The following is a 56,612-nucleotide window of genomic DNA, read 5'->3' on the forward strand; positions in this document are numbered from 1 at the left end:
CCCGCAGTGGCAGACCAGCTCGCTCCTGACGCAGGCCGGCCGGACGGTGACCGCGGAGACCGAGCACCGCTGGGAGCCTGCCGTCACCGGCTTCGCCGGCGACCAGTCGGTGATGCTGCGGCACGTCACGGACCAGGCCCGCGACCAGACCAGCGGGAAGGCGGTCGGGCCGGCGGGGTCGGTCGACGTCACGCTGGTGGTCCGGCTCGGCGACCTGGTGACCGTGATCGTGCCCGGCCCGGGCACGATCGAGGACCGGGTCGACGGCAGCGGGCCGGGCCTGAGCTACGCCCAGCTCGAAGCACTCGGCAGGGTGGCCGCCCGGCGGCTGTGCGGGGCGGCCAACCCCGGCTGCTGACGCGCCGAGGCTCCCGTCGGACGTGCGGCGGGGGCCTCGGCGGACAGCGCTACAGCGGGATGTTGCCGTGCTTCTTCGGGGGCAGGGTCTCGCGCTTGGTGCGCAGCACCCGCAGCGCCCGCACGATCTGGGTGCGCGTCTCGTGCGGCGGGATGACCCCGTCGACGTACCCGCGCTCGGCGGCGATGTACGGGTTGGCCAGGGTGTCCTCGTACTCGGCGATCTTCTCGGCCCGGACGGCGGCCGGGTCCTCGGCGTTGGCCAGTTCGGAGCGGTAGAGGATGTTGACGGCGCCCTGCGCCCCCATCACCGCGATCTGGGCGGTCGGCCAGGCGAAGTTCTGGTCCGCGCCCAGGTGCTTGGAGCCCATCACGTCGTACGCTCCGCCGTACGCCTTGCGGGTGATGACGGTGACCTTCGGGACGGTGGCCTCGGCGTACGCGTAGATGAGCTTCGCGCCGCGCCGGATGATGCCGTCCCACTCCTGCCCGGTGCCGGGGAGGAAGCCGGGGACGTCCACGAAGGTCAGCACCGGGATGTTGAACGCGTCGCAGGTGCGCACGAACCGGGCCGCCTTCTCCGAGGCGGCGATGTCCAGGGTGCCGGCGAAGTGCATCGGCTGGTTGGCGACCACGCCGACCGGGCGCCCCTCGACCCGGCCGAAGCCGACCACGAGGTTCTGCGCGTAGAGGGGCTGGACCTCCAGGAACTCACCGTCGTCGAGGACGTGCTCGATGACCTGGTGCATGTCGTACGGCTGGTTGGCCGAGTCCGGGATCAGCGTGTCCAGCTCGCGGTCCTCGTCGGTGATCTCCAGCTCGGCCGGGGCGTCGAAGACCACCGGCTCGTCCAGGTTGTTCGACGGCAGGTACGACAGCAGCGCCTTGACGTACTCGATCGCGTCCTCCTCGTCGGTGCCGAGGTAGTGCGCGTTGCCGCTGCGGGCGTTGTGGGTGCGGGCGCCGCCCAGCTCCTCCATGCCCACGTCCTCGCCGGTGACCGTCTTGATGACGTCGGGGCCGGTGATGAACATGTGCGAGGTCTGGTCGACCATCACGGTGAAGTCGGTGACCGCCGGGGAGTAGACCGCGCCACCCGCGCACGGGCCCATGATCAGCGAGATCTGCGGGATGACCCCGCTGGCCCGCACGTTGCGGAAGAAGATCTCGCCGTAGAGGCCGAGGGAGGCGACACCCTCCTGGATCCGCGCGCCGCCCGAGTCGTTGATGCCGACGACCGGGCAGCCGATCTTCATGGCGAGGTCCATCAGCTTGACGATCTTCTCGCCGAAGACCTCGCCGAGGGAGCCGCCGAAGACGGTGAAGTCCTGCGCGAAGACGCAGACCTGCCGGCCGTCCACCGTGCCGTAGCCGGTCACCACGCCGTCCCCGTACGGGCGGGTCTTCTCCAGCCCGAAGTTGGTCGAGCGGTGCCGGGCGAATTCGTCCATCTCGACGAAGGAGCCCTCGTCGAGGAGCATCTCGATCCGCTCGCGAGCGGTCTTCTTGCCCCGCGCGTGCTGCTTCTCGACCGCGCGCGCCGACCCGGCGTGCACCGCCTCGTCGAGCCGTCGCTCCAGGTCCGCCAGCTTGCCGGCGGTCGTGTGGATGTTGATCCCGGTCTCGGTAGTCACCCAGGGAATATAACGATGGTTCAGGTGGGTGACGCTGTGCAGTGCGCCTCACCGCTTCCGGACGACCGGCCGGCGTGCGGGCCGTAGGCTGGCGGGATGCCCGGCTCGCCGTACACCGATCTGGACCGCCCGCCACTGTCCGCGGCCCGGCTGCGGCGCGCGCTGATCGCCCCGAACGGGCCGTGGCGCCGGCTGGAGCTGCGCGCCGAGACCGGCTCGACGAACGCCGACGTGGCCGAGGCCGCGCGGGCCGGCGAACCGGAGGGCCTCGTGGTGGTCGCCGAGCGGCAGACCGCCGGCCGCGGCCGGCGCGGCCGGGTGTGGCAGTCGCCGCCGCGGGCCGGCATCGCGACCAGCGTCCTGCTCCGGCCCGGTGAGGCCGACGCGGAGCGCGGCTGGTCGCCCGTGCCACCGCAGGGGTACGGGTGGCTGCCGCTGCTGGCCGGCGTCGCGCTGGTCGAGGCGGTGGCCCTGCTGGCCGAGCTGGACGCCCGGCTCAAGTGGCCGAACGACCTGCTGGTGGACAGCGCGAAGTGCGCGGGCGTGCTGGCCGAGGCGGTGCCCGGTGCGGGGCCGGACCAGCCGCCCGCGATCGTGGTCGGCATCGGCCTGAACGTCACCCTGCGGGCCGAGGAGCTGCCGGAGAACCCCACCGGGCTGCCGGCCACCTCGCTCCAGCTCGCCGGGGCCGCCGCCACCGACCGGGACCCGCTGCTACGCGCTCTGCTCCGCTCGCTCGCCGACTGGTACGAGCGCTGGCGGAACGCCGGGGGCGACGCGGTCGCCAGCGGCCTGCGGGACGCCTACCTGGCGGGGTGCGCCACGGTCGGCCGGGAGGTGCGGGTGCTGCTGCCGGACGGCCGGGAGGTGCGCGGCACCGCCACCGGGGTGGATCCGGACGGGCAACTGCTGGTCGCCGGCCCGGAGGGCGAGCTGCGTCTCGCCGCGGGCGACGTGCTGCATCTGCGCTGAGCACCCTCCGCGCGGCCGATCCCGGAGGATGCGCCGACCGGTTACGGTCAGCGCGTCCTGTTCTGCGAGGAGGTTCCCGTGGCGTTCCCCGAAGACGTGCTCACCGAGGACGAGCACGTCGTGCTACATCTCCACCCGCACTGGAAGGCCCTGATCCGGCCGATCCTGGTGCTGGTGCTCGCCGTCGCGGCGGTGGTCGCGGGTTGGCTCCTGCTGCCCGAGGGCGACGGCGGCACCATCGCGCTCTACGTGATCGCCGCGCTCGGCCTGGTGCTGGTGTTCTGGCTGGGGCTGTGGCCGTTCCTGGTCTGGCGCACCACCCACTACCTCTTCACCAACGAGCGGGTGCTGCTCCAGGAGGGGGTGTTCTCCCGCAACCGGCGGGACCTGCCGCTGACCCGGATCAACGACCACGCCATGCACCAGAAGTTCCTGGAGCGGATGCTCGGCTGCGGCACGCTGACCATCGAGTCCGCCGGTGAGCGCGGCCAGTCGGTGCTCAACGACGTGCCGCACGTCGACAAGGTCCAGACGAAGCTCTACGAGCTGGTCGAGGCCCACCACGACCGGCACAGCCTGGGCGACGGCGAGATGCGCGAGATTCTGGCCGACATGAGCGAGGGCAAGCCGCTGCGCGACCCCTCCGCCTGACCTTCCCGGCCTTGTTGATCAAGAGGTTTGCGTCGGGATCGGGCACCCGACAGACGCAAACCTCTTGATCGACGCCGGGGAACGGGCCGGGAGGGCCGCGTCAGCGACGCGGGGCGCGGCGTGGGGTGGGCTGGAGTTCGGCGGCCAGCTCGGCGTCCAGGTCGGCGCCGAGGGCGCGGCCCAGGCCGGCGTCGGCCGGTGCGGGGCGGACCTGGTGCGGTGGGTGGTCGCCCGCGCGGCGCTCGCCGAGCGGGCGCTCGGTCTCCTCCAGCTCGCTGACCGACTCGGCCAGCTCGGCCACCGGGTCCATCTCGGCCATGGTGTCCCACTCGTCTCGCGGGATGGCGTGCCAGGTCTCCTCGGCGTGTTTCGGCACCGGCTGGAAGACGAACGTCCGGTAGGACCAGAAGCGGAACAGGGTGGCCAGCAGCACGCCGCCGGTCTTCGCCACGTTCAACGCGAGCAGGCTGTGCACGCCGAGGCCGTACTTGGCCAGCGCCAGGATGCCGAGTTCGATGACCAGGCCGGCGCCGTTGAAGAGGAAGAACAGGACGTATTCGCGGCGAAGCGCCGAACTCGGCCGATCCCGGTACGTCCAGTGCCGGTTCATCAGATATGACGTGATCGTCGCGACGATGGTCGCGATGACGGTCGCCTTGAGCTGGCCGTTGCGGAAAACCGTGAGTGCCAGCGCATTGAACACCGCGTAATTGATGACGGTGTTGATGCCGCCGACGATGCCGAATTTGAGCGCCTCGTGGATGAACTTCTGCCAGCGCACGGGCAGCAGACGGACAAGAGGCATGCGGAACACCTTAGGGCAGTGGGCAGGGCCGGCTGGGCCCGGCAGGACGGGATGGGCGGTGGGTCACGCCCCGGACTCTCGGTCGCGGCTCGTCGCCGGAACGGACGGAGTTCCCGCCTCGACGAAAACGAACCGTCGGTACGACCAGAACCGGAACAGCGTCCCCAGGCCGGTGCCGACGATGAAGCTGGCGATGTTGTCGGCCAGCGGGGTCTGGAACACCTCGGGCCACACCGCGCCGAGGCCGTAGCGACTGATGGCGAGGCAGCCCACCGCGATGCCGAGGCCCACCCCGTTGAAGAAGAAGAACAGCGCGTACTCCCGGGCGGGGTGGGAGCGCTGGCGGTGCCGCCAGGTCCAGAACCGGTTGCCGAGGAACGCCAGGCTGGCCGCGATCACGGTGGAGACGGTCTTGGCCGCCACCGGCGGCATGTGCCGCACGCTCGCCAGGTAGTTGAAGAGGGCGAGGTCGACGAGGAAGGCGAAGCCACCCACGGTGGCGAACTTGCTCATCTCGCGGACCAGATGACCGAAACGGTCGATCAGGGCCCCGATCAGACCTCGACGGGTCTGCGGAGCCCCCGGTTGGTCCCCGGTCATCGTCGCGGCCACCCGCCGAGAGTACCGGGTGCGCGCAGCGGCGACGGGCCGCAACGGCGAGTCGGCGGTCCGCCGGTCCGGCGCTCCGCTCCCGGGCGGCCCGGCGCGTCCCGCGCCCCTTCGGCTGACCGCCGTCCGTTTCCGGTATCCGTGAGCGCAGCGTAACCACGAGTGGCGCAATTGTGGAGCGGATCACGGAATCGTCGTTCGTGTCATGGCGGTCGCCTTCCGCCCGTCCGGCGTCCGCGCGGGGTTGGTCACGTACCGGGCCGTCGAAGGTTCTCCGCAAGATTTGCGTGAAACTGCGCGCGAAAGCGGGTAAGAGATCGCGATGCCGCAGCGTGGCCGTACCTTGTGCAGTTCTTCACAACCAGTCCCACTGACTGGGGAGGCAGCCCGGTTTACGCTGAGCCCAATCCCAGGTTTCCACGAAGGCGACGCACCGGCTCGCCAGAACTCGTGCATCCCATACATCGGTCAGCGTCGACCACAAGGAGATGTGACATGGTTGCTCCGGCTACTGTTCGGGGTATCGATCAGGCCCCGACGTCCCACCCCAAACTGCTCGCCTGGGTACGTGAGGTCGCGGAACTGACCACCCCCGACCGGGTGGTCTGGGTGGACGGGTCCGATGAGGAGTGGCGCCGCCTCACCGACGAGCTCGTCGACAAGGGCACCCTGATCCGGCTGAACCCCGAGAAGAAGCCCAACTCGTTCTACGCGCGGACGGACCCGACGGACGTCGCCCGGGTCGAGGAGCGCACCTTCATCTGCTCCGTCGACGAGGCGGACGCCGGCCCCACCAACAACTGGATGGCGCCGGCCGAGATGAAGCGGACGATGACGGAGCTGTACCGCGGGTGCATGCGCGGGCGCACCATGTACGTCATCCCGTTCTGCATGGGGCCGGTCGAGGCGGAGAGCCCGATGTTCGGCGTCGAGATCACCGACAGCCCGTACGTGGTCGCCTCGATGCGCATCATGACCCGGATGGGGCAGAAGGTCCTCGAGGCGATGGGCGACGACGCCGACTTCGTGCACGCGCTGCACTCGATCGGCGCTCCGCTCGAGCCCGGCCAGCAGGACGTGGCCTGGCCGTGCAACGACACCAAGTACATCTCGCACTTCCCGGAGACCCGCGAGATCTGGTCCTTCGGTTCGGGCTACGGCGGCAACTCGCTGCTCGGCAAGAAGTGCTACTCGCTGCGGATCGCCAGCGTCATGGGCCGCGACGAGGGCTGGCTCGCCGAGCACATGCTGATCCTCAAGATCACCTCGCCCGAGGGCAGGGTCTACCACATCGCGGGCGCCTTCCCGTCCGCCTGCGGCAAGACCAACCTCGCCATGCTGGAGCCGACCATCCCGGGCTGGAAGGTCGAGACCATCGGCGACGACATCGCCTGGATGCGGTTCGGCCCGGACGGCCGCCTCTACGCGGTCAACCCGGAGTACGGCCTCTTCGGCGTCGCGCCGGGCACCGACTGGAAGACCAACGCCAACGCCATGCGGACGCTGGACCGCGGCAACTCCGTCTTCACCAACGTGGCCCTCACCGACGACGGCGACATCTGGTGGGAGGGCATGGGTGAGCCGCCGGCGCACCTGATCGACTGGAAGGGCAACGACTGGACGCCGGAGAGCGACAGCCTCTCCTCGCACGCGAACAGCCGGTTCTGCACCCCGATCACGCAGTGCCCCATCCTCGCCGACGACTACTACGACCCCAACGGCGTGCCGATCGACGCGATCCTGTTCGGCGGCCGGCGCCGGGACACCATCCCGCTGGTCACCGAGGCCCGCGACTGGGTGCACGGCGTCTACATGGGCGCGACGCTCTCCTCGGAGACCACCGCCGCCGCCTCCGGCGCGGTCGGCGTGGTCCGCCGCGACCCGATGGCCATGCTGCCGTTCATCGGCTACAACGCCGGCGACTACTTCCGGCACTGGATCGAGATGGGCAAGGGCACCGACGGCGACGAGGCCAAGCTGCCGAAGATCTACTACGTCAACTGGTTCCGCAAGGACGCCGAGGGCAACTTCCTCTGGCCGGGCTTCGGCGAGAACTCCCGGGTGCTCAAGTGGGTCATCGAGCGCCTGGAGGGTCGGGCCGAGGCGGTCGAGACCCCGATCGGCATGGTCCCGGCCCAGGACGCGCTCGACGTCGAGGGCCTGGACATGACCCCGGAGGACGTCCGGATCGCCCTCAAGGTCGACCCGGAGGAGTGGCGCAACGAGCTGCCGCTGGTCACCGAGTGGTTCGAGAAGTTCGGCGACAAGCTCCCCGGTGTCCTCTGGGCCGAGCTGGACGCGCTGCGTGCCCGGCTCGACGCGGAGCCGCAGAAGTAGAGGTGTGACGGAAGCCCGCACCGGGCAACACCGGATGCCATGAGGACGGCCGCCGAACCTGTCGAGGTCCGGCGGCCGTCCGCCGTCCGGGCGCTGACCACCCTGCTGGCCGTCACGGCGGCGGCCACCATCGTGGTCGAGCTGCTCAACTACTGGTACGCCCCGGAGCAGGAGTTCGGACTCGCCGTCCGCACCGGCTGGGCCATGCTGCGGTCGCTGGGCTTCCTGGTGCTGATCGGGCACGTCAAGCGGGGCCGGGCGGTGGCGAAGCCGTTCGGCCTGATCCTGTCGGTGACCACCGTGTTCGCGGTGGGGCGGCTGGTCGTACCCCGGGCGGGGGTGCCGCCGCTGCCCGGCCTGCTCGGCTTCGGGGTGCTCACGGCGCTCTGCGTCGCGGTCGTGGTGCTGCTCTACCGCTCCGAGGCGGTCGGCGGGCACCTGGTCCGGCACCGCAAGGGCCTGGTCGTCGAGGGCGGGGTGATCTCCTGGCGGGAGCTGGTTCCGAAGCGCCCGCCGGTCACCGGCTGGCTGCTCACCGCCCGGGTCGCCGCGTTCACCTACAGCCCGCTGATGCTGGTCCCCGCCCTGGTCGCGACCGGCTCCATCCTGGACGGGCGGATCAGCGCCGTGCCGGCCGTGCTGTTCTGGATCGCCGCCGGCATCGCGGTCAGCTACGCGGTGCTGTTCTGCACCGCCTTCCTGCTGCGTGACCGCCCCTGGGCCCGCAAGCTCCTGGTCGCCATCACCCTGGCAGCTCTCGCGGTGGACCTCCCCCTCTGCTGGTGGCTCCTGGACGTGGACGGCCTGATCCGCGACGGCGCCCCCCTCCTGACCGCAGCCCTGCTGACCCTCTATTCCCTCCACCGCGCCACCCGCACCCGCACCCCCGCGTCCCCGCCGCGGTGATCATGAGGTTGACGGCGATGTCGATCTCCTTTACTGCCGCCAACCCCATGATCAACACGGTGGGAGGGGGCGCGGCGGCCCCGGGCGGGGGTTGGGGCGGGGGAGGATGGCGGGGTGGGGGACGAGTACGACGTGATCGTCGTCGGGGCCGGGCCCGCCGGGGCGGCCGCCGCGCTCGGGGCGCGGCGGGCGGGCGCCCAGCGGGTGCTGCTGCTCGACCGGTACGACTTTCCGCGGGACAAGGCGTGCGGGGACGGCATCGCCGCGCACGCGCTGGACGTCCTCGCCGAGCTGGGCGTGACCGGGGCGGTCGACGGGTACGCGCCGCTGCCCGCGCTGCGCCTGGTCGGCCCCGGCGGCGCGACGGTGGCCCGGGCGCTGCCCCGGCCCGCGTACACGGTGCCCCGGCAGGTGTTCGACGCCCGGCTGGTGGCGGCGGCGACCGCGGCCGGGGCGGAGCTGCGCCGGCACACCGTACGCGCTGTGGAGGTGCGCGAGGACCGGGTGGTGCTCGACGGCGAACTGGCCGCCCGGGCGGTGGTCGGCGCGGACGGGGCCGGCTCGGTGCTGCGCCGCACGCTCGGCCACCCGGTGAACCCGGACCGGCACCTCGCGCTCGCCATCCGGGGTTACGCCCCGGCCCGCCCCGGCCCGCCCGAGCAGCTCATCGTCACCTCGTCGCCGCGCTGGCCGGCGTACGCCTGGTCCTTCCCGATCGGTGACGGCCGGGCGAACGTCGGGTACGGGGAGGTGCTGCGGGGCGAGTCACTGACCCGCGCCCACCTGTTGGACCGGCTGGCCGCCCTGCTCCCCGGCACCGACCCGGCGGCCGTGACCGACCTGCGCGCGCACCACCTGCCGCTCTCCACCCACCGGCCGGCGCCCGGGCGGGGCCGGGTGGTGCTGGCCGGCGACGCGCTCTCGCTGATCAACCCGTTCACGGGCGAGGGCATCTTCTACGCGCTGCGCTCCGGGGCCCTGGCCGGCGCCGCCGCGGCCGACGCCCCGGCCTTCGCGGCCCGCCGGTACGCCGACGCGCTGCGCCGAGGGCTCGGCACCCACCTGCGGCACAGCTCGGTGGCGGCCTGGCTGGCCCGGCGGCGGTGGGTGGTGGACGCGGCGGTGCGCGCGGCCCGCCGCGACGAGCGGGTCTACCGGACCGTGGTCGAGCTGGGGCTGGGTGACGGACGTCTCGACGCCCGCACCCTGGCCAAGATCGGCGCCGCCCAGCTCGGCCGGTCCGACGCCGCGCCGCGACCCGGAGCCGTCGACGATGCGCCACCGCGACACTGATCGTCCGCGCGGGTCGCTACCCTGCAAGGTGATGACTCTGCGGAAACTCCTCTACTCCGTGTACGAGCGCCGGCTCACCGCGAAGCTCGCGGGCAAGCCGGTGCCCCGGCACGTCGGCGTGATGTGTGACGGCAACCGCAGATGGGCCCGGGAAATGGGCTTCGTCGACCCGAACGACGGCCACCGGATGGGCGCCGAACGGATCAAGGAGCTGCTGCGCTGGTGTGACGCCGCCGGTGTCGGGCACGTCACGCTCTGGCTGCTCTCCACGGACAATCTCTCCCGGCCGGCCGCCGAGCTGGACCCGCTGCTCCAGATCATCGAGGACCTGACCACCGAGCTGGCCGAGGAGGGCAACCCCTGGCGGCTGCGCATGGTCGGCGCCCTCGACGTGCTGCCCGCGCAGCACGCCGCCGCGCTGAAGGCGGCCGAGGAGCGCACCCGGCATCGCAGCGGCGGCGCGCAGGTCAACATCGCGGTCGGCTACGGCGGGCGCCGGGAGATCGCCGACGCGGTGCGCTCACTGCTGCTGGAGCACGCCGCGACCGGCGGCACGGTGGAGGAGCTGGCCAGCTCGATCGATGTCGACCACATCTCCGAGCACCTCTACACCAAGGGCCTGCCCGACCCGGATCTGATCATCCGGACCAGCGGTGAGCAGCGGCTCTCCGGCTTCATGCTCTGGCAGAGCGCCCACTCGGAGTTCTACTTCTGCGAGCTCAACTGGCCCGACTTCCGCCGGGTCGACTTCCTCCGCGCCCTCCGCTCCTACGCGACCCGGCAGCGCCGCTACGGCGCCTGAGGGCCCCGCCGGCAGGCGCGGCCCTCGGCGGGCGCGGGATCAGCGCAGGTGGGGAAGCGCCTCGGTGAGGAAGTCGCCGAGGGCGGCGGGGGAGTCCAGGGTGAGGTCGGCGGCGTCGGCGACCTCGTGACCGGTCTCCGGGTTCGCCACCGCGACGCAGACGCCGAGGAACTGCGGGTCGGCGGCGGCCCGGGCGCGCAGCGCCGAGAAGGCCTTGATGTCCGAGACGTCGTCGCCGAAGTACCAGGCGCCGCCGGCGTCGCGGACCGCCTCGCCGATGACCATGCCCTTGTCCCGGTCGACCGGGGGCTTCAGCTCCAGCACCATGCGCCCGGCCTGGCAGCGCAGGCCCAGCCGCTCGGCCTGGGTCCGGCCCCACTCCTGCACGAGACCGCCGAGCTGCGGCGCGGTGCGCCAGTGCAGCGCGACGGAGAGCCGCTTGAACTCCACCAGCGCGCCGGGCGGCAGCTCGGCGCGGGCCTGCTCGGCCAGGTCGGCCATGGTGGGCACCCAGGGCAGAGCGGCCGGCTCGGTGACGGTCTCGCCGCCCGAGTGGCTGTGCTCCAGGCCGTAGAGGCCGTAGAGGTCGATGCCGGCGAGGCCGCCGAGGCGGTCGCGGAGGAATTCCACCGGGCGCGCGGAGACGATGGCGATCCGGCGGACCCGCGAGGCGAGCGCTTCCAGCGCGGCGAGCACCTTCGGCGCGGGCTGGACCGCGGTCGGGTCGTCGTCGACCGGGGCGAGGGTGCCGTCGAAGTCGAAGAAGAGCACCACATCGCCCGCGCGGGCGGCGGTGGCGCGCCACGCGTGCGCGGCGTCCAACGGGGTTTTCGGCTGCTGGTTGCCCAGATTCAACGGCGGCACGCGCGACAGCGTACCCCGGTCACGGCGGCGTATTCGTGGCCGAGATGTGACGTCCGGACGACGCGGATGATCAGCGTTCGGCGGCTCCCCGTCCCCGGCGCCCGAACGGCACCACGGCCGCTTCCTGCCCGTGGCTCAGCAGGTAGCCCTCCACGAAGCCGGTGTTCCGGTCGCCGGTGTGCGCCTCTATCTCGTTGAGCCGCGCCACCAGGAACTCGGTGAGCGCGCTGACCCGGTCGTTCAGCCGGTCGTGCAGTTCGGCGACGACGGCGAGGACCACCGCGGTGCCGGCCGTGATGAGCGCGAAGAGGTTGACGACCAGGGGAAGCTGCCCGCCGTCCAGTACGCCGACCACCACATTGCCGGTCACGCACGATGTCACCGACACCACCGCGACCACGACTGCCAACCATTTCAGGGTCATGGACAGACCCCTCCTTCTGTCCCGCAGGGCTGGGTTCGGCTGTGTCCCGTCCCCCCGCCGATGACGAGCCCTTAGCAGTACAAACGTGGACGCTAGCGTGTCCGATCCGGCCCCGAGGCGAAACGATCGGGTCTGGCCTTCCGTTCTTTCGCCATCTGAGGAACTACCCGGCTTGTTTACCTCTATTTCGGACATCGACCGGAAGGGTTGGGCGATAAGCGAGATAACGAATGGTTTCTCGGATGTGGAACTTCTCCGCGTCGGAGACGTTCGGGTCGACCAGCCGGCGCAGCAGCGCCTCGACGTCGGGGTCCATGGGCGGCGGGGTCGGCGCGGCGCGGGGGGCCGCCGCCCGGTCCCAGCCGAGGGCGGCGAACGCCGCCGCCGGGTTGAGCCCCAGCCCTTCGCAGAAGGCGACGACACGTTCGGCCTCGGGGTCACTGGCCCAGTCGCCGCGCACCCAGCGGTTGATGGTCTGGCGGGAGACGCCGGTGCGCCGGGAGACCTCCGTGCCGCTCCAGGCCCGCATGGCGCGTGCGTCCTCCAACGCGCGGCGGACGAAGGTGGCGAAGGCGATCTTCCGTGCGTTCGCGGTCTCGGTCACCTCGTGACGGTACGACCAGTCGGTCTCCGGGGCACCGCCCGGCACGCTGCTGTCACGCCGACGTGACGATGATCCACGGTTCCCGGTAAACGATCCAGAGCTGTTCCTGAGGGGTGTCACCCGGGCAGAATAGATGGACGCCAGTACGGCGGCAAACAAACGAAAAGCTGATACTGTCACGCTCATGAGACAACTTACGGTGTGTCACGTGCATGAGACGACGAGTGCTCACATGCGTCACTCCGCGGGTGTCGAGGGGGTCTCGTGACCGAGCTCGCGACCCGTGCGCAGGCCTTCGGCCTGATCGCGGAGGGGGTGACCGCCGGCCTGAGCGCCCCCTGGCGCCTCTACCTGGCCCGGGGCTGCCGCTACCTCTCCCTCAGCGTGGGCGACCGTGACGAGTGGGACGCCTGGCGGACGCACCTCGGCTGTCCCGAGCTGAGCGTCCGGGTCTACGAGGCCGGCGGCGAGATCCGCCGGGCCTCGGTGGCCGAGGTGATCGTCGACGGCTGCCGGATCAGCGTCGAGCTGGTCGAGGAGGTCAGCACCGCGGATCTGGAGCGGCTGCTGGTCGTCGACCCCCTGCCCGGGGCGGACGAGCGATGAGCCCCTTTCTCGCCGTCGTGCTGGTCCTCGTGCTCGGCTCCACCAGCTATGCGGCGGGCCGGCTGCACGGCCAGCTCAGCTACCGGATCGGCTACCGGTTCGGCTACCGCCAGGGCTACTTCGACGGCGACCGGGGCGCTTGGAACCGGCGCCGCCGGGACGCGCAGGCCGCGATCGCCTCGGCGCTGGCCGGACCGGCCCCGGCCGCGGTGACCGCCCCGGCCGGGCGGACCGCCCCGTTCGCCGGCACCGCCGTCCCCGCCGCGGTCACCGCCAGCACCACCACCGGCCCGGCCCTGCGGGCCACCGCCACCGCCCAGATCGGCGGGTTGGCCACCCGGCAGGGCACCACGTACACCGGCTCCTCGTTCGGCTCGGCCGGCGGTGGGCCGCGGACCGGGACCCTGGTCCGCCGGCAGGGCTGAGGCCCGCCCAGGGGCACGGTGTGGCGTCCGCGGCGGACGCGCACCGTCGGAGCCGCAGTCAGACCGGTGACGGCGGCTCCGCCGGCCGGGATGCGCGCAGGGGGCATGCATCCCGGCCGGTTCCGCCGCGCCGTTCATCCCCCGTACGGGTGATCCACTCGCACCACTAGCCGACCGGGCCCGCGGCCATTAGCGTCTAGGCATGGCACGGGGTTTTCCCGGGCCAGCCGGACAGCCCGGACCTGCGACCTCGCGCACGGGGCCCGCATCCGACCCCGTGTCCACCGGGCACCGGAAGAGGCGGAACTCGGGTGGCCGGGTGCCCATCCGCGGAGCAGGCCTGTGACCACTCGCCGTACCCCCGCCGGTGCCGACCAGACCCCGGCCGCGACCGCCACGACCCGCCGGACCACCCGCAGCCGCCGCACGGCCGCCGCGCCCGCCGGCGCCGAGGAGCCCCGACCAGCCGGCCCGGCCTTCGTCCTCGACACCTCGGTCCTCCTCTCCGACCCCGCGGCGTTCCACCGCTTCGCCGAGCACGAGGTGGTGCTGCCGCTGGTGGTGATCTCGGAGCTGGAGGGCAAGCGCCACCACCCCGAGCTGGGCTGGTTCGCCCGGCAGTCGCTGCGCATGCTGGACGAGTTGCGGGTGCGGCACGGCCGGCTGGACCGGCCGGTGCCCGCCAACGACCAGGGCGGCACCCTCCGGGTGGAGCTGAACCACACCGACGACGGAGTGCTGCCGCCCGGGTTCCGGAACGAGTCGAACGACGCCCGGATCCTCTCCGTGGCGCTCAACCTGGCCGCCGAGGGCCGCGAGGTCACGCTGGTCAGCAAGGACATGCCGCTGCGGGTGAAGGCGGCCTCGGTCGGCCTGCGGGCCGACGAGTACCGGCACGGCCAGGCCAGCGACCCGACCTGGACCGGCATGGCCGAGCTGGAGCTGGCCGAGGAGGAGATCGGCCGGCTGTACGCGGGCGAGACGCTCGACCTCGACGCCGCCTCCGGTCTGCCCTGCCACACCGGCCTCGTGCTGCACTCGGCGCGGGGCTCGGCGCTCGGCCGGGTGCTGCCGGACAAGACCGTCCGGCTGGTGCGGGGCGACCGTGAGGCGTTCGGCGTGCACGGCCGCTCGGCGGAACAGCGGGTGGCGCTCGACCTGCTGCTGGACGAGTCGATCGGCATCGTCTCGCTCGGCGGGCGGGCCGGCACCGGCAAGTCCGCGCTGGCCCTCTGCGCCGGCCTGGAGGCGGTGATGGAGCGCCGGCGGCACAAGAAGGTCGTCGTGTTCCGCCCGTTGTACGCGGTCGGCGGCCAGGAGCTGGGCTACCTGCCCGGCTCGGAGTCGGAGAAGATGTCGCCGTGGGCGCAGGCCGTCTTCGACACGCTCGGCTCGGTGGTGCACGAGAACGTGCTGGAGGAGGTCACCTCGCGGGGCCTGCTGGAGGTCCTGCCGCTGACCCACATCCGCGGCCGGAGCCTGCACGACGCCTTCGTCATCGTCGACGAGGCGCAGTCGCTGGAGCGCGGTGTCCTGCTCACCGTGCTGTCGCGCATCGGCCAGGGGTCGCGGGTGGTGCTGACCCACGACGTGGCCCAGCGGGACAATCTCCGGGTCGGCCGGCACGACGGGGTGACCGCGGTGATCGAGGCGCTGAAGGGTCATCACCTCTTCGCGCACGTCACTCTCAGCCGTTCGGAGCGTTCTCCCATCGCCGCGATGGTCACCGATCTGCTGGAGGACATTCCGCTCTGAGGCTTACCTTCGTCCGCCTTTGATGGCATTTATCCTGTGGCGCAGATCACAATTGGCGTCCTTGGTTTCCCATCGGCCTCACTGTGCGCAATGGTGTCCTTCGAGCGCCCACGCATCAGGAAGCATCGTTCGCCGCGCCACGGCGAAGGAGCCACGAACACCGGTGCGTCGGCTGCGACCGCGAGGGTCGGGGCGCTCACGGCGCCGGCGCGCCCGCTCCAGGGCCACGCGTCGCGCCGTGTCCTTGCCCCCGACGAAGGGACACTTCGTGAGTCGGCTGTGGAGCCGGTTCGGCGCCCGTACGGCCGCTGTCGCACTGCTCTCCGTGGGCGTTGCCGGCGGCTTTTATCTGGGCGAAGACCGACAGACCCAGCAACAGGGCCTGACCGCGCAGGTCGGCCTGGAGGTCGACCGGACGGAGTACGCGTACCAGCGCGACCGCCAGGCCGACCACCGCCTGTCGTCGGCCAAGCAACGGGCCGCCGAGTACCAGGCGAAGCTGCGGGCCGCGGCGGCGGCCAAGGAGGCCGCCGAGCGCGCCAAGGAGGCCGAGGCGGCGGCCGCGTCCCGCAAGAAGGAGCGGGAGGCCGCGAAGAAGGCGGCGACCAAGCCCTACGACGGGCCGATCCCGGCGTCCTGCGAGGAGTACAGCGGCAACCGCAAGATCGGTTGCGCGATCATGCTCGACGAGGGCTTCGGCATCGACCAGTTCCCGTGTCTGGACAAGCTCTGGACCAAGGAGAGCGGCTGGAACCCCAAGGCCCACAACGACTCCTCCGGCGCGCACGGCATCCCGCAGGCCGTGCCCGGTAGCAAGATGAGCTCGGTGGCCGACGACTGGGAGACCAACCCGGCCACCCAGATCAAGTGGGGCCTCGGCTACATCGAGGGCCGCTACGACGACCCGTGCGGCGCCTGGCAGCACTCGCAGAGCCAGGGCTGGTACTGATCGGACATCGACGGCGGGGCGTGCGGAGATTCGCACGCCCCGCCGTCGTCGTGCCGCTCTCGACTGGCGATGCGCCCCGATTACTGATAGCACTTGACGGGTGACCTGGCATGACGGCCCCACGGGCGGCGACCCCCACCGGTTCGGCACCGAGGCGTTCTACGCCTCGCTCGGCCGGGCGTTCGTCGCCATGTGCGCGGTCGTGCCGGTGCTGTTCCTCATCGAGGCGGTCGACGTCGGCCTGCGTGCCGACCTCGACGTCAGCGCCGGCATCATCCCGCACCGCATCCAGGGGCTCGACGGCGTCTTCTTCTCGCCGTTCCTGCACGCCGGCTGGAACCACCTCTACAGCAACAGCATCCCGCTGATCCTGCTCGGCACCTTCGTGCTGGCCGCCGGCACCCGCCGGTTCCTCTGGTCCACGTTGGTGATCATCCTGGTCAGCGGCCTGGGGGTCTGGTTCACCGGCTCGCCCAACTCCGTGGTGGTCGGCGCGAGCGGCGTCATCTTCGGCTACCTCGGCATCCTGCTCACCCGCGGCATCGTCGAGCGGAGCTGGTGGAACTTCGCCGTGGTGCTCCTCGTCGGCCTGCTCTACGGCTGGCAGCTGCTCGGCATCCTGCCCACCGACGAGCGCATCTCCTGGCAGGGGCACCTGTTCGGGCTGCTCGGCGGTGTCGTCGCGGCGGTGCTGTTCCGCCGCCGGGTGGAGGGCGGGACGCGCGACTCCCTCGGGTCACCCCCGGTCACGTTGCCCTGACGGCACGTCCACCCGCCGGCGGGACGTGCTTGCCCGCGGCCACCGCCCCGCCTACCGTCGGGATCAGCACGCGTTGATCCCTTGGCGAAAGTGACGGTACGCCATGCGCGAGGTCGATGTCGCCGTGATCGGAGCTGGCCCCGCCGGGCTGTTCGCCGCCTACTACGCCGGGTTCCGCGGGCTGTCCGTGGCCGTGATCGACGCGCTGCCCGAGCCGGGTGGCCAGGTCACCGCCATGTACCCGGAGAAGCTCATCCTCGACGTCGCCGGGTTCCCCGCCATCAAGGGGCGGGAGCTGGTCGCCAACCTGGTCGCCCAGGCCGCGCCCTTCCGCCCGGAATACCTGCTCGGGGTGCGCGCCGAGAAGCTGTCGTACCTGGACGGGCGGCCGGTGCTCGGGCTGGCCGGCGGTGACCAGCTGCACTGCGGGGCGGTGCTGATCACCGGCGGGCTGGGCAGCTTCTCGCCCCGGCCGCTGCCGGTGGCGGACAGCTTCGTGGGCGGCGGGATCGTCTACTTCGTACCGCAGCCGACCGAGCTGACCGGCCGGGACGTGCTCATCGTCGGCGGCGGGGACTCGGCGTTCGACTGGGCGGTGACGCTGGCCCCGATCGCCCGCTCGGTGACGCTGGTGCACCGGCGGGACCGGTTCCGCGCGCACGCCTCGACCGTCGACCGGGTGCGCGCGCTGCCGGTGCGGGTCGTGGTCAACGCCGAGGTGAGCCGGCTGTACGGGGAGGACCGGGTCACCGGCGCCGAGCTGACCGTGCGCGGCGGCGCGGTGGAGACCCTGCCGGTGGATACCGTGGTGGCCGCGCTCGGGTTCACCGCCGACCTGGGCCCGCTCGCCGAGTGGGGGTTGAACCTGGACCGGCGGCACATCGTTGTCGACAGCGCGATGGCCACCAACCTGCCCCGGGTCTTCGCGGCCGGGGACATCACCGACTACCCGGGCAAGGTCCGGCTGATCGCGACCGGCTTCGGCGAGGCGGCCACCGCGATCAACAACGCGGCGGTCGTCATCGACCCGAGCGCCCACCTCTTCCCGGGCCACTTCTCCGACGGCACCTGACCGGTGGCCCCGCCGGGCTCAGGCGGCAGGCAGGCCGATGAGATCCGCCATCAGAGCGGTCTGGTGGTCGAAGTACTCGTCGCGGTGGGGCAGCGTCTTGTTGATCCGGCCGAACAGCTCGAAGCTGATCAACCCGAAGAGCTGGGTCCAGCCGGCCATGCCGCGGGCCAGCAGCGCGGGCGGCAGGTCCACGGCGAGCAGGGCGGCCAGCTCGGCCACGTCGGACCGCAGCGGCTCAGGGAGCTCCTCGCCGGAGGCGTCGATCCGGCCGCCGGCCACCCCGTCGCGGAGGATGCCGACCAGGGTCACCGGGGGCCGCTGGGCCGGCGCCACGGTGTCCTCCGGCGCCGCGTAGCCGGGGACGGGGCTGCCGTAGAGCAGGGCGTACTCGGCCGGGTGGGCCAACGCCCAGGCGCGGGCGGCCCGGCACACGGCGTGCCAGCGCCCGCGCAGGTCGGCCTGGTCGACGCCGGCGTCGGCCGCCTCCACCGCGTCGCCGAGCGCCTCGTACGCCTCCAGGATCAGCGCGGTGAGCAGGTCGTCGCGGCTGGGGAAGTAGCGGTAGATCGCCGAGGAGACCATGCCCATGTCCCGGGCGACCGCGCGCAGCGACAGGTTCGCGCCGTCGGTGGCCAGGTGGCGGCGGGCGACCGCCTTGATCTCGTCGATCATCCCGGCGCGGACCCGGGCGCGGAGCGAGTGAGCGACCATGCCTCCACTCTGCCACGGATGAGAGCGCCAATCAAAACCGAGAGCACTGCTCTTGACGAGCGGGGTGGACGTCGGTCATGCTCTGTTGCGAGAGCGGTGCTCTCGCATCGGATTCCTGCTTCGAAGGGTGGCCCTCATGGCCCTGCACGTGATCGTCGGCGCCGGACCCGTCGGCACCGCCACCGCCCGGCTCCTCGCCGAGCGCGGCGACCGGGTGCGGGTGGTGACCCGCCGTGGCAGCGGACCGGTGCACCCCGCGATCGAACGGATCGCCGCCGACGCCGCCGACGCGGACCGGCTGACCGCCCTGACCGAGGGCGCGGTGGCGCTGCACAACTGCGCCAACCCGGCGTACCACCGCTGGCCGCTGGACTGGCCACCGCTGGCCACCGCGCTGCTCACCGCCGCCGAGCGGACCGGCGCGGTGCTCGCCACCGTGGGAAACCTCTACGGGTACGGCCCGGTCGACGCCCCGATGACCGAGGCGACCCCCCTCGCCTCGACCGGCACCAAGGGGCAGGTCCGCAACCGGATGTGGGCCGACGCGCTGGCCGCGCACCGGGCCGGCCGCGCCCGGATCACCGAGGTACGCGGCTCCGACTACCTCGGCGCCGGAGGCACCTCGCTGGCCATGATGGTGCTGCCCCGGGTGCTCGCCGGGCAGCGGGTGTTCCTGCCGGTCGACTGGGACGCCCCGCACACCTGGACGTACATTCCCGACGTCGCCCGCACCCTCGTCGCCGCCGCGACCGACGAGCGGGCCTGGGGCCGGGCCTGGCACGTGCCCAGCGCCCCCGCCGTGTCGATGCGGGACCTGGCCGCCCGCGCCGCCGCCCTGGTCGGCGCGCCCGCGCCGCGACTGACCCGGATGCCGTACCCGGTGCTGTGGCTCGGCGGGCTGGCCAACCCGATGGCACGGGAGCTGCGGGAGACCGCCTACCAGTTCCGCCGGCCGTACGTGCTGGACTCGACCGCCGCCACCGCCACCCTCGGCGTCGACGCGACGCCGCTGGACCGGGCGGTCAAGGAGACGGTGGCGGCGCTGCGCGCCTGACCGGCCGCGGGGGCGGCCCGACCGCGGCGACCAGCACCGCGACCAGGGTCAGCCCCGCCCCCAGCAGGGTGGTCGGCGTGGGGTGCGAGGCGGCGGTGGGCAGCAGCAGGTCCAGCAGCACGGCGCCGACGACCTGCCCGGCGATGGTGGCCAGGCCGAGCAGCAGCACGCCGGTGAACCGGACGATGGCGGCGGCCAGCGCGATGAACACGATGCCGATGGGGCCACCCAGGTAGAGCCACGGCTCGGTCGGGAAACCGCCGGCCGGGCGGCCCCGGACCGCCACCTCCACCGCGAAGGTGGCGAGCAGCGCCACCGTGCCGACGGTGAAATTGACAAGCGTGGCGGTCACGGCGCTGCCGGCGGCCCCCCGGACCCGGCCGTTCACCGCCTGCTGCCAGGCGATGCCCACCCCGGCGGCCAGCGGCAGCAGGGCCAACGCCAGGGCACCCGGATCGCCGAGCCGGTCGCCCACCGCCAGCAGCACGGCCAGCACGGTGAGCACCGCGCCGACCAGCCGGTTCGGGGTGACCGGCTGCCGACCGGTCGGGCCGATGCCGGCCCGGTCGACAAGCAGGCTGCTGCCGGTCTGCCCGGCCACCACGGCGACGGTGAACACCGCCACGCCGAGGGTGCCGATGGTCAGCCCCTGGGTGGCGACCAGGAAGGCGCCGCAGACCCCGCCCAGGCACTGCCACGGCCGCAGCGAGCCGTCCCGGAGCGCGGCCCGCAGGGCGGCCAGGCCCCGCCGGCCACCGGGGGTGGCGGGAACCAGCACGAGCAGCACCAGCAGGCCCAGGCCGAACGAGACCACCGCGGCGGCGATCCCGTCGGCCAGTCGTACACCGAGCTCGCCGTTGATCCGGGACTGGACGGCCACCGCGACCCCCGAGGCGGTGGCCAGCCCGGTGCCGGCGATCCGCCGCGTGGGCGACAGCGTCGGGGGCGCCGCAGTCCCGGTCGCGGTCACTCCTGTTCGGCCAGGGGACGCCCGTCGAAGTCGACCGCCGAGTAGAGGGCGAGCTTCTCCAGGCGGTGGTAGGAGTCGATCACCCGGATCGTGCCGCTCTTGGAGCGCATCACGATCGACTGGGTGTACGCCCCACCCGCCCGGTAGCGCACGCCGCGCAGCAGGTCCCCGGACGTGACGCCGGTGGCCACGAAGAAGCAGTTGTCGCCGGTGACCAGGTCGTCGGTGAAGAGCACCCGGTCCAGGTCGTGCCCGGCGGCCAGCGCCTTCTCCCGCTCCTCCGCGTCCTTGGGCCAGAGCTTGGCCTGCATCATGCCGCCCATGCACTTCAACGCACAGGCGGCGGTGATGCCCTCCGGGGTGCCGCCGATCCCCATCAGCACGTCGACGTCGGACTCGCCCCGGGCCGCCGCGATGGCGCCGGCGATGTCGCCGTCGGAGATGAACCGGATGCCCGCCCCGGTCCGCCGGATCTGCTTCACCAGGTCGTCGTGGCGCGACCGGTCCAGCACGCAGACCGTCACCTCGGCGGGGTCGGTGCCCTTGACCTTGGCGATCCGGCGGATGTTCTCGGCCACCCCGGCGTTGATGTCGACCACGTCGGCGTACATCGGGCCGACCGCGAGCTTCTCCATGTAGAAGACGGCGCTCGGGTCGAACATCGCGCCCCGCTCGGCCACCGCGAGCACGGCCAGCGCGTTCGGCATGCCCTTGCTCATCAGCGTGGTGCCGTCGATCGGGTCGACCGCCACGTCCACCTCGGGACCGGTCCCGTCGCCGACCTCCTCACCGTTGAAGAGCATCGGGGCGTTGTCCTTCTCGCCCTCGCCGATCACCACGACCCCGCGCATCGGGATCGAGTTGATGAGCTTGCGCATGGCGTCGACGGCGGCTCCGTCGCCGCCCTCCTTGTCGCCCCGGCCGACCCAGCGGCCGGCGGCCATGGCCGCCGCCTCGGTCACCCGGACCAGGTCGAGGGCGAGGTTGCGGTCGAGATCCTGGGGCGTCCGCGTCCTGGTGGTTGTCATCACGGCTTCCTCCTCGCGACGTTGCGGGGTGGACCGGCGGGATGCGGCCGTCGCCGCCGCCGGTTTTGTCGCTGATCCTCACACGATCTCAGGTTCGACGCCGGAGCGGGGCGGAGGAGGCCAGGATCACGTCCTCCGGGCGGCTGCGAGAATGGCCGGGTGGAAGCCGCACAGCCTGCCGACCGCGTACCGACCGACGCCACCCCGCCCGACGGCCAGCCGCCGGTGCGCCCGACCGCCGGGGCGACCCCGCCGGCCGGCGAACCCGCCCTGGTCGAGCCGACCGCGCCCGCCGCCGACGCCGGGGAGAAGCCCGCGCCGCCCGCGCGGAAGGAGAAGGCCCGGTCCGAGCGGTCGCCGAAGGACATGGCGCTGTCGCTGCTGGTGCTGCTGGTCCCGATCGCCCTGCTGGTCGCCTTCTACCGGGGCTTCCTCGGCGGGGACGAGCCGGTCACCGTCGACCCCGCGCCCGCCTTCGAGCAGGCCCGCGCCGCCAACGCCTTCCCGGTCGCCGAGCCGCGCGGGCTGGGCTCCGACTGGCGTACGGTCAGCGCCCGCTACCAGACCGAAACCGGCGCCGGGACGCTCCGCATCGGGTACGTGACCCCGGAGGGCCGGGGCGCGCAGCTGGTGGAGAGCAACGTGCCCGCGGAGAAGCTGCTGCCGGCCGAGCTGAGCGGCGGCCAGCCGCAGGGCCCGGCCGACCTGCCCGGCGGCACGAGCTGGCAGCGGTACACCGCCCGGGGCAACGAGCAGGCCCTCGTCCTGCTGGAGCCGAACCGCACCGTGCTCGTGGTCGGCGACGCCGGGGAGGCGGAACTGCGCGAGCTGGCCACCGCGCTGCGCTGACCCGAGCCCGCCGCCGGTGCGAGGTCGTTCTCCCGCACCGGACAGGGATTGCGGAACACCGCTTCAGGGAACAGAAGGGGGCACGAGCCCACCGGAGCCGACCACACCGGCCGGAGCGGGCTCGTGCGCCGGAGCCGGCGTCCGGGCTTCGGCGCCCCGACTCCGGCACCTCCGTGGGCCGGACGACCCACCTGGAGAGGTTGACGTGACGATTCGACGCTTCAGCGCCACCGCGTTCGCCGCGGCGCTGCTCATCCCCGGCCTGGCCGCGTGCAACAACACCGGGACCGCCGGCGCGGGTGCCTCCGCGACCCCGGCCGCCTCCGGCAGCATCGCCCCGAGCGGCACCCCCGCCGGCGACGCCAAGCAGGCCCTGCTCGACTCCACCAACGCGATCCGCGACGGGAACTTCCGGTTCACCATGTCCGGCGCCGGCTCCACGGCCGAGGGGCAGGTGCACGAGCCCACCCAGAGCGCCGAGATGCGGATGACGATCGGCGACCCGTCGTCGGACCTGATGATGAAGCTGGACCTGGTCCACTACAAGCCGGACAGCTGGGTGAAGCTGGAGCTGGGCGGCAAGGCCGCCGCCAGCGTGCCCGGGATCAAGAACCTCAACCTCGGCAAGTACCAGCACCTCGACCAGACCCGGATCAAGGGCAACCGGGCCCTCGGCTTCGACTTCGACAAGGTCGACCCGGCCGGCAGCGCGGTGCTGACCCAGGGCATCACCGAGGTCCGGAAGACCGGCGACGGCGCGTACGCCGGCACCGTCGACGTGTCGAAGGCGGCCGAGGCGGGCTCGCTCGACCCGGCCGTGATCACCGCGCTCGGCGCGCAGGCGCAGTCGGTGCCGTTCACCGCCAAGGTCGACCCGCAGGGCCGGCTCAGCGAGCTGGTGCTCCAGATCCCGGCCGCCGGGCAGAGCGCCGCGCAGGACGTGAAGATCACCTACACGGACTACGGCAACGCCGCCGCCGCGCAGAAGCCCCCGGCCGACCAGGTCGTCGAGGCGCCGGCCGAGTTCTACAACCTGTTCAACTGAGCGTGCCGGCGGGACGGCTCCGGCCGTCCCGCCGCTCAGTCCTCGGCGCGCTGCCGGGCGGCGTCGATGCGGGCCCGGGCGCCGTCCAGCCAGCGCTGGCAGATCCCGGCGAGCTGCTCGCCGCGCTCCCAGAGCGCCAGCGACTCCTCCAGCGAGGTGCCCCCCGCCTCCAGCCGCTCGACCACCGAGGCCAGCTCGGCCCGGGCCTGCTCGTAGCTGAGCCGCTCGTCCTTCGTCGTGTCAGTCATCGGGTCCCATTCCATCAGCCGTCCACGGTCGCGGTCAGCTCGCCCTCGGCGAGGCGTACCCGCAGCGGGTCGCCCTTGGCCACCTCGGACGCGGCGCGCACCACATGCCCGTCGCCGCGCTGGACGATGGCGTAGCCCCGGTCGAGGGTGGCCGCGGGCGAGAGGGCGCGCAGCCGCGCCAGGGTGTGCCGCAGGTCGTCGCCGGCCGCGCCGAGCCGGTGGTCCAGGCAGCGGCCGGCCCGGTCACGCAGCGCGGTCACATCGGTGGCCCGCTGGTCGACCATCACCTGCGGGCGGGCCAGCACCGGCCGGGAGCGCAGCAGGTCGAGCCGGTGCTGCTCCCGGTCGACCAGGTTGCGGACCGCCCGCTCCAGCCGGGACCGGGCCTGGCCGATGAGGCGTACCTCCTCGGCCAGGTCGGGCACGATGCGCTTCGCCGCGTCCGTCGGCGTGGAGGCGCGCACGTCGGCGACGTAGTCGAGCAGCGGCGTGTCGGTCTCGTGGCCGATCGCGCTGACCACCGGCGTGCGGCACGCGAAGACCGCCCGGCAGAGCGCCTCGTCGGAGAAGGGCAGCAGGTCCTCGATGCCGCCGCCGCCCCGAGCGATGATGATCACGTCGACGGTCGGGTCGGCGTCGAGCACCTTGAGCGCGCCCACGATGTCGGGCACCGCGCTCGGCCCCTGCACCGCCACGTTGACCGTCCGGAACTCCACCGCCGGCCAGCGGCGGCGGGCGTTCGTCAGCACGTCCCGCTCGGCGGCCGAGGCGCGGCCGGTGATCAGCCCGATCCGGCCGGGCAGGAACGGCGGCCGGCGCTTGCGGGCCCGGTCGAAGAGCCCCTCGGCGGCCAGCAGCTTCTTGAGCTTCTCCAGCCGGGCCAGCAGCTCGCCCAACCCGACCTGGCGGATCTCGTCGGCGCGCAGGCTCAGCGTGCCCCGGGCGGCGTAGAACTCGGGCTTGGCGTGCAGCACCACCCGGGCGCCCTCGCTCAGCTCCGGTGCGCCCGCGTCGAGCACGTCGCGGTTGGTGGTGACGGTCAGGCTGAGATCCGCCGACGGGTCACGCAACGTCAGGAAGACCGTGCTCGCCCCCGGCCGCCGGCTGATCTGCGCGATCTGCCCGTCGACCCACACCCACCCCAGCCGGGCGATCCAGGCCCCGATCTTCTGGCTGACCACCCGGACCGGCCACGGCTCCTCGGACGTGCTCCGCTCCGCTTCGCTCACCCGCCCACCCTAAGGCCCACCCCCGACGGTGCCCCGCCAGGCGGGAGCGTGCCCCGGACGTGGCACAGCTCGCAGTCCGGCCGGGGGAAACGAGGCACGTACGATGGTCGGGTGACTGACGCTGAGACGACTCCCCGGACCGGCAAGCGCGTGCTCCTGGCCAAGCCCCGCGGCTACTGCGCGGGCGTGGACCGGGCGGTGCAGACCGTCGAGGAGGCGCTGAAGCTCTACGGCGCGCCGATCTACGTGCGCAAGCAGATCGTCCACAACAAGCACGTGGTGCAGACGCTGGAGGCCAAGGGCGCGATCTTCGTGGAGGAGAACGAGGAGGTGCCCGAGGGCGCCACCGTCATCTTCTCCGCGCACGGCGTGGCCCCCGAGGTCTACGAGCAGGCCAGGGCGCGCTCGCTCAAGGCGATCGACGCGACCTGCCCGCTGGTCACCAAGGTGCACCAGGAGGCCCGGCGGTTCGCCGCCGAGGACTACGACATCCTGCTGATCGGCCACGAGGGGCACGAGGAGGTCGTCGGCACGGCCGGCGAGGCGCCCGCGCACATCCAGCTCGTGGACGGCCCGGACGGCGCCGACAAGATCACCGTGCGCGACCCCGAGAAGGTCGTCTGGCTCTCCCAGACCACCCTCTCGGTCGACGAGACCCTGGAGACCGTGGCCCGGCTCAAGCAGCGGCTGCCGCTGCTCCAGTCGCCGCCCAGCGACGACATCTGCTACGCCACCTCCAACCGACAGCACGTGGTGAAGGAGATCGCCCCGGACTGCGACGTGGTGATCGTCGTCGGCTCGCGGAACTCCTCCAACTCGGTACGCCTCGTCGAGGTGGCGCTGGACGCCGGCGCCCGCGCGGGGCACCTGGTCGACTTCGCGCACGAGATCGACGACGCCTGGCTGGAGGGGGCCCGCACCGTGGGGCTGACCTCGGGCGCCAGCGTGCCCGACGAGCTGGTCCAGCAGGTGCTCGCACACCTGGCCGAGCGCGGCTTCGCCGACGTCGAGGAGATCACGACCGCCAACGAGCGGCTGACCTTCTCGCTGCCGCAGGAGCTCAAGCGCGACCTGAAGGCCGCGGCGGCCCGCGGCTGACCGGCCGGAACGAAACCGCCACCGACCACGTCCAACCGGTCATGAAGACTCCTCGGACGGTGCTCGTCGCCCTGCTCGCCGGCGCGGCGTTGACCGCCTGCGCCGGCAACGGCGGCGAGCCCGGCGGCCCCAGCCCGTCGGGGGCCACCCCGGTGACCAGCAGCGCCGGGCCGTGCGCAACGTGGCCCGCCTGCCAGCCCGACCCCGGCACCAGCCCGACAGGAGCCGCCCCGGTGACCAGCCAGCCCGTTCCCGGCCCGAGCCGCCCGGATCCCACCTGGAAGGGCGGCCCGTCGAAGCCGCCCGGCGCCGGCGCCACCACCCTCAGCGGGACGATCCGCGCCGGTGTCGAGCCCAACTGCCTGCTGCTCGACGACAACCTGCTGATCGGCGGCCCGCGCGACCTGCTCAAGCCCGGCGCCCGGGTGGAGGTCACCGGCCACGCGGAGCCCGGCATGATGACCACCTGCCAGCAGGGCACCCCCTTCGTCGTCGAATCCGCGCGCCGCGCCTGACCCGCAGCTCGGGGAACCGGTCCGGAAACGGCGGAGCCCCGCCCCTCGGGTGAGGGGCGGGGCTCCTTTGTTCAGCGGGTCAGTTGACCGCACCGACCTCCACCGAGCCGCGGCCGACGACCGCGCCCTCGACGGTGGTGACGGCCAGGTCACCGTAGAGCTCCCGGCCGGCGGCCGGGGTGGACTTGGCGGTCACCGTGCCGGTCAGGGTGGCGGTGGCGCCGTTGGCCAGGGACAGCGGGGTGCTGGGGGCGGAGAGCGAACCCAGCGCCGGGGCGGCGAACGAGTCGCGGTAGTCGTACGCGGTGGTCGGGTCGCTCATCGCGTAGCCGTCCACGACCACCCGGTAGGTGCCGGCGGCCGGGTTGGACAGGGTGACCGCCTCCTCCGAGTCGCCGTCGGCCGACTGGCCCACCCGGGTCGCGCCGAGGAAGACCGACAGGTCCAGATCGGCGCTCAGGTCGGACGGGTTGCCGATCCGGGCGGTGAACGAGGTGGCACCCGCCGGGACGTCCACCGTGTATTCCTGGCGACCGCCCTGGGCGATGCTCGGCCGCTCGGCGTGCACGCTGGCCAGCGGGCCGCCGACGCCGGTCACCTGGACCGGGCCGAAGGTGTTGGTCAGGCCCCAGCTCACCTCGGTCGGTGCGCCGGCGGTCACCGAGGGCAGCTCGACCACGGCCGGCTCGACCGTGATGCCCTGCACCCGCGCCTGCAGCTGGAACGGGTTGTCCAGCGCCGGCGAGGTACGCCGGGCCTCGACCTCGATCTCCCAGACGCCCGGGATCGGGTTCTGGTAGTCCCGCTCCTGCGGCTTGCAGGCGGCGGCGTCGGAGAAGTTGGTGTAGCAGGCGGTGCTCGCGGTGCTCTCGACCGGCACGCCGTACGGGTTGAAGGCGAGGAACCGGGTCTGCGAACCGGTGGCGATGCCGGACAGGTTGACCTGCAGCGCGCCCGCGCCCTCCGGAACCGTCACGAAGTACGAGGTGAAGCCGTTCCGCTCGACCGAGCCACCCGTGGAGAACGAGTAGGACGGTGCGGAGACCGCGGTCGCGGCGACCACGACGGTGGCGACCTCGAAGTCGACCACCGAGGTGGCCGGGTCGTCGACGGTCATGATGGCGCCGTGCGCGCCGGCGGTCGTCGGCTTGGCCTTCACCTTGACGGTGACGGTCTTGTTCAGCGGCAGCCACACGACCGCCGGGGCCGAGAAGGTGCCGTCGTTGCCGCGGAACGCGACGGTGTGCTTGAGACCCTTGTTCGGGCCGCTCGTGCGGGTCAGCTTGACTTCGTAGTAGCGGCTCTCCTTGACCTTCTGCCCGCCCTTGCCGGCCGCGCAGCGGTTGTAGATGCCGGTGCCCACGTTCGGGCTCGGCTCGAACAGGCCGGAGTCCTTGTTGTACTTCGTCAGGTTCCCCGACAGCTCGGTGCAGACCGGGGCCGCGGAGGTGTAGGTCCGGGTCTGCACGCCGGCGGCCAGCAGGTTCCACGCGCCCGCCACGTTGAACATGCCGTAACCCTGCGCGTAGGTCGGGACGCCCGCGATCGGCTTGGCGGAGGTGTAGATGGCCCGGCGCAGCGCGGCCGGGGTGACGCCCTTGTCGGTCGCCTTGGCGGCCGAGAGCAGCAGCGCGGCGGCGCCGGTGGCCTGCGGCGAGGCCATCGAGGTGCCGTTCAGCATCTGGTAGCCCGGGGGCAGCGGGTAGCCGGCCTCGGGGACCGGGTTGCCGGGCTGCCAGGTCGGCGCGGTGGAGATGGCCGAGCCGGGGGCGGTCACGTTGGGCTTGAAGCCGCCGTCCTCGCGCGGGCCGCGGGAGGAGAAGTTGAACAGGGCGTTGTCCTTGCGGACCACCGAGCCGTAGTTGGCCAGCCAGGTGTCCTTGCTGACGTTCGCGGCCACGCTGACCACGTTGCTGGCGACCGAGGGGTCGCCGACGGTGTTCAGGCCCGGGCCGGAGTTGCCGGCCGAGATGAACATCTGCACGCCGTAGGTGCTGATGAGCTCGTCGTACAGGTTGGCGCGCGCGTTGGAGCCGTCGTTGAGCGCCGGCAGGCCGCCGATCGACATGTTGACCACGTCGACCTTGCGGTTGACCACGAGGTCCACCATGCCGGTGGTGAGCGCCGCGGCGGTGCAGCCGCCGCCCCACGAGCAGGCGCGGGCGGAGACGAGCTTGGCGCCCGGGGCGGCGCCGTCGAAGGCGCTGTTGCCCAGCATGTCGTTGGCGGCGGTGATGCCGGCGACGTGGGTGCCGTGGGTGGCCTCGATGATGCCGATGTTGACGTAGTCGTAGTACGGGCCGGGCTGGCCGTCGGCCGGCGCGATGTCCACGTTCCGGCGGTACTCGACCACGAACGGGATCTGCTCGCGCACCGCGGTGGCCGGGTTGTCCGTGCCGAAGTGGCCGACCTGGAACTTCTCCTTGTACGGCCGCATGAGCTCGTCGTCGGTGAAGTCGTTGTTCTGGTTGGCGTCGACCCGGATGTCGCCGTTCACCGGGTTGTAGAGGATGCCCCAGAAGTCGGTGGTGTCACCGTCGCGGTTGACATCGCCCCGCGCGTCGTCCAGCGCGGTGATGTTCTCCCGGAAGACGTTGAACTTGTAGGTGCCGGCCGGCGCGGTCCAGGTGCCCAGCGTGTTGGTGAACGAGGGGCCTGCCACGTCGGTGGCCATCGCGCGCCAGGAGGCGTCCTCCAGCGGGTCCGTCGCGGTCACCCAGTCGACGATCTTGCGCTCGCCCGTGGTGGTCTTCTGCAGCGCCGGCTGGTCCAGGTCGACCCCGGAGTCCATGATGCCGATGGTGACGCCGCGGCCGTCCCACTCCGGGTGCGCGGCCTTGAAGGCCTCCGCACCGGTCTCGTTGGTCGGCATGTACGGGTTGACGGCGCCGGTGTCGGTGCCCGGGCCCGCCAGCGTCTCGCCCTGCTCGGCGGTCTTCGCGCCCGCCGGGGCGGCCTCGGGGGCCGGGTCGGGGAGCTTGATGGTCTCGTCGAGGTCGACGGCGGAGACGCCCGGGAGCGTCGCGGCCTTGAGGACCTTGGCGGTCGGGACCTTGGCCAGCACGTAGCCGACCTGGTCGTAGCGCTGGCTCACCGAGGCGCCCAGGCCGGCCAGCCCGTCGGCGACCTTCTTGGCCGAGCCCTTCTTGGCGGCGATGATCAGCGTGACGGTCGGGGCGTGCTTCGCCTCCGCCTCGTCGAGGAGCTTGGCGTCGTGGGCGCCCAGCGTCTCGGCGGCGGTCGGCTGCGAGGCGTCGGGGGCGGCGGCGGGGGCTGCGCTCGCGGTCGCGGCGCCACCTCCGACGGTCATGGCGCCGGCCGCCAGGACCGAGGCGAAGAGCGCGGCGGAGGTACGCCGGCTCCGGTTGCGGGGTTGACTCACGTTCTCTTCCTCCAGAGAACAGGGCCCTTCAGGAGACAGGGCGCACGTGACAGCGATCCTTCGGCCTGGCCCTGTCGGTGTCACTACTCCGAAGTAGGTTGTGACCACTCCGTGACGAGGATCGGCCGTCATCGTCACGTGCGGCGTGTCAACCGTCGATGCCTGCCACCCGATCGACCGATGTGGACGCGCCCTCCACCAGCTCCGGGGCCTGCGGCTGGCGGGGTGCCAGCTCCACCTGCGCGGGGGCGGCCAGCTCCTGGTCGGAGACGCCCAGCTCGGCCAGCTTGCGGGCGCTGACCAGCACCCGCGCCTCCAGCGAGCCGACCGCCCGGTTGTAGGCGGTCACCGCACCGCTCAGCGCGCCGCCGAGCTTGCCGACGTGGTCGCCCAGGGTGGACAGCCGCCCGTAGAGTTCACGGGCCAGCGAGTGCACGGTGGCCGCGTTGCGGGCCAGCGCCTCCTGCCGCCACGAGTAGGCCACCGTGCGCAGCAGCGCCACCAGGGTGGCCGGCGTGGCCAGCACCACGTTGCGGGCGAAGGCGTGCTCCAGCAGCGACGGGTCACGCTGCAACGCCACGTCGAGGAACGGGTCGGCCGGCACGAACAGCACCACGAAATCCGGGGTCTGGTCGAACGCCGCCCAGTAGGTCTTGGCGGCCAGCCCGTCGACGTGCGCCCGCAGGTGCCGCGCGTGCGCGTCGAGGTGGGTGTCCCGACCCCGCTCGTCGCGCGCCTCCATGGCGGTCAGGTAGGCGTCGAAGGGCGCCTTGGCGTCGACCACCACCGTGCGCCCGCCGTGCAGCCGGACCACCAGGTCGGGACGGACCCCCTGGTGATCGGTCGCCGCGGTGACCTGCTCGTTGAAGTCGCAGTGCTCCAGCATGCCGGCCGCCTCGACGATCCGGCGGAGCTGGTGCTCACCCCAGCGCCCGCGCACCTGCGGGGCGCGCAGCGCCGCGACGAGCTGCTTGGTCTCGGTGCGCAGCTCGCCGGAGACGGCGCTCATCGACCGCACCTGTTCGCGCAGCTCGGCGTAGGCGTCGACACGGTCGCGCTCCAGCTCGGCGACCCGCTGCTCGTAGCGGCGGAGGGTGTCGTGCAGCGGAGCCACCGCCCGCGCCACCGCCTCCTGGGACTGCGCGGTCGCCTCGTAGCTGAGCGCCCGCATGGACTGCTCCAGCCGCCCCTCGCCCTCCCGCGTGGCGGCCAGGGTCGCCTCCAGCCGGGCGATCTCGGTCGCCGAGCGGGACCGGGCGGCCAGCCAGCCCACCGCGCCGCCCGCGGCGAGACAGAGCACCACCACGGCCAGCGTCGAGAAGCTCATGCCGAAGAGCTTGCCAAACGGGTACGACGTGCGCCCGCTGGGTACGTTCGAGGTCATGGAGATTGCCCTGTGGGTGGTCCTGATCCTGATGCTCGGAGGTGCCCTGGTGTTCTGGCGGTGGGGGAGCAGGTCCCGGCGGGCCACCGAGCTGGCCGACGCCCGCGCTGAGGCGCAGCGCTGGTACGAGCGGCTCGGCGGGCAGCTCATGAATCTGCACGGGGACGCCCCGGCGGTCCGCCAGGCGCTGGCCGACGCGGGCGAGCGCTACAACGCGGCCGGTTCCCAGCTCGAGCAGGCGGGCACCCCCCACCAGTTCGCGCTGGCCCGGGAGACCGCGCTGGAGGGGCTGGCGTACATCCGGGCGGCGCGCACCGCCATGGGCATCGACCCGGGCCCGGAGCTGCCGCCGCTGGCCGCCGCGCGCGGCGCGGGCATGCTCACCAAGGAGCGCGAGGTCAACGTGCAGGGGCAGACCTACCGGGCCGGCCCCCAGCCGGGAAACCAGACTCCCTACTACTATCCGGGCGGAAACTGGCAGGGCCGCCCGGTTCCGGCCGGCTGGTACTCGACGCCGTGGTGGAAGACCGCGCTGGGCACCGGGGCCGGCGTGCTCGGCGGCATCCTGATCGCCGACGCGCTCTTCTCGCCCGCCTTCGCCGACCCGGGTTACGGCTACGAGGCCGGCTACCAGGAGGGCTTCAACGACGGCTTCGGCGACGGCCAGGACCAGGGCGGCGACGCCGGCGACCAGGGTGGCGACGGCGGTGACCAGGGCCAGGACTTCGGTGACCAGGGCCAGGACTTCGCCGGCCAGGGTGACTACTCCGGCGGCTACGGCGGGGACTTCGGCGGCGACTTCGGTGGGGGCGACTTCGGCGGCGGGGACTTCGGCGGCGGCGACTGGTAGCGCGCCCAGGAGGACGACGGCCCCGGTCGGCGGGACCGGGGCCGTCCTCGTCGACCGGGGTCAGCCGGTGTTGCGCATGCCGGCGGCGATGCCGTTCACCGTGGTGAGCAGCGCCCGCTCCAGCGCCGTACCGTCGTTCGGGGCGCGGCGGCCGCCCGGCGCGGTGGCCACCGCGCGGCCCGCGGCGCCGGAGTCCCGGTACTGCCGCAGCAGCGCCACCTGGAGGTGGTGCAGCGGCTCCAGGTAGGTGTCCCGCACGGCGAGCGTGCGCTGGAGCACGGGCGAGTTGTCCAGCAGCGCCGGCGAGGCGGTGATCGCCAGCACCTCCTGCTTGGTCAGCTCGTACTCCTGCTCGATCTTGGAGAAGATCGGGTGCAGCTTCTTCGGGACCAGGGTCTCCACGTAGCGCCGGGCGATGGTCAGGTCGGTCTTGGTCAGCATCATCTCGACGTTCGACAGGAACGTGCGGAAGAAGTGCCAGTTCCGGTTCATCTCGGCCAGCACGTCCTCCAGCCCGGCCGCCCGCGCGGCGGCCAGCCCGGAGCCCACCCCGAACCAGCCGGGCACGATCTGCCGGGTCTGCGTCCAGCCGAACACCCACGGGATGGCGCGCAGGCCGGAGAGCCCGGCGCCGGTGTTCGGCCGCTTCGCCGGCCGGGAGCCGATGTTGAGCGCCCCGAGCAGCTCGGTCGGGGTGGAGGCCCAGAAGTAGGCGGCCAGGTCCGGGTCCTCGACCAGCGACCGGTAGGACCGGAAGGCCGACTCGGAGACCTGGTCCATGGTCGCGTCCCAGCGCTCCAGCATCTCGGCCGGCTGCCGCGGCGCGGTGTGCAGCAGCGTCGCCTGGAGCACCGCCGCCACGGTCAGCTCCAGGTTCTCCCGGGCCAGCGCGGGCAGCGTGTACTTGTCGGAGATGACCTCGCCCTGCTCGGTCACCTTGATCGCGCCGTCGAGCGTGCCGTACGGCTGGGCCAGGATGGCCTCGTGGGTGGGGCCGCCGCCCCGGCCGACGGTGCCGCCCCGACCGTGGAAGAGCCGCAGGTGCACGCCGTGCCGCGCGGCCACGTCCCGCAGCGCGCGCTGGGCCCGGTGGATGGACCACTGGCTGGTGGTGATGCCGGCCTCCTTGTTGGAGTCGGAGTAGCCCAGCATCACCTCCTGCACGTCGCCGCGGGCCGCCACGAGCGCCCGGTAGGCCGGCAGGGACAGCAGCTCGTCCAGCAGTTCGCCGCCGGCGTTCAACTCGGCCGGGGTCTCCAGCAGGGGCACGAAGCCGACCCGGGCCCGGCCGCTGTGCGCGTCGACCAAACCGGCCTCGCGGGCCAGCACGACCGCGGCGAGCACGTCGTCGACGCCCAGGGTCATCGAGATGATGTACGACTCGATCACCTCGGTGCCGAACCGGTCCTGCGCCTCGCGGATCGCACCGAAGACGTCGAACGTCTTCTGCGCCGCCTCGGTGAGCGGGCTGTCCAGGGTGGAGAGCGGCCGGCGGCCGGCCAACTCGTCGGCGAGCAGCTTGGTGCGCTCCAGGCGGGTCAGCGACGGGTAGTCGGACACCTCGCCGACCGCCGTGTAGAGCTGGGCGAGGACCGCGTGGTGCGCCTCGGCGTGCTCCCGCACGTCCATGGTCGCCAGGTGCAGCCCGAACGCGGACACCGTACGGATGGTCGAGGCCAGCCGGCCCACGGCGGTGAGCTGCCCGGAGTTGCGGGCCAGCGAGGCGCGCAGCAGCTCCAGGTCGGCGATCAGCTCGGCCGAGCCGCGGTAGTCCCGCCCGGGCACGTGCGGGGTGCCGGTGCGCAGCCGCTCGCGGGTGTTGGCCAGCTTCGCCTTCACGCACCGCGCCTTGAGCCGGTAGGGCTCCTCGGCGTTGACCCGGCGGAACCGGGGCGCCACCTCGGGCAGCGCGTCCAGGTCGGTGGCGAGGCTGGCGGAGAGGTCGAGGGAGACCGCGCGCAGGCGGCGGGAGACGCTGACCTCGTTGATCAGCTCGTCCATGGCCTTCTCGGTGGCCGCGATGCCGTGCTCGTGCTGGATGCGCAGCACCTCGCGGGTGACCGTCGGGGTGACGAACGGGTTGCCGTCCCGGTCGCCGCCGATCCAGGTGCCGAAGGTCAGCGGGCGGGCGGTCGGCGAGGTCTCCACGCCGAGGGTGCGCAGCGTGTCGGCGAGGTCGTCGAGGACCTGCGGGGCGGCCTCGGCGTGCAGGTCGCGCAGGTAGTAGATGGCGTTGCGGGCCTCGTCGGTCGGGTCCGGCCGGTCCAGCCGCAGCTCGTCGGTCTGCCACATGAGGTCGAGCAGCTCGGCCAGGCGCCGGTTGGCCGGCCCCTCGTCGCTGGCGCCGTAGAGGATCGCGTTGGCGGTCTCGGCGTCCAGTTCGTCGGCGATCGCGCGCAGCTTGGACAGGATGGACCGGCGGGCCGCCTCGGTGGGGTGGGCGGTGAAGACCGGCCGTACAGCGAGCCGGCGGGCCGCGGCGGCGATCTCCTCGGCCGGCACCCCGCGCTCGGCGATCATCTTGGCCGCCTGGTCCAGCCAGCCGCCGTGGATGGCCCGCCGCCGGCGCAGGTCGCGGGCCCGGTGCACCTGCTCGGTGATGTTGGCCAGGTGGAAGTAGGTGGAGAAGGCCCGCGCCAGCTTCGTGCCGGTGGTGACGTCGAGCCCGCCGAGGCGCTGGGCGGCGGCCGGCGGGTCGGAGCGGACCTGGGCGCGGATCTCCTCGACCAGGTCGAGCAGGGGCCGGCCCTCCTGTCGGGCGAGGGTCTGCCCGAGCAGCGTGCCGAGGCGGCGGATGTCGGCCCGGAGAGCGGCGTCGGGGCCGTCGTGGTCGTGCTGGTCGGTCACGGTGCGCTCCTTACGCGAGTACGAAGGACAGCGCTGTCCGACTCCCTGGATCGTATCCGCGCGAGCCCTGGCGCAAGGAGGGGGATCGCGTGACGATCTGCACTCTGGGACCGGCCGACCGACTCAGCCATGGGCGGGCGGCCCCCCGGCCGGGTCGGGGCGGGCACGGGCGGCCCGGGCCGCGCGCCGGCGGGCCCGGAAGATCGTCGCGGTGAGCAGCCCGAGGAGCCCGAGCAGCGCCCAGAGGGTGAGCCCGGACAGCGCCCAGCCCGTCGAGCGGCGGTCGAAGTAGACCGCCGACTTGATCAGGTCGGTGGCCAGGCCGGGCACGTTCCACCGGTGCATCCCGCGCAGCCAGGCCGGCAGGAACTCGGGGGCGTAGATGCCGCCCGAGCCGGGGTTGCCGAGCACCACCAGCAGCAGGATCACGAGGCCGGTGCCGAGCAGCCCGAGCCACGCCTGCACGGCGCTGGCCACCATGGCGGCGGCGAAGACGGCCAGCGCGCCGACCGCGGCGACCGCCGGGATGTCGTGGTGCCAGATGTCGAGCAGCGGGCCGACGACGGCGGCGCCGACGATGCCCAGCACAGCCGAGTAGACCGCCAGGGCGGCGATCCGCAGCCCGGCCCGGGGCAGGCTCACCGGGGCGGTGCCGGTGCGCAGGCCCAGCGCCGTGGACGCCAGGTAGCCGCCGAGCACGTAGCCGACCGCCAGGTAGAAGGGGACCAGCCCGCGCGGGTCGGTCGTCTCCACCGGCACCTCGTCGGTGACCTGGATCGGCAGGTTCGCCTGCTGGGCGGCCTGGCCGAGCACCTGGGTCACCAGCTCGGCGGCGGCCGGGGCGGAGGCGCTGGCGGTGACCAGGCGCAGGCCGTTGTCCGGTCCGGAGGTGAGCACGCCGTACACCTCGCGGGCCGTCAGGCCGTCGTCGGCGGCGCCCGGGTCGTCGTACTCGACGGGTTTGATCTTGTCGGTGCGCTGGCGGACGGCGGACAGCACGGCCTGCGCGCGCTGGTCGCCGAGGACCACCCCGACGGGCACGTCGCGGGGCCGGGGCTGGTGCAGCGCGCCGACGTAGGCGGCGATGAACGCGGTGGCCAGGGCGAGCGTGCCGAGCAGCAGCGCCGCCGTGCGGGGCAGCCAGTCCCGTACCGGAGGGTTCCGCTGCGGCTCGTCCACGCGCCCAGCCTATTGCCCGCATATGCCCGTCTCGGGTGCTTTCCTCCGGCGGAATTCGCTGGCCTGGCCCGATAGCTTCGGATCATGGTGCTGCCCAGCTACCCCCCGAAGCCGAAGCCCGGCGACCGCGTCGCGGTCGTCTCGCCCTCCGCCGGCCTGCCGGGCCTCTTCCCGCACGTGTACGAGCTGGGCCTGCGCCGGCTCCGCGAGGACCTCGGGCTGGAGCCGGTGGAGTATCCGACCACCCGGCAGGTCGGGGCCGACCCGCGGGACCGGGCGCGCGACCTGACGGCCGCCTTCGCCGACCCGAGCATCACCGCGGTGCTCGCCACGGTCGGCGGGGACGACCTGATCACGGTCACGCCGTTCCTGGACGACGCGGTGCTGCGGGCCAACCCGAAGCCCTACTACGGCTACTCCGACAACACCAACGTCCTCAATCACCTCTACCGGCTGGGGATCGTCGCTTACCACGGCGGATCGGTGCTGGTGCACCTCGGCCGGTCCGGGGCGCCGCACCCGCTGACCTTCGACTCGCTGCGGGCGGCGCTCTTCACCTCCGGCTGGTACGAGCTGACCCCGGCGCCCGAGTGGGGCGACGAGCCGCGCGACTGGCGGGACCCGGCGACGCTCGCCGACGAGCCGGTGATGTTCCCCGGCGAGGGCTGGCGCTGGCACGGGCCGGCCCGGGTGGTCCAGGGGCGCACCTGGGGCGGCTGCCTGGAGATCATCGGATGGCTGATGGCGGTGGACCGGGTGCCCTCGGCGGCCGAGCTGGCCGGGTCGGTGCTCGTGTTCGAAACCTCCAACGAGCTGCCCGGCGCGCAGGAGGTCTTCCGGATCGTGCGCAACCTGGGCGAGCGCGGACTGCTCGCCGGCTTCCCGGCCATCGTGGTCGGCCGGCCCAAGGCCTGGGACTTCGAGAAGCCGCACACCCTGGACGAGCGGCGGGCCTGGGGCGAGGCCCAGCGCGAGGCGATCCTGGCGGCCCTCGCGCCGTACACCGACGACCCGGTGGTGGTCTTCGACGTCGACCTCGGCCACACCGACCCGCAGCTGATCATCTCGTACGGCGGGGAGATCCGGGTCGACGCCGTCGAACGCCGCATCGCCGTGCGCTACTGACCACAGGCGCCGACGATGGCTCCGTCACAAGCCAGCTTGGAGATCTTGATAGAAAACGGCCCCTATGGGGGCCACTTCCTACCAAGATTTCGGGCGGGTCAGGCGGCGACTGCGAAGGCGCGGACCGGGAAGGTGCCCATGCCGGCCACGCGCGGCGGGGCGGCCGTGAACCGGAACCCCTCCGGGGGCAGGGCGGCCAGGTTGGTCAGGTGCTCGACGATCGGGATGCCGGCGGCGAGCAGGGCGCTGTGGGCGGGGCGCTCGCCGGCCGCGGCCGGGGTCATGTCGTCGATGTTGATCGAGTCGATGCCGACCAGCGCGGCTCCCGCCTCGACCAGCCAGTCCGCGCCGTCGGCGGTCAGGTGGGGCGCGTCGGGGCCGGCGTACCGGTCGGTGCCGAAGTGCGTGTCCCAGCCGGTGTGCAGCAGCACCGCCCGGCCGGCCACCTCGTACGGGGCGAGCAGCAGCCGGTCCACCGCCCGGGTGCCGGCCGGCACCCGGACCAACACGCCGGGCAGGTCGGCGAGGCGGTCCAGGGGGACGCCGGTCAGGTCCGCGCCGTCCGCCCAGCGGTGCGCCGGCGCGTCCACGTAGGTGCCGGTGTTGGCGATCATGTCGATCTGGGCCACGTGGAACTCGACGCCCGGCGCGTACCGCTCCCGGGACGCCTCGCGGGTCAGCCAGTCGGTGATCCGGGGCGGCTGCCAGCCGGGCAGGGTGACCATGCCGTCGGTGATCACGTGGCTCAGCTCGATCAGCCGCCGCCCGCCGGCCGCCGGGGCGGCCACCCCGCGACCGCCCTTGTGCGGCTCCGCCACGACCGTCCGGTTGGTGATCCGCACCTCGCCGACCATGAGCAACCCGAGGTGGCGGACGAGGAGCGCCGCCAGTTCGTCGTCGGTGATCTCCGGGCCGGGGATGTCCAGCCGGAACCCGTCGGTCCGCAGCCCGCCGCCATTCGCGAAGATCACCTCGGCGTCGAACACCGCCCGGTACTCACCAGTCATGTGCCTCACCGCACCACGTCGGCCCGGACCCCGTCAAGATCGATTCCGGCGCGCCGGCTGCGGCCCGGAATGTCCGGGGAGCGGGATAGTCTCGAATGGTGCCACCCCCCGTCCGCAACGGACGCGGGGTCGTCGCCGTGCGTCGACCTCCTGGAAGTGATCACTGATGCTCACCGGACTCTTCTCCGCCGCCCTGGCCGACCCCGGGCTGGCCCGGGCGCGTGACCTGGCGCGCTCCGGTGCCGCCCAGGTCGACGGCCTCGATCTGACCGCCCCCGCCGCACTGCGGCCGTTCGCCGTCGCCGCCGTCGCGGCCGACGAGCCGGCCGGCGGCGCGGGCCGTCCCGTGCTGGCCGTGACGGCCACCACCCGCGAGGCCGACGACCTGGCCTCCGCGCTGGGCAGCCTGCTGCCGCCGGAGCAGGTGGCGGTCTTCCCGTCCTGGGAGACGCTGCCGCACGAACGGCTCTCACCCCGCTCCGACACCGTCGGGCGGCGGCTGGCCGTCCTGCGCCGGCTGGCGCACCCCGGCTCGGCCGACGCGCACGGGCGCACCGGCCCCCTGCGGGTCGTCGTGGCGCCCGTCCGCTCGCTGCTCCAGCCGCAGCTCAAGGGGCTCGGCGACCTGGAGCCGGTGCAGCTCGCCGCCGGTGACGAGGCGGACCTGGAGGAGGTCGCCCGCCGGCTCATCGACATGGCGTACGCCCGGGTCGACCTGGTCACCAAGCGCGGCGAGTTCGCCGTGCGCGGCGGCATCCTGGACGTCTTCCCGCCCACCGACGAGCACCCGTCCCGGGTCGAGTTCTGGGGCGACGAGGTCGAGGAGATCCGCACCTTCGCCGTCGCCGACCAGCGCACCATCGAGGGCGTCCCACAGCTTTGGGCGCCGCCCTGCCGCGAGCTGCTGCTCACCCCCGAGGTCCGCAAGCGGGCCGCCGCGCTCGCCCAGGAGCACCCCGAGCTGGCCGAGATCCTCGACAAGCTGGCCGAGGGCATCCCGGTCGAGGGCATGGAGTCCCTCGCCCCGGCCCTGATCGGCGCCGACTCGATGGAGCTGCTGGTCGACTGCATGCCGGCCGGCACCCACGTGCTGCTCTGCGACCCGGAGCGGATCCGCACCCGGGCCCACGACCTGGTGCGTACCTCCGAGGAGTTCCTCCAGGCCAGCTGGGCCGCGGCCGCGGTCGGCGGCCAGGCCCCGGTCGACCTCGGCGCCGCCGCCTTCCGGACCCTGGCCGACGTGCGCACGGCGGCCCGCGCCCTGCGCCAGCCCTGGTGGACCCTCGCCCCGTTCGGCCTGGTCGAAGCGGAGTCCGCGCCCGCGCGGCAGCCCTGGGAGGACGAGCCGACCGAGGTCGACGTCACCCCCGACGACGCCATCGCGGTGACCCTGGCCGCCCAGCCGGCCCCGCTCTACCACGGCGAGACCGCCCGGGTGGTCGACGACCTCAAGCGCTGGGCCGGCGAGGGCTGGTCGATCGCGCTGGTCTTCGAGGGCCACGGCCCCGCCCAGCGGGCCGTCGAGGTGCTGCGCGACGCCGGCCTGGGCGCCCGGCTCACCGAGGAGGTGCCGGCCGCGCCCACCCCCGGTGACCTGCTGGTCTCCTGCGGCTGCCTGACCGCCGGCTTCGTCGACGAGGCGTCCCGGTTCGTGCTGCTCACCGGCAACGACGTCACCGGCGGCCGGGGCACCTCCACCCGTGACATGCGCAAGATGCCGAGCCGGCGGCGCAACACCATCGACCCGCTGGAGCTGAAGGCCGGCGACCACGTGGTGCACGAGCAGCACGGCATCGGCCGCTACGTCGAGCTGGTCCAGCGCACGGTCAACGGCGCGAGCCGGGAATACCTGGTCATCGAGTACGCGCCGAGCAAGCGCGGCCAGCCCGGCGACCGCCTCTTCGTCCCCACCGACCAGCTCGACCAGCTCTCCCGCTACGTCGGCGGCGAGCAGCCCACGCTGCACAAGATGGGCGGCTCGGACTGGCAGAAGTCCAAGGCCCGGGCCCGCAAGGCGGTGCGCGAGATCGCCGCGCAGCTGATCCAGCTCTACGCCGCCCGCAAGGCGTCCAAGGGGCACCCGTTCGGCCCGGACACCCCCTGGCAGCGGGAGCTGGAGGACGCCTTCCCCTGGCAGGAGACGCCCGACCAGCTCGCCGCCATCGAGGAGGTCAAGCGGGACATGGAGCAGACCGTCCCGATGGACCGGCTGATCTGCGGCGACGTCGGCTACGGCAAGACCGAGATCGCGGTCCGGGCGGCGTTCAAGGCCGTGCAGGACGGCAAGCAGGTGGCCGTGCTGGTGCCCACCACCCTGCTGGTGCAGCAGCACTACAACACGTTCGCCGAGCGGATGAGCCAGTTCCCGATCACCATCCGGCAGCTCTCCCGGTTCCAGACGCCCAAGGAGACCGAGCGGACGCTGGAGATGGTCGGCGACGGCACCGTCGACATCGTCATCGGCACCCACCGGCTGCTCCAGTCGGCCACCCGGTTCAAGCAGCTCGGGCTGGTCATCATCGACGAGGAGCAGCGCTTCGGCGTCGAGCACAAGGAGCACCTGAAGACGCTGCGTGCCTCGGTCGACGTGCTGGCCATGTCGGCCACCCCGATCCCGCGCACCCTGGAGATGGCGATCACCGGCATCCGGGAGATGTCCACCATCGCCACCCCGCCGGAGGAGCGGCACCCGGTGCTGACCTTCGTGGGGGCGTACGACGACCGGCAGGTGGCCGCCTCGATCCACCGCGAGCTGCTCCGCGACGGGCAGGTCTTCTACCTGCACAACCGGGTCGAGTCGATCGACAAGGCGGCCCGCCGGATCCGTGAGCTGGTGCCCGAGGCCCGGGTCGCGGTGGCGCACGGCCAGATGGGCGAGGAAGCCCTCGAAAAGGTGATGGTCGGCTTCTGGGAGAAGGAGTTCGACGTCCTGGTCTGCACCACGATCGTCGAGTCCGGCATCGACATCCCGAACGCCAACACCCTCATCGTCGAGCGGGCCGACCTGCTCGGCCTGGCCCAGCTGCACCAGATCCGCGGCCGGGTGGGCCGGGGCCGGGAGCGGGCGTACGCGTACTTCCTCTACCCGTCGGACAAGCCGCTCACCGAGAACGCGCACGAGCGGCTGGCCACCATCGCCCAGCACACCGAGCTGGGCGCCGGCATGTACGTGGCCATGAAGGACCTGGAGATCCGGGGCGCCGGCAACCTGCTCGGCGGCGAGCAGTCCGGGCACATCGAGGGCGTCGGCTTCGACCTCTACGTCCGGATGGTCGGCGAGGCGGTCTCCGCGTTCAAGGGCGAGCACGCGGAGGAGGAGACCGAGGTCAAGGTCGACCTGCCGATCGACGCGCACCTGCCGCACGACTACGTGGGCGTGGAGCGGCTTCGCCTGGAGATGTACCGCAAGCTGGCCGAGGCCCGCGACGACGAGCGGCTGCGCGAGGTGGTCGCCGAGATGACCGACCGCTACGGCGAGCCGCCCGCGCCGGTGCAGAACCTGGTCGCGGTGGCCCGGTTCCGGCTGCTGGCCCGGCGGTACGGCCTCACCGACGTGTCGATGCAGGGCAAGCACATCCGGTTCGGCCCGCTGCCGCTGCCGGACTCGAAGCAGCTCCGGCTCAAGCGCTACCACCCGGACTCGGTCTACAAGCAGGCTCTCGATCAGGTCAGCGTGCCCCGGCCGAGCACCCGCCGGGTCGGCGGCGAGCCGTTGCGCGACCAGGCGCTGCTGGAGTGGTGCGCCCAGCTCCTCAAGGATGTGCTGGGTGAGCCGGTCGCGGCGCAGCCGGCGGGGGCGGGGGCTCGGTGAGGTGGGCGGCGTCACAACCGCCTGCCGGCCGTGAGAGAGTGGCCGTCATGCGTGCTCGCCGTCTCATCGCCGCCGCCAGCGTCGCGGCCCTCGCTGTTCTCTCCCTCGCCGCCTGCGGCCGGTCCGCCCCGGGTGTCGCCGCCTACGTGGGCGACACGAGCTACTCGATCGACCGGGTCAACGCCATCCGGGACGAGGCCGCGCAGGCGTACGCCGGGGTCGTCAAGGCCGCCGAGGAGCAGGGCCAGACCGTCCCGGCCGAGCTGCGCGAGATCGACCTGGACGGGCAGGACGTGGTCAACCTGCTGGTCGGCCTCGACCTGGGCAAGCGGATCGTCGCCGACAAGCAGCTCCAGGTGCCCGACCAGATCAGCGCGGCCGACATCGGCCAGGCGCTGCGCGTCCCGAACACCGAGTACGCGAAGCTCGCCGCCGAGTGGTACGACGTCTTCAACGCGCTGGGCCAGGGGCTGCCGAAGGCGGAGCTCTCCGACGCCGACACCGCGGCCGTCTACGCCGCGCTGGTGAAGGCGAACGTGGCGCGTCCCGGCTGGTCGACCGAGCAGCAGCGCCAGGCGTTCTCCGACCCCTCCATCGCGCCTCAGGTCTCGGCCGTGGTGGGCCTGAGCGAGGCGCTGAAGGCGCAGGTCGACCGGGATGACGTCCGCGTCAACCCCCGCTACCCGACCCTGGCCGTGCCCGCCCTGCTCCAGATCCAGTCGCAGAACGTCAACCTCTACAACCTGCCGTACGTGGAGGGCGCCGACCAGGTGACCGACATCTCCACCCCGGAGCCGGAGTCGACCGAGCCGGAATCGGCCGAGCCGAGCGCGTCGGTGGCGCCCTGAGCATGACCGCGCGCATCGTCCTGCTCGTCACCTCGCCGCGGCTGCCGGCCGGCCTGCTGACCGCGCCCGCCTGGGACGTGGTCCGCTCCGCGCCGGTGCTGGCCGGCGCCGAGAGCGAGCTGGCCACGGCGGTCCGGTCGACGGGCGCCGAGGTGACGGTGGTGACCGAGGGCGCCACGCAGGCGTTGCTCGACGCGGCGGCCGCGCACGGCAGCGCGGTGTGGCTGTCCGGCCCGGCCGGCGACGAGGCGCTCGCCCGCGAGCTGGGGTTGCGGCTGGCCCGCCAGCCCGGCCTCGCCGAGCTGGAGCTGATGTACGGCTCGTGGGACCCGCCGGGCGCCCGGCTGCTCGACGCCGTCGAGGTGATGGACCGGCTCGCCTCGCCGGGCGGTGACCCGTGGAAGCGGGCGCAGACCCACCGCAGCCTGGCCGGGTTCCTGCTGGAGGAGTGCTACGAGGCGTACGACGCGATCAGCGCCGACGACACCGACGCGCTCCGCGAGGAGCTGGGCGACGTGCTGCTCCAGGTGCTGCTGCACGCCCGGCTGGCCGAGGACCTGCCGGAGGGGAAGCGCTGGACGGTCGACGACGTGGCCGGCGGCCTGGTCGACAAGATGGTCCGCCGCAACCCGCACGTCTTCTCGGGTGAGCAGGCCGGCTCGATCGAGGAGATCGAGGCGAACTGGGAGCGGATCAAGCGGGCCGAGAAGACCCGCGAGTCGGTGCTGGACGGCATCGCCCTGAGCCAGCCCGCGCTCGCCCTGGCCGCGAAGGTCCTGGACCGCGCCGGCCGCGTGGGCCTGGCCGTCCCGCCGCCGCTGGCGGAGTCGCAGGTCGACGCCGAGGCGCGACTCGGCGCGGGCCTGCTCGCCACGGTGGCCGCCGCCCGGCAGGCCGGCATCGACCCCGAGGCGGCCCTGCGCCGCGCCACCCTGGCGTACGCGGACGCCGTCCGCGCCGCCGAACGGGACGCCCGATCGAGTTGACCAAGGGGTTCGCGGCGGCCGGAGCGGCGATCGCGACGCGAACTTCTTGATCAACGCAGGCGGCGGCCGTCGGTCGTGGTCGGTAGGGTTTCCGCATGGAGCAGTTTGTGCCGCTCGCCGAGCGGATCGTCGAGGCGTTGCTGGAGAGCCGGCCCGGGCTGGCCACCTCGGCTGGGGACCACCGTTACGATGACCGGCTGCCCGACCTGTCCGCCGACGCCCTCGCCGCCGACCAGGCGATGCTCAAGGACGCGGCCGACGCGCTCTCCGAGATCGACCCCGACTCGCTCGACGTCGAGGAGCGGGTCGACCACGCGCTGCTCAGCAGCCTGGTCGATCGAGGGCTGTTCGAGGCGACCGAGATCCGGGGCCACGAGTGGGACCCGCTGCGGCACAATCCCGGCCCGCTGCTGCACGCCCTCATGGCCCGCCCGTACGCGCCGGTCGAGGAGCGCCTGACCCACCTGGCCGGGCGGCTGGCGGCCGTACCCGACGCCCTGGCGACCGCGCGCGCGACGCTGCGCGACATGCCGCGGATCCATGCCGAGACGGCGGTCGGGCAGTTCACCGGCACGGCGGCGCTGATCCGCGACGAGGTGCCCGGGCTGCTCGCCGAGGCGCCGGCGCTGCACGACCGCGTGGAGCCGGCCGCCACCGCGGCGATCGCCGCGCTGGAGGAGTTCGTGGCGTGGCTGCGAATCGGCCTGGCCGCCGACGCCGGCCCGGGGCGCGACCCCCGGCTCGGCCGGCGCCGCTGGGAGGCGCGGCTCTGGCACACCCTCGACACCGAGCTGAGCGCGGCCGAGGTGCAGCGCCGCGCCTGGGCCAACCTCGACCGGGTCACCGCCGAGATCCGCGCGGCGGCCGTCGAGCTGGTCGGTGGCCCGGCCGACGACGAGACGGTCCGCCGGGCGCTGGACCTGCTCGCCGCCGAGCACCCGGACGACGCCACAATCGTCGACCTCGCCTCGGTCACGCTCGACGAGGCGAGCGACTTCGTCCGGGCCCACGACCTGGTCAGCCTGGTCGACGACCCGTGCGTGATCCAGGAGATGCCGGAGTTCGCCCGGGGCGTGGCGGTGGCCTACTGCGACTCGCCCGGCCCGCTGGAGACGGCGGACGTGCCGACCTTCTACTGCATCGCGCCCACCCCGGCGGACTGGCCGGCGCAGCGGGTCGAGTCGTTCTACCGCGAATACAACGACCACATGATCCGCAACCTGACCGTGCACGAGGCGATGCCCGGCCATTTCCTGCAGCTCGCCCACGCCCGCCGCTACGCCGGCCCGACCCGGGTCCGCGCGCTCACCGAGTCCGGGGTGTTCATCGAGGGCTGGGCGGTCTACACCGAGGAGCTGATGGCCGGGCTGGGCTTCGGCGGGCTGCCGGTCCGGCTCCAGCAGCTCAAGATGCAGCTCCGGATGACCATCAACGCGCTGCTCGACCAGCTCGTGCACTGCGAGGACCTGCCGGAGTCCGAGGCCATGGCGTTGATGACCGGGCGTGGCTTCCAGGAGGAGGGCGAGGCGGCCGGCAAGTGGCGGCGGGCGCTGCTCACCTCCACCCAGCTCTCCACCTACTTCGTGGGCTACAGCGAGATGGCCGACATCGCCCGCGCCCGGCCGGCCGGGGTGTCGTCGCGCGACTGGCACGACGCCATGCTGGCGCACGACTGCCCGCCGCCGCGGCACCTGCGGACGCTGCTGGGGATCTGACCGTCAGCGCGACCCACGGGCGGCGACCGCGTCGACCAGCCAGCGCGACAGGGAGTACGCGGGGGGCAGCTCCGCCGGCAGCGCGTCCACCGGGAACCAGCGCGCCTCGGTCAGCTCCCTCGGGTCGGCCACCGGCTCGGCCGCCGGGTCGGTCACGGTGGCGGTGAAGCCGGCGAGCAGGGTGCCCGGGCCGGACATCGCCCAGGGCTGGCTGTCCACATAGGTGGGCCGCCCGATCGTCAGGCCGACCTCCTCGGCGACCTCGCGGTGGGCGGCCGCCTCCAGCGACTCGCCCGCCTCGACGAACCCGGCGACCAGCGCCCACAGCTCCGTGGGCCCGTACGCGTGCCGGACCAGCAGCAGCTCGTCGGGGCCGCCGGCCGGGCCGGGGCGGGTGATCGCCACCAGCACCGCGACGGAGAGCGGCAGGAACGTGGTCAGCCCGCAGGCGGGGCAGCGCCGGGCGGTCTCGCCCGGCACGTCGGCCAGCTCGGTGCGGCACGCCCCGCACCACCGGTGGGTACGCCGCCAGGTGACCACGGCGAGCGCCCGCCCGGCCAGGTCGGCCCGCGGTCCGGGCAGCTCGGCGGCGAGACCCCGCCAGCCACGCCAGCGGCCGGGCAGCGCCTCGGGGTCGGCGGCCTCGGCGGTCCAGGCGGGCGCCCCGTCGAGGGTGCCGACCGGCACCCAGTCGAGCCCGGCGGGCAGCTCGCCGATCCGGGGGAACCGCCCGTCGGGGCCGGTGAGCAGCCTGCGCCCGGCCACCGGCAGGGCCAGGTCGTCCGGGTGCGGCGGCCGGCCGTGATCGGCGGCGGGACGGAAGGGGGCCGCCCCACCCGTCCCGGCCGGGTCGCCGGTCGCGCCGGCGTCGTGCGGCGTGCGGGTTCCGGTGCCGCCGGTGCTCACGAGGTGGTGGTGCGGCGGTCGACCACGCCCGCCCCGGCCGGCACGTCGAAGGCGGCCGACTCGACCGTGTCGGTGTAGCGGCTCAGGGTGACCTCCGCGGCCTTGCCGTCGAGGGTGCCGGTGAAGCTGCCCAGCACTCCCTCGCTGGTCACGCAGGCGCCGAAGCGGTTGTCGGCCCGGGTGACGTCGACGCAGGTGGCGTGGTGCCCGGCCAGCGTGGTGTCGCTCTGCTCGATGGTCGCCTCGGGGTCGAGTGCCGCGTCGGTGAGCAGCCGGATCACCGCCGGCGGGGTGACCAGCCCGAGCTTGCGCGCCTCGCCGTAGACGACCACGGAGGGCCGGCCGGCGGTCAGCACCGGCGGCGACACCGTGCACGAGGTGCGCCCGGCCGCGTTCGCGCACCGGGTCACCGCCTCCTGGGTGACGGTGATCTTGCCGTCCGGCCAGGTGTACGAGGAGCGCAGCGGCTCCTTGGTCTGCGCGATCGACGCGGTGCGCCCGTCGCTGAGCTGGTAGTCGGCGGCCCAGGTCTGCTCCAGCGCCCGGTCCATCCGCGCGGTCAGGTCGTTGACCAGGTCGGCCCGCCCGAGGGCGACCCCGGTGTCGTCGAGGGCCTGGCAGCCGGTGACCGAGAGCGACGCGATGGCCGAGGCGGCGAGCACGCGGAGAGTCGTCGAGGCGGCGGGCATGCCGCCCAGCCTTGTCGATCGACGCAACCTCTCGCAAACCCGTTGTCGGTTGAGGCCGGAGAATCCGGGAATGTCCGTGTCACCCTTCGTCGTGGGCGGCATTCGGATGAGTGTCCGCGTAGGGCAGAGCCCCTCGCGTTCAGTCACCGAAGTGCCGCCCCGACGCAGGTACGCACGGGCGGGGACCGATACGCTGCGTTCAACACCTGCCTCAGCCGCACCGTCGCGGCCCATACCGGACCGGAACACACAAACGAGGAGCGACTCAGTGGCAACCATCGAGGGAATTGTCGCCCGGGAGATCCTGGACTCGCGGGGCAACCCGACGGTCGAGGTCGAGGTCGGGCTCGACGACGGCACGATCGCCCGCGCCGCGGTGCCGTCCGGCGCCTCCACCGGCGCCTTCGAGGCGATCGAGCTGCGCGACGGTGACAAGGACCGCTACCTGGGCAAGGGTGTCGAGAAGGCCGTCGCCAACATCGAGGACAAGATCGTCGACCAGCTCATCGGGTACGAGGCCAGCGAGCAGCGGCTGATCGACCAGAAGATGCTCGACATCGACGGCACGGACAACAAGGCCGAGCTGGGCGCCAACGCCATCCTCGGCGTCTCGCTGGCCGTGGCGAAGGCCGCCGCCGGCAGCGCCGAGCTGAGCCTCTTCCGCTACCTGGGCGGGCCGAACGCGCACCTGCTCCCGGTGCCGATGATGAACATCCTCAACGGCGGCGCGCACGCGGACTCGAACGTCGACATCCAGGAATTCATGATCGCGCCGATCGGCGCGCCCACCTTCCGGGACGCGCTCCGCTCCGGCGCCGAGGTCTACCACGCCCTGAAGTCGGTGCTCAAGAAGAAGGACCTGTCGACCGGCCTCGGCGACGAGGGCGGCTTCGCCCCGAACCTGCCGACCAACGCCGCCGCGCTCGACCTGATCGCCGAGGCCGTGGAGAAGGCCGGCTACCGGCTCGGCACCGACATCGTCTTCGCCCTCGACGTGGCCGCCACCGAGTTCTTCGACAACGGCAGCTACACCTTCGAGGGCACCGCGAAGAGCGCCGAGGAGATGAGCAACTACTACACCAAGCTCGTCGGCGACTACCCGATCGTGTCCATCGAGGACCCGCTGTCCGAGGACGACTGGAGCGGCTGGGCCACCCTCACGGCGGCGCTCGGCGACCGGATCCAGATCGTCGGCGACGACCTGTTCGTCACCAACCCGCAGCGCATCGCCCGGGGCATCAGCGAGCGGGCCGCCAACGCGGTGCTCGTGAAGGTCAACCAGATCGGCTCGCTCACCGAGACCCTGGACGCGGTCGACCTGGCCCACCGGGCCGGCTTCATGTGCATGATGAGCCACCGTTCCGGCGAGACCGAGGACACCACCATCGCCGACCTGGCGGTCGCCACCGGCTGCGGCCAGATCAAGACCGGCGCCCCGGCCCGGTCCGACCGGGTCGCGAAGTACAACCAGCTCCTGCGGATCGAGGAGGAGCTGGCCGACGCGGCGCGGTACGCCGGTGCCGGCGCGTTCCCGCGCTACCGTTCGGCCTGAGCCGAGAGCTCCGGGGGAGGGGTGTGACGATGCAGCAGCGCCGCACACCGGGTGGCCAGCGGCCGGCCCGCCGGCCGGGTCAGGCCGGCCGGCCGGGCGGTGCCCGGGTCCGGTCGTCGGTCCGCGACGCCGGCGTCCGCGCCGAGCCGCGCGCCGCCGGCCGGTCGCCCGGCGCCGCCCGCGCCACCGAGGGGGTACGCTCCGCGAGCCGCCCCGCGGCGGCCCGGCGTACCGCCGCCGGTGGCACGGTCAAGCGGCTCACCGCACCCCAACCCCGGCGCTTCACCGGGCGCGCCACCGTGCTCTTCGCGGTGCTGATCGCGCTCGCCCTGGCCTACACCTATCCGGTCCGGGTCTACCTGGACCAGCAGGCCGACATCGAGCGGATGGAAGCGTCCCAGCAGCGGCAGCGCGAGCTGATCCAGGAGCTCTCCGCCGAGGCGGAGAAGTGGCAGGACCCGGCGTACATCGAGACGCAGGCCCGGGAGCGGTTCTTCATGGGCCGGCCCGGCGAAACCCTGCTGGTGGTGCTCTCCGACCCGGAGGGGGCGGCCAAGGACGCCGGCAAGGGCGCGAAGCCGGGGCCGCCGAAGCCGCCGGACCCCTGGTACGACACCCTGTGGTCGAGCGTGCAGGCGGCCAACGCCGAGCGCCCCGACAAGTGAGCACCGAGGAGAGCCAGAAACCGTGAGCGTCGTACCACCGCAGGATCCGGCGGCGGATTCCGTACCCCCGCCGGAGCGCCAGCCGGCCACCGAGGCCGACCTGGCCGCGGTGGCCGCGCAGCTCGGACGCCCGCCCCGCGGCACCCGGGCGGTGGCCCACCGGTGCCCGTGCGGCCTGCCCGACGTGGTGGAGACGACGCCCCGGCTGGCCGACGGCACGCCCTTCCCGACGCTGTTCTACCTGACCTGCCCGCGGGCGACCGCGGCGTGCAGCCGGTTGGAGTCGGCCGGGCTCATGAAGGAGATGGCCGAGCGGCTCGCCGAGGACCCGGAGCTGGCCGCCCGCTACCGGGCCGCGCACGAGGACTACCTGGCCCGCCGGGAGGCGATCGGGCAGGTGCCGGAGATTGCCGGGATCTCGGCCGGCGGCATGCCGGGGCGGGTCAAGTGCCTGCACGTGCACCTCGGGCACGCGCTCGCCGCCGGGCCGGGGGTCAACCCGTTCGGCGACGAGACCCTCGCCCTGGTGGAGAAGTGGTGGGCGGCCGGCCCCTGCGTGGACGTGCCCGCGGCGGAGTGAGATGACGGCCGCCGACGAGATCCTGGTCCGCCGCGCCCGCACCGGCGACGTACGCGGCATCCGGCGGCTCGTGGACACCTACACCGACGACCGGCGGCTGCTCAGCAAGGCCACCGTCACCCTCTACGAGGACGTGCAGGAGTTCCGGGTGGCGGTGACACCCGACGGCACGGTGGTCGGCTGCGGCGCCCTGCACGTCATGTGGGAGGACCTGGCCGAGATCCGCACTGTGGCGGTCGACCCGTCCTGCCGGGGGCACAAGATCGGGCACCGGATCGTCGGCGAGCTGATCGACGCGGCCCGCGAGGTGGGCGTCGCCCGGATCTTCGTGCTCACCTTCGAGACCGGGTTCTTCGGCTCGTTCGGCTTCCGCGAGATCGACGGAGCGCCGGTGCCGCAGCCGGTCTACGAGCAGCTCCTGCGCTCCTACGACGAGGGTGTCGCCGAGTTCCTCGACCTGGAGCGGGTCAAGCCGAACACCCTCGGCAACAGCCGGATGCTGCTGCGCCTCTGACCCGGCTCACGTGCGCCGCGGGTGGGCCGCGAAGAACTCCCAGATCAGGTCGGTGGCCGTGACGCTGGCGTCCGGGTCGGCGAGCGTCCCCGCGGTGGCGCCCGGCCACGAGTGGCTCATCTCGGGGAGGCTCCACACGGTCACGTCGCTGCCGTCGGCGCAGCGCGCGTCGGCCCGGCTCAGGCCCGCCGGCGCCGCCGGCTTCCTCCCCGCCACCGGTTGGCAGCCGAGCCGTCGCTGCCAGGTGCGCAGCCCGTCGTGGAAGATGCCGGCGTACTGGTCCTGCCCGCCGACGAAGGTGATCACCGAGACCGGCCGCTTCGGGACGTAGCTGTCCGGCTCGGTCAGCGGGCCGCTGTAGCCGCCGCTGACCACACCGATCGCCGCGAACACTCCGGTGGCCTCCACGGCGACCCGGAAGCTCAGGTCACCGCCGTTGGAGATGCCCGTCAGGTAGACCCGGTCCGGGTCGGCCCGCCAGGTGTCGACCAGGTGGGCGGTGAGCGCGGTGAGGAACCCCACGTCGTCCGCCGACCCGCAGCAGATCAGCGCGTTGAAGCCGCCGTGCCGCCCGTCCGGGTAGGCGACCAGGAAGTTCTCCCGGTCCGCGCGGGCGTCCAGGCCGGTCAGCTCCCGCATGTCGGCCCCGGTGCCGGGGAAGAAGTGCAGCGCGATGACCAGTGCCGCCGGGCGCGCCGGGTCGTACCCGGGCGGGGCGTGCAGCAGGTAGCTGCGCTCCACCCCGCCGTGGCGCAGGGTCAGCTCGTGGTCCCCGGCGGCCGGCCGTTCGGCGGGCGTCGACGCGGCCGCCCGCCCGCTCGGCGTCGGTGCGGCGGCCGGCTCGGCCTGCCCGCCGCACGCTCCACCGGTGAACGCCAGAACCAGCCCCGCCAGCACCGCGATCGTCCGCCGCACGTCCCGCCCTCCCCGTGGGTAACCGGGCTCCACCGTCGGTTCCGGGACCCGAGCCGGTCAACCCTTTCGGTCCTCGCCGAAGCCGGGCACGCTGCTCTCATGCTGCGGCTGCACCTCGGACCGGCGGACCTGAGCCGGGTACGGTTCGTCGACCGGCTGCACCCGGTCGGCACCGCGATGCTGGCCTGCCAGGCGTTGCACGATCCGGCCACCGCCGCCATGGCGCCGGACCTCGTGGCGGCGGCCGGCTCGGCGACCTCCGTACGCGGGGTGCGCGCCGCCGCCACGTCGCTGCGGCACCTGCTGCCGGCCCGTGGGCGCCTGCCCGACTTCCTCACCCCGTTCGACGGGCTGGACTCGGTGGCCGCGGGCCTCGCGGCGATCCGGTCCACCCCCGCCCGCCGGGTCCGGGAGGAGGTCGCCGACGCCTACTCCGAGGTCGCCGCGACGCCGCTGCGGCGCGCGTTCGCCGCCGCCGACCCGACGGTGCTCGACCTGTTCGGCCGGGCGCTCGACACCTGGTTCGGTGCGGTGCTGGCCCCGCACTGGTCCACCCTGACCACCGTCCACCAGCGACAGCTGGCCGACGCCGCGCACCGGCTGGCCCGGCGCGGGCTGGCGGGTCTGTTCGACGGGCTGCACCCGGCGATCCGGTGGCGGCCACCCGTGCTGGAGGTGCGCACCTGGTGGAGCGGGGAGGTGACCGGCACCGGCGAGGGGATGGTGCTGCTCCCGTCGCCGGTGGCCGGCCCGCTGCCCCGCGTCCTGGTCGAACCGGGCCGGCCGGTCCTGCTCGTGTACCCCGCCGCCATGCCGGCGCGGGCCACCGATCCGGCGGTCGACCCGCTCGCCGGGGTGCTGGGCGCCACCCGGGCGGCGATGCTGCGCCGCCTCGCCGCGCCGGGCCCGCACACCACCACGGCGCTCGCCCGGGGCGTCGGGGTCGGCCTGTCCACGGCCTCCGAGCACGCCACCGCGCTGCGCGCCGCCGGCCTGGTCGCCACCGAGCGCGACGGCGGCGCGGTCCGGCACCGCCTGACCCCGCTCGGCGCCCACCTGCTCGGCCGCCCCGCGGTGGACGACTGACCCGGTCCGTCGGGGTGGCTGCCGTAGGGTGGCAGCCGTGACGACGCGCGTGGCCGCCATCGACTGCGGGACCAACTCCATCCGACTCCTGGTCGCCGACCTGCCCGACCCGTCCGCCGGGCCGCAGGCGCCGCTGGTCGACCTGAGCCGGCGGATGGAGATCGTCCGGCTGGGCCAGGGGGTCGACCGCACCGGCCGGCTCGCGCCCGAGGCGATCGAGCGGACCCGCGTGGCGCTCGCCGACTACGCGTCGGAGATCGAGAAGCTGGGCGCCGAGCGCGTCCGGATGTGCGCCACCTCCGCCTCCCGCGACGCCTCGAACGCCGCCGACTTCCGGGCCATGGTCGAGCAGACCCTCGGCGTCGCGCCCGAGGTGGTCACCGGCGACGAGGAGGCCCGGCTCTCCTTCACCGGGGCCGTCCGCGGCCTGCCCGCCGACGCCGAACCGCCCTACCTGGTGGTCGACATCGGCGGCGGCTCCACCGAGTTCGTGGTCGGCACCCGCGAGGGCGGCGTCCAGGCGGCCATCTCGATGGACATCGGCTGCGTCCGGATGACCGAGCGCCACCTGCACGGCGACCCGCCCGGCCTGGACGAGGTCGCCGCCGCGCAGGCCGACATCGCGGTCGCCGTGGACCGGGCGCTGACGGCCGTCCCGGGCCGGGAGGCCGCCACCCTGGTCGGGCTCGCCGGGTCGGTCACCACCGTGGTCGCCATCGCCCAGGGGCTCCAGGAGTACGACCCGGCCCGCATCCACCACGCCCGGGTGTCGTACGACCAGGTCGCCGAGGTCACCGCCGACCTGCTGGGGAAGACCCGCGAGCAGCGGCTGGCCATCCCGGTGATGCACCCGGGCCGGGCCGACGTGATCGGCGCGGGCGCGCTGGTGCTCCGGGTCATCATGGAGCGCGCCGGGATGCCCTCCGTGGTCGCCTCCGAACACGACATCCTCGACGGCATCGCCTGGTCCCTGGCTTGAGGCAGCCGGCACGCGTGACGTGCCCGGCTCGGATGTCCGGCCACTCGGCCGCCACCCGACCGGCGTCGGTCAGCCGTTCACCTCGAACGCTGGCGCGGCCAGTCCGACGACGGCCCGGACCCGTCCCCGGAGCCGCCCGACACCAGCCCGGCCCAGTCGGAACGACCGGCCCAGCTTGCACCGCCCGCCCCGGACGAGCCGCCCGCCGCGGCTGGACCGCCGGCCCGCACCAGTTCCGGCTCGGGCGTGGTGGGCGGCGTGCTGAGCCCCAGACCGTCCACACCCAGCGGGCGGTCCCGTCGGGTCGCGGGCGGGAGAATCTCGTCCGCCTGCAGCGCCGTGGGGGTGTCGTCCGCGGGCTGCGGCCACCGCTGCCAGCGGCGGATGCTCACGACCCCGACGAGGAGCAGCGAGCCGACCAGCAGCGTCGTCCCGGTCCGGAGCGGGGCCGCCAGGTCGACCTGGTGGCCGCTCAGGGTCAGTTTGTGGTCGAGCAGTTTCAGCACTCCGGTCGGACTGACGAGCAGGCCCAGGTAGCTGGCCGAGTAGACCAGGCCGGTCAGCGCCGCGCCCAGCGGGGAGAAGCGGAGCGTGGCGATGAGCCCGAGCACGAGCCCGGCGGCGGCCAGCACCAGCGCGGGGCGAACGAAATCACCGCTGTCCAGCGCTCCCCCGTTCTGTGCGGCGGCGAACGCCTGCTCCGACCGGTCCTGGCCGAGGGCGAAGAGAATCCAGGCCAGCGGACCGACGATGGCAGCGGCGAGCACGGTTCCGAGGTGTCGCATCCGGGCAACGTACCGACGTTCCACGAGGATGAGCAGGCCTCATAAGCGAAAATTAAAGTCAATCCTGGGTCGCGGACGGTGACGCGCCCGGCGGCGGTCAGGTTCGTTCGGTGGCGAGGCGGGCGCCGAAGCCGAGCAGGGCGACCCCGGTCAGCCCGTCCAGCCAGCGGCGGACCCGGCGCCGGGACAGCAGGTCGCGGGCCCGGTTCAGCGCCGAGACCAGGACCAGCAGGTACGCGAGGCTGAGCACGGCGTGGCTGAGCGCGAAGGCGAGCAGCACCCCGATCGGTGCGCCGCCGCCGACGAACTGCGGCAGCACGGCCAGGTAGAACGCCAGCACCTTCGGGTTGGTGACGTTGGACAGGAAGCCCTGCCGGAACCCGGCCAGGGCCTGCCCGGGGGTGGCGGCGGCATCGCCGGCCAGCGGCGGGTAGTCGCCGCGCCAGGCCGACCGCCAGGCCTGCACTCCGAGGTACGCCAGGTACGCCACGCCGGCCCAGCGGATCGCCTCGAAGAGCGGTTGGGAGCGGACGATGAGCGCGCCGAGCCCGGCGGCGGCGGTCACCCCCTGCACCGCGTTCGAGGCGGTCACGCCGATCGCGCTCCACCTGCCCCGGCGCCGGCCGGCGGCCAGCGTGTTCCGGGTGACCACGGCGAAGTCCGGCCCCGGGATGAGGATCAGCACGGTGGCGAAGATCAGGAAGGAGGCGTAGCTGCTCCACGACACGCCACGAGCCTACCAAGCTACCACGTTCTTGACGGTACTACGTAATCCGCACTAGTGTGCGGAGCGTGGATACGACGCAGCTCCTCAAGGGCGTGCTCGACCTGGCCGTTCTCGCCGTGCTCAAGGAGGAGGACGGCTACGGTTACGACATCCTCCGCCGGCTGCGCGAGGCCGGCCTGGAGGAGGTCGGCGACGCCTCGGTCTACGGCACCCTGCGCCGGCTCTTCGCCGCCGGGCTGCTGACCACCTACGTGGTGCCGAGCGAGTCCGGGCCGCACCGCAAGTACTACTCACTCAACGTCGCCGGCCGGGACCAACTCACCCGCTCCGGCAAGACCTGGCGCTCCTTCGCCACCACCATGGACGCACTGCTCGACGATCGGGGGATGGCGGCATGACCGTCACTGGGCAGGAGATCGCGGACTACGTCGACCGGGTGCGGGCCGCCCTGGCCGATCTGCCGCCCGCCGTCCGCGACGAGCTGACCGAGGACCTGCCGGAGCACCTCGCCGAGGTTGCCGCCGAGGCCGAGGGCACCCTCGTCGACCGGCTCGGCACGCCCGAGGCGTACGCGGCGGAGCTGCGGGCCGCGGCCGGCGCCGAGCCGGGAGCCGGGCCGGGGCGCCGGCGCCGGCGACTGGCCGCCGCGCAGGCGCGCGCCGGGGCCCAGCTGCGCGCCCTCGACACCCAGCTCGGCCCGCTGCTCGGGCAGTCCTCGGTGAGCGAGTTCCTCCGCCCGCTGCGCCCTGCCTGGTGGCTGCTGCGTGGCTGGCTCGTGGCGCTGATGATCTCCGTCGTGCTCCAGGAGCCCTCGGGGTTGCTGCCCCGCCTCGACGGCAGCGTGCTCGCCGGCCTGTTCCTGCTCGCCGGCACCGTGCTCGCCTCGGTCTGGCTGGGCCGGCGCTCGCCCGGCCTGCACGGCTGGCCGCGGCGGCTGACGCGGCTCGGCACCGCGGCGCTGCTGATCTTCTCCTTCGCCGTGCTGGTCAACGTCGACCAGCACGCCAGTTCCGACCAGTTCGGCAGCTACCAGGAGGTCTCGGTCGGCGACCGGTACGACTCGATCGAGGACGTCTTCGTCTACGACCAGGAGGGGCGGCTGATCCGCAACGCCCAGCTCTTCGACCAGAACGGTGTGCCCATCCGGCTCGGCTGGCCGACCTGCATGAGTGTGGACGGCAACATGCCCCCGCCGCGCAACGCCTACCCCTACTGCCCCGACCGGGCGCCCTTCGGGCCACCGGCCCCGGCAGCACCGGCCCCGGCCGCGCCGACCCTGAGCGCCCCGCCCGCACCGAGCGCGAGCGCGGCCACCCCCGCGCCGAGCGGGAGCGCCACCGCCGCGCCGACCGTGACTCCGTCGACCGCGCCCACCGAGAGCACGCCGACGCCGGCGCCGACCCGCTGAAGCCGACCCCGAGGGGGGGGGCGCCCAAAGTGCGGCTCCCCGGCGGGAGGACCAAGAAGGGGTGGGGGTAAGGAGGGGGGGTGTGGGGCAGCGGGGGGGA

At 73.4% G+C, this 56,612-nt stretch carries 53 protein-coding genes and 1 pseudogene (1 of these 54 cut by a window edge); 32 read left to right on the forward strand and 22 right to left on the reverse strand.

Annotation, left to right across the window (positions count from 1 at the left end; all coding sequences use genetic code 11):
* Positions 1-358: the final stretch of a hypothetical protein gene (locus ABZ452_RS10190; RefSeq protein ID WP_357940939.1), read on the forward strand. The gene continues 569 nt to the left of window position 1, outside the view; the window shows 358 of its 927 coding nt (coding positions 570-927); its start codon lies off the left edge, out of view; the stop codon is at positions 356-358.
* Positions 359-407: 49 nt separating this feature from the next.
* On the opposite strand, the gene ABZ452_RS10195 is transcribed toward ABZ452_RS10190, so the two are convergent.
* Positions 408-1,991, reverse strand: coding sequence for an acyl-CoA carboxylase subunit beta (locus ABZ452_RS10195; protein WP_357940941.1), 1,584 nt, complete (start codon positions 1,989-1,991; stop codon positions 408-410).
* A 96-nt stretch (positions 1,992-2,087) separates the two neighbouring features.
* Here ABZ452_RS10195 and ABZ452_RS10200 point away from each other — a divergent pair, with 96 nt between their 5' ends.
* Positions 2,088-2,963: a biotin--[acetyl-CoA-carboxylase] ligase gene (locus ABZ452_RS10200; protein WP_357940943.1), complete on the forward strand. Its 876-nt coding sequence runs from the start codon at positions 2,088-2,090 to the stop codon at positions 2,961-2,963.
* A gap of 78 nt (positions 2,964-3,041) precedes the next feature.
* Entirely contained in the window at positions 3,042-3,614 is a 573-nt protein-coding gene (locus ABZ452_RS10205) for a PH domain-containing protein (protein ID WP_357940945.1), read from the forward strand.
* A gap of 100 nt (positions 3,615-3,714) precedes the next feature.
* Here the strand turns inward: ABZ452_RS10205 and ABZ452_RS10210 are convergent, their stop codons facing one another.
* The 3 genes and pseudogenes from ABZ452_RS10210 to ABZ452_RS10220 all read right to left on the reverse strand — a co-directional run.
* The gene (locus ABZ452_RS10210) at positions 3,715-4,419 is read right to left on the reverse strand and encodes a GtrA family protein (protein ID WP_357940947.1); all 705 of its coding nucleotides are present in this window, start codon (positions 4,417-4,419) and stop codon (positions 3,715-3,717) included.
* Between the two features lie 63 nt (positions 4,420-4,482).
* The gene (locus ABZ452_RS10215) at positions 4,483-5,019 is read right to left on the reverse strand and encodes a GtrA family protein (protein WP_357941080.1); all 537 of its coding nucleotides are present in this window, start codon (positions 5,017-5,019) and stop codon (positions 4,483-4,485) included.
* 272 nt (positions 5,020-5,291) lie between these two features.
* A pseudogene (locus ABZ452_RS10220) lies at positions 5,292-5,387 on the reverse strand (GtrA family protein); the annotation flags it as partial.
* A gap of 136 nt (positions 5,388-5,523) precedes the next feature.
* On the opposite strand from ABZ452_RS10220, the gene ABZ452_RS10225 reads away from it, so the two are divergent.
* From ABZ452_RS10225 to ABZ452_RS10240, 4 genes are all read left to right on the forward strand, one after another.
* Entirely contained in the window at positions 5,524-7,365 is a 1,842-nt protein-coding gene (locus ABZ452_RS10225) for a phosphoenolpyruvate carboxykinase (GTP) (protein ID WP_357940949.1), read from the forward strand.
* A 39-nt stretch (positions 7,366-7,404) separates the two neighbouring features.
* The gene (locus ABZ452_RS10230; RefSeq protein ID WP_357940951.1) at positions 7,405-8,271 is read left to right on the forward strand and encodes a hypothetical protein; all 867 of its coding nucleotides are present in this window, start codon (positions 7,405-7,407) and stop codon (positions 8,269-8,271) included.
* A 114-nt stretch (positions 8,272-8,385) separates the two neighbouring features.
* Complete coding sequence (locus tag ABZ452_RS10235; protein ID WP_357940953.1) at positions 8,386-9,564, forward strand: geranylgeranyl reductase family protein; 1,179 nt, start codon at positions 8,386-8,388, stop codon at positions 9,562-9,564.
* 31 nt (positions 9,565-9,595) lie between these two features.
* Positions 9,596-10,366, forward strand: coding sequence for an isoprenyl transferase (locus ABZ452_RS10240; RefSeq protein WP_357940955.1), 771 nt, complete (start codon positions 9,596-9,598; stop codon positions 10,364-10,366).
* Positions 10,367-10,405: 39 nt separating this feature from the next.
* Here ABZ452_RS10240 and otsB read toward each other — a convergent pair whose 3' ends face one another.
* The 3 genes from otsB to ABZ452_RS10255 all read right to left on the reverse strand — a co-directional run bounded on the left by otsB (position 10,406) and on the right by ABZ452_RS10255 (position 12,258).
* On the reverse strand, positions 10,406-11,230 hold the full coding sequence (otsB, locus tag ABZ452_RS10245) for a trehalose-phosphatase (protein WP_357940957.1): 825 nt from the start codon (positions 11,228-11,230) through the stop codon (positions 10,406-10,408).
* A gap of 70 nt (positions 11,231-11,300) precedes the next feature.
* Positions 11,301-11,654: a hypothetical protein gene (locus ABZ452_RS10250; protein ID WP_091314007.1), complete on the reverse strand. Its 354-nt coding sequence runs from the start codon at positions 11,652-11,654 to the stop codon at positions 11,301-11,303.
* 163 nt (positions 11,655-11,817) lie between these two features.
* Entirely contained in the window at positions 11,818-12,258 is a 441-nt protein-coding gene (locus ABZ452_RS10255) for a helix-turn-helix transcriptional regulator (RefSeq protein ID WP_357940959.1), read from the reverse strand.
* A gap of 264 nt (positions 12,259-12,522) precedes the next feature.
* Here ABZ452_RS10255 and ABZ452_RS10260 point away from each other — a divergent pair, with 264 nt between their 5' ends.
* The 6 genes from ABZ452_RS10260 (at position 12,523) to ABZ452_RS10285 (ending at position 17,825) form a co-directional block, all read left to right on the forward strand.
* Positions 12,523-12,864, forward strand: a complete 342-nt coding sequence (locus ABZ452_RS10260) for a hypothetical protein (protein WP_091260344.1) — start codon at positions 12,523-12,525, stop codon at positions 12,862-12,864.
* Complete coding sequence (locus ABZ452_RS10265) at positions 12,861-13,289, forward strand: hypothetical protein (RefSeq protein WP_357940961.1); 429 nt, start codon at positions 12,861-12,863, stop codon at positions 13,287-13,289. Before ABZ452_RS10260 ends, ABZ452_RS10265 begins: the two co-directional genes overlap by 4 nt.
* Positions 13,290-13,631: 342 nt before the next feature.
* Positions 13,632-15,044 (forward strand): PhoH family protein, encoded by a 1,413-nt coding sequence (locus tag ABZ452_RS10270; protein WP_357940963.1) that lies wholly within the window; start codon positions 13,632-13,634, stop codon positions 15,042-15,044.
* A 268-nt stretch (positions 15,045-15,312) separates the two neighbouring features.
* Complete coding sequence (locus ABZ452_RS10275) at positions 15,313-15,993, forward strand: lytic transglycosylase domain-containing protein (protein ID WP_357940965.1); 681 nt, start codon at positions 15,313-15,315, stop codon at positions 15,991-15,993.
* A 100-nt stretch (positions 15,994-16,093) separates the two neighbouring features.
* Positions 16,094-16,753: a rhomboid family intramembrane serine protease gene (locus ABZ452_RS10280; protein WP_357940967.1), complete on the forward strand. Its 660-nt coding sequence runs from the start codon at positions 16,094-16,096 to the stop codon at positions 16,751-16,753.
* A gap of 103 nt (positions 16,754-16,856) precedes the next feature.
* On the forward strand, positions 16,857-17,825 hold the full coding sequence (locus ABZ452_RS10285; protein WP_357940969.1) for an NAD(P)/FAD-dependent oxidoreductase: 969 nt from the start codon (positions 16,857-16,859) through the stop codon (positions 17,823-17,825).
* Between the two features lie 18 nt (positions 17,826-17,843).
* Here the strand turns inward: ABZ452_RS10285 and ABZ452_RS10290 are convergent, their stop codons facing one another.
* Positions 17,844-18,536 carry a TetR/AcrR family transcriptional regulator gene (locus ABZ452_RS10290; protein ID WP_357940971.1) on the reverse strand — a complete coding sequence of 231 codons (693 nt, stop codon included), beginning with the start codon at positions 18,534-18,536 and terminating at the stop codon, positions 17,844-17,846.
* Positions 18,537-18,672: 136 nt separating this feature from the next.
* On the opposite strand from ABZ452_RS10290, the gene ABZ452_RS10295 reads away from it, so the two are divergent.
* A complete protein-coding gene (locus tag ABZ452_RS10295; RefSeq protein ID WP_357940973.1) occupies positions 18,673-19,590 on the forward strand; it encodes an NAD-dependent epimerase/dehydratase family protein in 918 nt (305 codons plus the stop codon).
* Here ABZ452_RS10295 and ABZ452_RS10300 read toward each other — a convergent pair.
* Positions 19,559-20,527: a DMT family transporter gene (locus tag ABZ452_RS10300; protein ID WP_357941082.1), complete on the reverse strand. Its 969-nt coding sequence runs from the start codon at positions 20,525-20,527 to the stop codon at positions 19,559-19,561. The genes ABZ452_RS10295 and ABZ452_RS10300 overlap by 32 nt on opposite strands.
* 29 nt (positions 20,528-20,556) lie before the next feature.
* The gene (gene glpX / locus ABZ452_RS10305) at positions 20,557-21,588 is read right to left on the reverse strand and encodes a class II fructose-bisphosphatase (protein ID WP_091313972.1); all 1,032 of its coding nucleotides are present in this window, start codon (positions 21,586-21,588) and stop codon (positions 20,557-20,559) included.
* A 159-nt stretch (positions 21,589-21,747) separates the two neighbouring features.
* Between glpX and ABZ452_RS10310 the strand changes: the two genes are divergently transcribed.
* Positions 21,748-22,437 (forward strand): DUF4245 family protein, encoded by a 690-nt coding sequence (locus tag ABZ452_RS10310; protein WP_357940975.1) that lies wholly within the window; start codon positions 21,748-21,750, stop codon positions 22,435-22,437.
* Positions 22,438-22,642: 205 nt separating this feature from the next.
* A complete protein-coding gene (locus ABZ452_RS10315) occupies positions 22,643-23,482 on the forward strand; it encodes a hypothetical protein (protein WP_357940977.1) in 840 nt (279 codons plus the stop codon).
* A gap of 35 nt (positions 23,483-23,517) precedes the next feature.
* Here the strand turns inward: ABZ452_RS10315 and ABZ452_RS10320 are convergent, their stop codons facing one another.
* Both ABZ452_RS10320 and xseA read right to left on the reverse strand, forming a co-directional pair.
* Positions 23,518-23,730: an exodeoxyribonuclease VII small subunit gene (locus ABZ452_RS10320; RefSeq protein ID WP_262287098.1), complete on the reverse strand. Its 213-nt coding sequence runs from the start codon at positions 23,728-23,730 to the stop codon at positions 23,518-23,520.
* Between the two features lie 14 nt (positions 23,731-23,744).
* Entirely contained in the window at positions 23,745-24,959 is a 1,215-nt protein-coding gene (gene xseA / locus ABZ452_RS10325) for an exodeoxyribonuclease VII large subunit (protein ID WP_357940979.1), read from the reverse strand.
* A 111-nt stretch (positions 24,960-25,070) separates the two neighbouring features.
* Here xseA and ABZ452_RS10330 point away from each other — a divergent pair, with 111 nt between their 5' ends.
* On the forward strand, positions 25,071-26,057 hold the full coding sequence (locus tag ABZ452_RS10330) for a 4-hydroxy-3-methylbut-2-enyl diphosphate reductase (RefSeq protein WP_357940981.1): 987 nt from the start codon (positions 25,071-25,073) through the stop codon (positions 26,055-26,057).
* Positions 26,058-26,098: 41 nt separating this feature from the next.
* Positions 26,099-26,572, forward strand: a complete 474-nt coding sequence (locus tag ABZ452_RS10335) for a hypothetical protein (RefSeq protein WP_357940983.1) — start codon at positions 26,099-26,101, stop codon at positions 26,570-26,572.
* Between the two features lie 79 nt (positions 26,573-26,651).
* On the opposite strand, the gene ABZ452_RS10340 is transcribed toward ABZ452_RS10335, so the two are convergent.
* The gene (locus ABZ452_RS10340) at positions 26,652-29,954 is read right to left on the reverse strand and encodes a S8 family serine peptidase (RefSeq protein WP_357940985.1); all 3,303 of its coding nucleotides are present in this window, start codon (positions 29,952-29,954) and stop codon (positions 26,652-26,654) included.
* A 148-nt stretch (positions 29,955-30,102) separates the two neighbouring features.
* Positions 30,103-31,281, reverse strand: coding sequence for a DNA recombination protein RmuC (locus ABZ452_RS10345; RefSeq protein ID WP_357940987.1), 1,179 nt, complete (start codon positions 31,279-31,281; stop codon positions 30,103-30,105).
* 55 nt (positions 31,282-31,336) lie between these two features.
* On the opposite strand from ABZ452_RS10345, the gene ABZ452_RS10350 reads away from it, so the two are divergent.
* Positions 31,337-32,188 carry a hypothetical protein gene (locus ABZ452_RS10350; protein ID WP_357940989.1) on the forward strand — a complete coding sequence of 284 codons (852 nt, stop codon included), beginning with the start codon at positions 31,337-31,339 and terminating at the stop codon, positions 32,186-32,188.
* A gap of 60 nt (positions 32,189-32,248) precedes the next feature.
* Here ABZ452_RS10350 and ppc read toward each other — a convergent pair whose 3' ends face one another.
* Positions 32,249-35,035: a phosphoenolpyruvate carboxylase gene (gene ppc / locus ABZ452_RS10355; protein WP_357940991.1), complete on the reverse strand. Its 2,787-nt coding sequence runs from the start codon at positions 35,033-35,035 to the stop codon at positions 32,249-32,251.
* A gap of 123 nt (positions 35,036-35,158) precedes the next feature.
* Positions 35,159-36,214: a hypothetical protein gene (locus ABZ452_RS10360; protein WP_357940993.1), complete on the reverse strand. Its 1,056-nt coding sequence runs from the start codon at positions 36,212-36,214 to the stop codon at positions 35,159-35,161.
* An 84-nt stretch (positions 36,215-36,298) separates the two neighbouring features.
* On the opposite strand from ABZ452_RS10360, the gene ABZ452_RS10365 reads away from it, so the two are divergent.
* The gene (locus ABZ452_RS10365) at positions 36,299-37,339 is read left to right on the forward strand and encodes a S66 peptidase family protein (RefSeq protein WP_357940995.1); all 1,041 of its coding nucleotides are present in this window, start codon (positions 36,299-36,301) and stop codon (positions 37,337-37,339) included.
* Between the two features lie 98 nt (positions 37,340-37,437).
* Here the strand turns inward: ABZ452_RS10365 and ABZ452_RS10370 are convergent, their stop codons facing one another.
* Positions 37,438-38,346 carry a cyclase family protein gene (locus ABZ452_RS10370; RefSeq protein WP_357940997.1) on the reverse strand — a complete coding sequence of 303 codons (909 nt, stop codon included), beginning with the start codon at positions 38,344-38,346 and terminating at the stop codon, positions 37,438-37,440.
* A 166-nt stretch (positions 38,347-38,512) separates the two neighbouring features.
* On the opposite strand from ABZ452_RS10370, the gene mfd reads away from it, so the two are divergent.
* From mfd to ABZ452_RS10390, 4 genes are all read left to right on the forward strand, one after another.
* On the forward strand, positions 38,513-42,157 hold the full coding sequence (mfd, locus tag ABZ452_RS10375; RefSeq protein ID WP_357940999.1) for a transcription-repair coupling factor: 3,645 nt from the start codon (positions 38,513-38,515) through the stop codon (positions 42,155-42,157).
* Positions 42,158-42,204: 47 nt separating this feature from the next.
* The gene (locus tag ABZ452_RS10380) at positions 42,205-43,005 is read left to right on the forward strand and encodes a hypothetical protein (protein ID WP_357941001.1); all 801 of its coding nucleotides are present in this window, start codon (positions 42,205-42,207) and stop codon (positions 43,003-43,005) included.
* A gap of 2 nt (positions 43,006-43,007) precedes the next feature.
* Positions 43,008-43,991 (forward strand): nucleoside triphosphate pyrophosphohydrolase, encoded by a 984-nt coding sequence (locus ABZ452_RS10385; protein WP_357941003.1) that lies wholly within the window; start codon positions 43,008-43,010, stop codon positions 43,989-43,991.
* Positions 43,992-44,086: 95 nt separating this feature from the next.
* Complete coding sequence (locus ABZ452_RS10390; protein ID WP_357941005.1) at positions 44,087-45,706, forward strand: DUF885 domain-containing protein; 1,620 nt, start codon at positions 44,087-44,089, stop codon at positions 45,704-45,706.
* A gap of 3 nt (positions 45,707-45,709) precedes the next feature.
* On the opposite strand, the gene ABZ452_RS10395 is transcribed toward ABZ452_RS10390, so the two are convergent.
* The gene (locus ABZ452_RS10395) at positions 45,710-46,612 is read right to left on the reverse strand and encodes an NUDIX domain-containing protein (RefSeq protein WP_357941007.1); all 903 of its coding nucleotides are present in this window, start codon (positions 46,610-46,612) and stop codon (positions 45,710-45,712) included.
* On the reverse strand, positions 46,609-47,301 hold the full coding sequence (locus ABZ452_RS10400) for a hypothetical protein (protein ID WP_357941009.1): 693 nt from the start codon (positions 47,299-47,301) through the stop codon (positions 46,609-46,611). Before ABZ452_RS10400 ends, ABZ452_RS10395 begins: the two co-directional genes overlap by 4 nt.
* Before the next feature lie 268 nt (positions 47,302-47,569).
* On the opposite strand from ABZ452_RS10400, the gene eno reads away from it, so the two are divergent.
* From eno to ABZ452_RS10420, 4 genes are read left to right on the forward strand one after another with little or no spacing between them, the layout of a single operon-like run.
* Complete coding sequence (eno, locus tag ABZ452_RS10405) at positions 47,570-48,853, forward strand: phosphopyruvate hydratase (RefSeq protein WP_357941011.1); 1,284 nt, start codon at positions 47,570-47,572, stop codon at positions 48,851-48,853.
* Positions 48,854-48,882: 29 nt separating this feature from the next.
* Complete coding sequence (locus tag ABZ452_RS10410; protein WP_357941013.1) at positions 48,883-49,518, forward strand: septum formation initiator family protein; 636 nt, start codon at positions 48,883-48,885, stop codon at positions 49,516-49,518.
* Between the two features lie 22 nt (positions 49,519-49,540).
* Positions 49,541-50,098 (forward strand): DUF501 domain-containing protein, encoded by a 558-nt coding sequence (locus tag ABZ452_RS10415; protein ID WP_091114352.1) that lies wholly within the window; start codon positions 49,541-49,543, stop codon positions 50,096-50,098.
* Position 50,099: 1 nt separating this feature from the next.
* Complete coding sequence (locus ABZ452_RS10420) at positions 50,100-50,612, forward strand: amino-acid N-acetyltransferase (protein ID WP_357941015.1); 513 nt, start codon at positions 50,100-50,102, stop codon at positions 50,610-50,612.
* A 6-nt stretch (positions 50,613-50,618) separates the two neighbouring features.
* Here ABZ452_RS10420 and ABZ452_RS10425 read toward each other — a convergent pair whose 3' ends face one another.
* Positions 50,619-51,527: a PHB depolymerase family esterase gene (locus tag ABZ452_RS10425; protein WP_357941017.1), complete on the reverse strand. Its 909-nt coding sequence runs from the start codon at positions 51,525-51,527 to the stop codon at positions 50,619-50,621.
* 99 nt (positions 51,528-51,626) lie between these two features.
* Here ABZ452_RS10425 and ABZ452_RS10430 point away from each other — a divergent pair, with 99 nt between their 5' ends.
* Together ABZ452_RS10430 and ABZ452_RS10435 are read left to right on the forward strand one after the other, a co-directional pair.
* Complete coding sequence (locus tag ABZ452_RS10430) at positions 51,627-52,613, forward strand: helix-turn-helix transcriptional regulator (RefSeq protein WP_357941019.1); 987 nt, start codon at positions 51,627-51,629, stop codon at positions 52,611-52,613.
* 49 nt (positions 52,614-52,662) lie between these two features.
* Positions 52,663-53,592, forward strand: a complete 930-nt coding sequence (locus tag ABZ452_RS10435) for a Ppx/GppA phosphatase family protein (RefSeq protein ID WP_357941084.1) — start codon at positions 52,663-52,665, stop codon at positions 53,590-53,592.
* Between the two features lie 77 nt (positions 53,593-53,669).
* On the opposite strand, the gene ABZ452_RS10440 is transcribed toward ABZ452_RS10435, so the two are convergent.
* Both ABZ452_RS10440 and ABZ452_RS10445 read right to left on the reverse strand, forming a co-directional pair.
* Complete coding sequence (locus tag ABZ452_RS10440) at positions 53,670-54,377, reverse strand: hypothetical protein (RefSeq protein WP_357941021.1); 708 nt, start codon at positions 54,375-54,377, stop codon at positions 53,670-53,672.
* 97 nt (positions 54,378-54,474) lie between these two features.
* Positions 54,475-55,104, reverse strand: coding sequence for a LysE family translocator (locus ABZ452_RS10445; RefSeq protein ID WP_357941023.1), 630 nt, complete (start codon positions 55,102-55,104; stop codon positions 54,475-54,477).
* A gap of 65 nt (positions 55,105-55,169) precedes the next feature.
* On the opposite strand from ABZ452_RS10445, the gene ABZ452_RS10450 reads away from it, so the two are divergent.
* Entirely contained in the window at positions 55,170-55,502 is a 333-nt protein-coding gene (locus ABZ452_RS10450; protein ID WP_151461256.1) for a PadR family transcriptional regulator, read from the forward strand.
* The gene (locus ABZ452_RS10455; protein ID WP_357941026.1) at positions 55,499-56,512 is read left to right on the forward strand and encodes a hypothetical protein; all 1,014 of its coding nucleotides are present in this window, start codon (positions 55,499-55,501) and stop codon (positions 56,510-56,512) included. Before ABZ452_RS10450 ends, ABZ452_RS10455 begins: the two co-directional genes overlap by 4 nt.
* Positions 56,513-56,612 lie beyond the last annotated feature (100 nt).

This window comes from Micromonospora sp. NPDC005707 (genome assembly GCF_040631005.1).
Taxonomy (GTDB): Bacteria; Actinomycetota; Actinomycetes; order Mycobacteriales; family Micromonosporaceae; genus Micromonospora.

Excerpts from the sequence above, each read along its gene's own strand:
- ABZ452_RS10200 (WP_357940943.1), top strand. The coding sequence starts at position 2,088 with ATGCCCGGCTCGCCGTACACCGATCTGGACCGCCCGCCACTGTCCGCG.
- ABZ452_RS10210 (WP_357940947.1), bottom strand. The coding sequence starts at position 4,419 with ATGCCTCTTGTCCGTCTGCTGCCCGTGCGCTGGCAGAAGTTCATCCAC.
- ABZ452_RS10215 (WP_357941080.1), bottom strand. The coding sequence starts at position 5,019 with ATGACCGGGGACCAACCGGGGGCTCCGCAGACCCGTCGAGGTCTGATC.
- ABZ452_RS10225 (WP_357940949.1), top strand. The coding sequence starts at position 5,524 with ATGGTTGCTCCGGCTACTGTTCGGGGTATCGATCAGGCCCCGACGTCC.
- ABZ452_RS10230 (WP_357940951.1), top strand. The coding sequence starts at position 7,405 with ATGAGGACGGCCGCCGAACCTGTCGAGGTCCGGCGGCCGTCCGCCGTC.
- ABZ452_RS10240 (WP_357940955.1), top strand. The coding sequence starts at position 9,596 with ATGACTCTGCGGAAACTCCTCTACTCCGTGTACGAGCGCCGGCTCACC.
- ABZ452_RS10250 (WP_091314007.1), bottom strand. The coding sequence starts at position 11,654 with ATGACCCTGAAATGGTTGGCAGTCGTGGTCGCGGTGGTGTCGGTGACA.
- ABZ452_RS10265 (WP_357940961.1), top strand. The coding sequence starts at position 12,861 with ATGAGCCCCTTTCTCGCCGTCGTGCTGGTCCTCGTGCTCGGCTCCACC.
- ABZ452_RS10285 (WP_357940969.1), top strand. The coding sequence starts at position 16,857 with ATGCGCGAGGTCGATGTCGCCGTGATCGGAGCTGGCCCCGCCGGGCTG.
- ABZ452_RS10290 (WP_357940971.1), bottom strand. The coding sequence starts at position 18,536 with ATGGTCGCTCACTCGCTCCGCGCCCGGGTCCGCGCCGGGATGATCGAC.
- ABZ452_RS10295 (WP_357940973.1), top strand. The coding sequence starts at position 18,673 with ATGGCCCTGCACGTGATCGTCGGCGCCGGACCCGTCGGCACCGCCACC.
- glpX (WP_091313972.1), bottom strand. The coding sequence starts at position 21,588 with ATGACAACCACCAGGACGCGGACGCCCCAGGATCTCGACCGCAACCTC.
- ABZ452_RS10320 (WP_262287098.1), bottom strand. The coding sequence starts at position 23,730 with ATGACTGACACGACGAAGGACGAGCGGCTCAGCTACGAGCAGGCCCGG.
- ABZ452_RS10335 (WP_357940983.1), top strand. The coding sequence starts at position 26,099 with ATGAAGACTCCTCGGACGGTGCTCGTCGCCCTGCTCGCCGGCGCGGCG.
- ABZ452_RS10345 (WP_357940987.1), bottom strand. The coding sequence starts at position 31,281 with ATGAGCTTCTCGACGCTGGCCGTGGTGGTGCTCTGTCTCGCCGCGGGC.
- ABZ452_RS10350 (WP_357940989.1), top strand. The coding sequence starts at position 31,337 with ATGGAGATTGCCCTGTGGGTGGTCCTGATCCTGATGCTCGGAGGTGCC.
- ABZ452_RS10365 (WP_357940995.1), top strand. The coding sequence starts at position 36,299 with ATGGTGCTGCCCAGCTACCCCCCGAAGCCGAAGCCCGGCGACCGCGTC.
- ABZ452_RS10370 (WP_357940997.1), bottom strand. The coding sequence starts at position 38,346 with ATGACTGGTGAGTACCGGGCGGTGTTCGACGCCGAGGTGATCTTCGCG.
- mfd (WP_357940999.1), top strand. The coding sequence starts at position 38,513 with ATGCTCACCGGACTCTTCTCCGCCGCCCTGGCCGACCCCGGGCTGGCC.
- ABZ452_RS10380 (WP_357941001.1), top strand. The coding sequence starts at position 42,205 with ATGCGTGCTCGCCGTCTCATCGCCGCCGCCAGCGTCGCGGCCCTCGCT.
- ABZ452_RS10385 (WP_357941003.1), top strand. The coding sequence starts at position 43,008 with ATGACCGCGCGCATCGTCCTGCTCGTCACCTCGCCGCGGCTGCCGGCC.
- ABZ452_RS10390 (WP_357941005.1), top strand. The coding sequence starts at position 44,087 with ATGGAGCAGTTTGTGCCGCTCGCCGAGCGGATCGTCGAGGCGTTGCTG.
- ABZ452_RS10400 (WP_357941009.1), bottom strand. The coding sequence starts at position 47,301 with ATGCCCGCCGCCTCGACGACTCTCCGCGTGCTCGCCGCCTCGGCCATC.
- ABZ452_RS10410 (WP_357941013.1), top strand. The coding sequence starts at position 48,883 with ATGCAGCAGCGCCGCACACCGGGTGGCCAGCGGCCGGCCCGCCGGCCG.
- ABZ452_RS10420 (WP_357941015.1), top strand. The coding sequence starts at position 50,100 with ATGACGGCCGCCGACGAGATCCTGGTCCGCCGCGCCCGCACCGGCGAC.
- ABZ452_RS10430 (WP_357941019.1), top strand. The coding sequence starts at position 51,627 with ATGCTGCGGCTGCACCTCGGACCGGCGGACCTGAGCCGGGTACGGTTC.
- ABZ452_RS10440 (WP_357941021.1), bottom strand. The coding sequence starts at position 54,377 with ATGCGACACCTCGGAACCGTGCTCGCCGCTGCCATCGTCGGTCCGCTG.
- ABZ452_RS10455 (WP_357941026.1), top strand. The coding sequence starts at position 55,499 with ATGACCGTCACTGGGCAGGAGATCGCGGACTACGTCGACCGGGTGCGG.